Raw genomic sequence first — 57,671 nt, forward strand, 5'->3', positions numbered from 1 at the left:
GGGTAATGTTGGTGCTTGTAGCTACAATCGTAGAATACTCTACCGATTGCAGTAACACTGTGAAAAAGGTCGCTTCCTTGTAAAAGGTGCTGCCTTTTTTAATGCCTGAAATATGACAATGGATAGTTCAGTGTGGAAGTACATCCATGTAGCGACGCCCATCGCGCATCTCGATAATTGCTCCTGCATTATTCTACTTCCCCACATCCATGTGGGTCCATGCGCTCACCTCCTCGTGCTGCGAAGCGGTGGTGACTCAAGGCTTCCTGCCTTACGCTCTTCGAGCCAGCGTAGCTGTTCAAAAATATTCCAGATATTTTTGTCGTTCATTCGTCGCCCTTGCGCAAAGGAAATGCTAGTGCAAGCACTGTGTCATTAGCCCTTTACACGATAGGTGGCGCCTTCCACAGGGTAATGTAGGTGCTTGTAGCTACAATCGTAGAATAATCTACCGATTGCAGTAACACTGTGAAAAAGGTCGTTTCCTTGTAAAAGGTGCGGCCTTTTTTAATGCCTGAAATAGGGCGATGGAACATGCGGTGTGGAAGTACACCCATGTAGCGATGCCCATCGCGCATCTCGATAATTGCTCCTGCATTATTCTACTTCCCCACATCCATGTGGGTCCATGCGCTCACCTCCTCGTGCTGCGAAGCGGTGCTTTGTTCATTCGTCGCCCTTGCGAACGGAGAGTGCGGGATAAGCATCTGGTCAAATGGTGGCAGGTGATTTGTCATGTAGTATAAAGTTGCAGCTGTTGTTATTTACGCATCAATGAATGGTTATAATCGGACACAATTTTGAATCAGGAAACAGAGAGGAAAACCTGATTAACTAATAGTTATAATACGAGCCCATAATCAATAAATACACTTTGTTAGCCTGAAGTTGAGTCATTTTATTCACAGTCTTTGGCGAACGGAACGCTCATTTCATTGGTATAAAAAGTATTACATTCAGGTATATTATTGGCTGGTTGATATTTGTTCAATTATTCGTTTTTTCTGAATGTATAATGAACATTTTCATTGACAGAACTGTACCTATGTGTAGAATTTAGGTAACTTTTTTAATATAAAGATAAATGGAAATGAAATACTCAATTATCCCTGCTGCTGCACTAGTAATGTTGTCTGGCTGCGCAAGCGTTATGACTTCTGATATGCAAACTATTCAGGTAACAACAAACACAGGTAAAGTTGTTGAAGTGACTGCTGATGGTAACCAGTCAAACACGCCAGGTGCCGTTCAGGTACTAAGAGACGGTCAGGACAAAGTGATCAGAACAACAGCTGCGGGCTGTGCTTCTGAAACACCAGTTAAGAAATCTGTCACGCCTGCATTCTTCGGTAACATCGTGATTGGTGGTCTGCTGGGTTCAACCACAGATGCCTCTACAGGTAAAATGTGGGATTATGCAGACAGCGTAGAAATTCAGTGTGATAACTAAGCTGTAGCGCAAGTATGAAACAAATATTAAGCTGTTTTATAACAGCTTTTTTTTTATTTACTGCTCAGGCTGTTGCCCTTACCACAGCGCCATTGGAGCGTCTCGCTGAGTCAAAACAGTGGCATCTGTTACTTCATCTAGATGACAATGGTATGCCTCAGATCGAGGACCCACAGTTTGTACTTTCTGCTGAGTCAGGCCGCTTCTCGGCAAAGGCTGAACTGGATAAAACACTGGCGTTAATGAATGAAGATCTCCACCTTGCTTATTGCCAGTTTCCCGCGCGAGTGACGCTGATATCGCAAGTCACGGGGCACACACTCTCTCCCGATATGGCACAACAATGCCCTGAATTACAAAAGTTTCTTGATTATGTTCCCTTTGATTCACTGACACTGGTTTTTGCATCAGAAGTGGTGACGTCTGCATCCAGTATGATGGGACATATCTTTTTTAAGGCTGAAGGCAAAAATCACAAAGGGACGGATGTGGCCCATTCTTTGGCTTATTTTACGGAAATCACCACATTCAACCCATTTAAACTACTGGTTGAAAGTACCTATACGGGAATGCCAGGGTTTTTCTCTGTGCGGCCATTTGCCAAAGATTTGGTGAAGTATCGTGATATTGAACAGCGCAGCTTGTGGCAGTATAAATTAAAGGCAGACCCTGAAAAGTTATCGTTACTGCAGTTACACTTATGGGAGCTTAAAGGCAAAGAGTTAGTATATTATTTTCAATCGTATAACTGCGCTACGATGACTCTGGAACTATTGGCTCTGCTTAATACCGATATTATTGATGAAAAAGGCAGCATAGTATCACCTTTGGATGTTGTTAAGGCAGCTAAAGCGCATCAGCAAGTAGATACAGTGCATGTCGATGCATCAGATTTATGGCTCGTACATGCCATGTCCGATGAGCTACCGGCCTCCAGTCTGGCCAGAATGGAGCAGTTGCTTGCCAATGATTTGTCTGCCCTGGATCAGATGTCATTAACGCCGCTTGAGAAAGAGTACCTGACGAGATCGCTGAAATACCTGCCTGTCTCCGAACGTGCACAGACGCAGGTTACGCATCTTCAGGCTGAAGTCGATCAGCATCAGCTTAATCTGATGCATCACAAAATGCCGACTAAAGCCCCCCAAGATTCTTCTTTTGATCTGCGATTTGCGAGGCAAAGAAATGGCCATGATGTAATTAAACTAGGCTGGTTACCTGCCGGACATTTTTTGCAAAGTGATAATCGCCAGTACTTGTCGGAATCAGAATTGCAAATGGGTTATACCGTCTTGGCTTATGATTTTGATGCGCAAAGTTTGAGTCTGGATGAGCTGACGCTTTATAAAGCCCGATCTTTAGCGGCATCTCTGCCAGCATTTGGACAATTATCTTCACAGGTGTACTTTGGTTACCGGCCACAAAAAACGCAACAGCTCGATGAAAAGTCGTTGCTGGAGCTCTCAGGTCTTGCTGGCAAATCATATCAGTTACACAGAGATATATTGGGTTATTGGTTACTGGGTGGGGGGGTGACATCGGATGTCAGTCATACCCGTGGCTATATCAAAGCCATGGCTGGCTTATCGGCCGATGTACTGGTAGACAGTAAATTTACGCTGGAGTTGGGGGCGACAAGTGGTGCTGTCGCTGAGTCAAGCCGCAGTCATTACTTAAATACCTCCCTGAGCTGGTTTATGACTCAGGACAGTATGTTCAACCTGTCTTTTAAACTAGAACGTAATCGTGATTATGAAAACCATGAGTTGGGTGTGCAATTTGTTCAACATTATTAGGTGCATGGTGACTTAATTATTGCTCTATCGTGCATCCAGTGCTTCACTTAATCGGTGAATGACAATTTATCAGTGGGTGCATTATGGCATTAGTTTCTTATAACCGGGTGGGGGCGTTTTGTTGGGCAGAGCTATGCACCAGCAATTGGCAAGAGGCAAAAACCTTTTACACGCAACTTTTTGATTGGGGGTTTGATGACCAACCGATTGGAGAGGGCGCTTACTATACTATGCTGCAAAAGCAGGGCGATGATATTGCTGCTATGTATCAGATGATGCCGCAGCAGAAAGAAGCGGGTGCGCAGAGCCAGTGGTTGAGTTATATCGCTGTTGAGAATGTGGATGAGATGGCAGACAGAGCACAGGCTCTGGGCGCTGAGATCATTGCTGGCCCGCATGATGTGCCTGAAGCGGGCAGAATGGTGATGTTACAGGAGCCCGCTGAGGGGGCCCATTTTGCGCTTTGGCAGGCAAAAGAGCACCCGGGGTGTCACCGTGAACTGGAAGCTAATGTGCCTTACTGGTTTGAACTGGCGACACGCAGTAGTCAAAAAAGCAGAGCGTTTTACAGTGCTTTGCTGGGCTGGCAGGCGCAAGATAAGCCGATGGAAGGCATGGATTATGTGTTGTTCAGCGCACGCGACACGGTTGTCGCGGGCATGCTACAGATGAGCGAAGAATGGGGAGATGAAATCCCCGCACATTGGATGACCTATTTTGCGGTGCTGGATTGCGATACCATGGCTGACAAAGCTCGTACATTGGGTGGGCAAGTGTGTGTGCCGCCGACGGATATCCCTCAGGTTGGCCGTTTTGCCGTGATCACAGATCCTCAGGGGGCTGTTTTTTCAATTATCCAATCTCAAATGCACGACATAGAGCCTTGACGCACATACGGCTCAGGTGTGGCTATCTGTACTTGGGTCTAACGAGATCAGCTGCCCCTGACACTGGGAAAAGGCGTTTTCCAGTCGTTCTGCATATTGCCTGAGCTGCCCGCTTTTTCTTATTGCTTTTATGTGGGCACTGAGCTTTGGCACCAGAGCTTGATGCTTTTTATGGACATAATGGTAAATGGTAAAAGTACGCTCTGAGGCCGTTTTACTATATAGCGTGGTGAGTCCGGATTCACACAGAGAGCCTAAGGCGTATTTATCGGTGGCTAATATCCGATTGACGCGGCCGCGGCTCAGTGCCTGATAGGCAGAAATGTCATTCTGAACACGGTTGCAATTGAGCTGGTGCTGCTGGCAAAACCAAACCGTGATCAGGTTACCGGCAATGATGGCCAGGTCTGTTTCATAAGACAGGTCACAGTACTTCGGATCTGTACATAGCAGCATTAATTTGAGTTGACCGAGTGGCGCAGGCACCGCAATTAAATTGGCATAGCGTGCACCGATTAAATCAACGCGTCCGGCCTCGGCATCCAGTTCTCCCTCATTTACCAATTGCAGGCCACGCTCACTGGGCAAAAATTCAAACTCTGGTTGGATCCCCAATGGCGCATAAATGGCGCTGAACATCGCTGTGATTTGCTGCTGTCCCAGTGTATATGACAAAGCCTCGCTGATATTAACACGGTAGGTGTTTGCAAACGCAGCTGGCAGCCACAACAGGGCGATCAGAATGAAATATCGTGGCAAGAGTGTACTCCCTTAACTGGCGTTCTTTAAAGGTAGCAGAACCTGCTGAGGCTGAAAGTAATCACGGCAATCTATAGAATGGCAGGTATGCTAATGTGAGTGCAGACAAACAAATGGGAGAAAGATATGTCAAAACATGTGGTGATCACCGGGGCCAACCGTGGTATTGGTCTGGAGTTATGCCGGCATTACATAGCAGCGGGTGATCGGGTAACGGCAGTTGTACGTCGAACGTCGGATGAGCTTCAGTCCCTGGGGGTGACAATCCTTGATGGCATTGATGTCAGTATTGCTGAAGATGTTGGCACTTTGTCATCAGCGCTGGGAGACCAGGTTATTGATGTATTGATTAATAATGCCGGCATTTTTCACAATGAAACCCTGCAACAGATGGATTTCTCTGCGCTGGAGCAGCAGTTGATGGTCAATGCTGTCGCCCCTGTGCGCGTGACACATGCGTTACAGCGTAATCTGGTTGCGGGAAGCAAAGTGGCGATGATCACCAGTCGAATGGGCTCCATCGAGGACAACGGCTCGGGGGCTTATATTGGCTATCGTATGTCCAAAGCGGCTCTGAACGCGGCTGGGGTGAGTCTGGCACATGAGCTAAAGCCGCAGGGGGTTGCCGTGGCGTTGCTTCACCCGGGGTTTGTACAAACGCAGATGGTCAATTTTGCCGGTGATATTTCTGCGACAGACGCCGCGCAGCGTCTAATTCAACGTATCGCCGAGTTAACGTTGGAAACCAGTGGTGGATTCTGGCACGCCAATGGCGATCGCTTGCCCTGGTAAGGGCAGGATAGTGCACCGGAAAGGGGCAAAGTTGTGCTAAACTTCGGGCAGGTATTTGCATAAATGAGCTAATTTTCATGGAACTTCAAGAAAACACCCCGCTAAACCTGCCTCTGTTTAAACTGGATGATAACCTGGCTGAGCGCGACATTGCGCAGCCTGACCTGACACTGGAAGTTATTCTGGATGCCAATTTACTGGCCAATCTCTGTCAGAACCCTGCGCCTGAGCAAAGTGTGAGTATTCCACTTGAGGGTTATCAGGTCAGCAATATCGAACACCAGGTGGCTGAGGTATTGAGCCATGGCCACCAGGCGCAGTTGTTGCTCAATCACGGTCCGGTCCTGAGTGCCGTTTTAAGCTGTGAAAGCGAGGTCGTGTTTGTTTCTCCGCCAATGGAAATGATGCCCACATTCGATTTAGGGCTTGATGACGAAGAGGGCGAGTAATGCGCAGATCGGGCTGGATACTGATTGGCTTAGTTACGTTTTTAAGTGGGTGTGTCGCATTGGGAATGAATCATTACGATGATTTGTTTGGGCCACAGCAGGTGCAGCAGCGCATCCAACCACAATCAGAGCCGCATGGCGCGGCATATTTGAGCGATATTAAGCCAATCCTGGATACCCGGTGTGTGGTGTGCCATGGCTGTTATGATGCGCCCTGTCAGCTTAAATTGAGCTCACCAGAAGGCATAGATCGGGGGGTAAGTAAAACCCGGGTTTATGATGGTACCCGCTTACTGGCCGAGTCTCCAACCCGTTTGCTGTTCGATGCACAGTCTACGTCACAATGGCGCGATAAGGGGTTTACCCCGATCCTCAACGAGCGCGTGCAAACCGAATATGCCAACCTCAATGCGAGTGTGCTGTATAACAGCTTGCTACTCAAACATACTCAGCCGTTTGCTCAGCAAGGGCTGCTGCCTCAGCATTATGATTTTTCATTAGACAGAGCACAAACCTGTCCGACGATGGATGAATACCCGGACTATGCCAAAGAGCAGCCGCATGCAGGGATGCCCTATGGGTTGCCTGCACTAACGAACAGTGAATTCGCACAACTCACACAATGGATTAAGCAAGGCTCACCAATGAGTCAGATAGCCCCACCCAATGCGGATGAGCAACTGGCCGTTGCAAAGTGGGAAAGCTTCTTAAATCAGGATGACAATAAGTCTCGCCTTGCCGCCCGATACATCTATGAGCACTGGTATCTGGCGAATGCTTATTTTGACCACCTGGATGGCGACGCCTTTTTTAAGCTAGTACGTTCTAAAACGCCGCCGGGAGAGCCCATCGAACTGATTGCGACGGTCAGGCCATTTGATGATCCCAAAGTTGCACGGGTTTATTATCGCTTGATGCAGGTGCGCAGCACTATCTTGTCTAAAACGCATATGCCGCTGGCATTGAATGACGACAAACTGGCGCGGTTGCAGACGCAGTTTATTCACAGTGATTATCAGGTGTCGCAGTTACCGGGCTACGCGCCTAAACTGGCAGCGAACCCTTTTAAAGTGTTTGCGGCGATCCCCGTGAAGTCACGGTATCAGTTTATGCTCGATGAAGCGGAATTGATCGTCAAAGGCTTTATCAAAGGCCCGGTGTGTCGGGGTCAGATTGCCCTGAACGTGATCAACGACCACTTCTGGGTGGCTTTTGTGGACCCGGATAAAAATGCCTCGCCGGCTGTGGCACAACTGCTGACCCGTCATGATGATGATCTGATCTTACCGGCGGCAGAGCAGAGTAATGTTTTGCCATTATCCAGCTGGGCGAAATATGCCAAGCGCCAGCATGATTATCTGGAAGCGAAAACGGCCTTGTCTAATCAGGTATTTGCCGATGGCAAGCAACTCAACCTTGACCTGATCTGGCAAGGAGAGGGGCATAATCAGAATGCGGCATTGACCATTTTCCGCCACTTTGACAGCGCCACTGTGGTGAAAGGGTTCATTGGACAAGCCCCTAAAACCACCTGGGTGCTGGATTATGCGTTGTTTGAGCGGATCCATTATTTACTGGTCGCTGGCTTTGATGTGTATGGGAATATTGGCCATCAGCTGGTGACCCGTTTATATATGGATTTTCTGCGTCTCGAAGGTGAGCAGAACTTTCTGAATTTGCTGCCGCTCAGTCATCGCCAGGCGATTAAACAGCACTGGTATCGCAAATCTCATCTTAGCCTCAGTGAGTTCATTAATCGTAAGTCATTGCTGGGGACACCATCAGGGATCCACTATCACAGCAACGACCCGCAGGCAGAGCTGTATGCCATGTTAAAAGCGCACCTGAAGCCGATACTGAATGACGCTTATGATTACACCACTGTTCCGTCAGCATTGCAGCCACTCAATACATTGCCTGTACGCGCGATTAATCAGCTGCCTCAGGTGTCGTTTATTTTGGCTGTTGATGACAAAGGCGAGCATCAGCCTTATACCCTGATCCATCATAATGCACACTTTAATATTTCGAGCCTGCTGAACGAGGAAGGTCAGCGAGCGTACGAGGAAGACACCGCGACAGTAGTGCCTGGGTTTATCGGCGACTACCCGGAAGCCATCTGGCACCTGCCGAATCAGGCGCATATAGACGCTTTTGTGCAACAGCTGGTCGAAGTACGTAGCGAGTCGGATTACCGGATGCTAAAAGCCACATTTGGGATCCGCAGAACACACCCGCAGTTTTGGCAATACAGTGACCTGTTGCACCGTGTTGCCCGTGACGTGCGGGGTGTGGAGTACGGATTGTTTGACTACAACCGATTGGAAAATAGGTAACTAACAGCGGGCTCAGACCCGCTTGTGGCTATTTCAGATTACTGGCGGCACGGACCGCTGCCAGCAGCACACTTTCTTCCAGACGTACTTTGTAATTGGGGTTGGCATACTGAAACTGTACCAGGCCCGCTTTATCAATGACAAAGACAGCTGGCACTGGCAGCGCCACTCGGTTTTTGCCATCCAGGTCGACAAACTGTACACCCATGCGATCGCGATAGGCTTTAGCCGTTTTGTCATCGAGGTAATATGCCAGTCCCAGTGCCTGAGTTAGAGCAAGCTGGTTATCCGAGAGTAACCGGTAATTGGGTGAACTGATGGTACTTTTGCTCAATGCTTCTGGGCTGTCGGGTGAAACTGCAACTATCTGTGCATCCAGCTCAACAATCTGCTTTTCAATTTTCTGCAGCCCAGCCAACTGGCGAGAGCAATATGGGCACCAGCCACCACGGTACACTACCAAAACGGTGGTTTTGTCCTGATATAACTTGCCTAAATCGATGGCTTTGGCGTTGTTATCCTGCAACGTTAAAGCAGGGGCTGTGAGCCCAGGAAGTAAGGGGGAGACCTGCTCCGGGTGATCACTGATGTTAGTGGCTTGCGCAGCTGACAAAGAAAAAGACAGTAGTTGCGAGACTGAGAGTGTTATCGCAAGAAGTATGGATCGCATGTAAAACCTCAAAAATGTATTTATGACTCCTAATAGAACGGGGCAGAGCAAAAAAGCTTTCATCGTGGCATTTGCACCACTGTGTGGGTATCATAGCGCTTTGACTGAATTGTGAGAGTGAGAGCCAAATATGTCTGCAAATAGTGCAAAGCTGGTTGTGATGCTAGAGATGCAAAACGCCATGAATACCAAAGTGCATGAGCAATGGTTCAGCCAGGGGTTTGAGTGGTACCGTGCCATCTGGGTTGAGTGTGCAGAAATGTTGGACCACTATGGCTGGAAGTGGTGGAAAAAACAAACCCCGGATACTGAGCAAGTGATCCTGGAGTTGGTCGATATTTTCCACTTTGGTCTGTCACTGCGCATTGACGGTGAAACGACTTATGAGGCACTGGCAGCACAGTTGGATAGTGAGTTGTCTCAGCCTTTATATGCCGAAGATTTTAAGGCAACGCTGGAAGTACTTGCTGCATCGGCTGTGGCCGATAAAACTTTTAATGCCGCCGCTTTTGCTGGGTGTATGCAGCAGATTGGTATGAGCATCGACGATCTATATCGAGGATATGTGGGTAAAAACACCCTGAACTTCTTCCGCCAGGATCACGGATACAAAGATGGCAGCTACATCAAAGAGTGGCATGGCAAAGAAGATAATGAGCACCTGGTTGAAGTGGTGAAAAGCCTGGATACAGAACATCCAGACTTTGCTAAGCAGGTATATCAGGGCTTGCAAGCACGCTACCCTGGCTGATCAGCTGAGCGGTAGTAACGTGCGGTAGTCGCAAATGGCCGGGTAATCAGTGATGTCGTTATGAGGTTGCTGGCTATCCGGGTTCGCGATGGCCAGCAAATGCCCGATGCCATATTCTCTGGCGGCGGCCAACACCGCCAGGCTGTCATCGACAAATAAGGTGCGGCTTTTATCAAACCCCAGATCAGCCTGAACCTGTTGCCATAGCTGTTGGCTTTCCTTACTCACCCCATAGCTGTGCGTTGAGATCAACTTATCCAGGTATTGGTCAAACTGCGTTCTTTCTACTTTAAGGCTTAAGCTATCCGGGTGCGCATTGGTGAGTAAAATCAACTCTTTTCCGGCTGCTTTTAATGCTTGCAAAAATGCCGGCACATCTTCGCGAACAGAAATCAGGTGCTGGATCTCGCGCTTGAGCTCCATAATGGGTAATTGGAGCTGTTGTTGCCAGTAATCCAGGCAATACCATTCAATTTGCCCCATGACGGCTTCGTAGCGCGCGAGGATATCAGCCCGGGCTTGCTCCAGTGTCAGGCCTTGCTTAACGGCATGGGCTTTTGGGATCACGTCCAGCCAAAAGTGATTATCAAAATGCAGGTCGAGTAATGTGCCGTCCATATCCAACAACACAGTATCGATCTTTGACCAATTTAACATAGGCATTTACCTGTAAAGGCTTTATGATGAGGTTAATCGCCATGATAGCAAAATAATCTCTATGTCACAGAAAAAGCACCCAATTCCCCCTGAGATAATAGCCTCTGAGGTTGTCGCAAAAAGTAAGCTCTTTACCGTTGAGTCACTGTCGCTGTCATTTTCCAATGGTGAGCACCGCGAGTATGAACGTGTTCGTGGCGGCGGCCGGGGCGCTGTAATGATAGTGCCCATATCAGCCGAAAATGAGCTACTATTAGTGAGAGAATATTGCGCGGGGACACATGATTATCAGCTTGGCTTTCCAAAAGGGCTGATTGATCCGGGGGAAACCCCCATTGAAGCGGGAAACCGTGAGTTAAAAGAAGAAGTTGGCTTTGGCGCTCACCAATTTTGTGATTTGAAAACTTTATCACTGGCACCCAGCTACTTTAACGCCAGAATGCATATTTTAGTGGCCCAGGATTTATATCCGGAGCAATTGGCCGGTGATGAACCTGAACCGCTGGTGGTGGTAAAGTGGCCCATGGCGCAATGGCAAGGGTTACTGAGCCAGCCCGACTTTACTGAAGCCCGCAGTGTCGCCGCGTTGTTGTTGCTACAACAGTACCTGACAACGGAGGCTTAATGCAGTCATTTTTAGAGCCCTGTATTACCCTTGCCGAACAGGCAGGACAAGCGATCATGGCCATCTATCAGCAAGACGACATAGGTGCGCGGGAAAAGTCGGATCATACACCGGTAACGGCGGCTGATCTGGCTTCGAATGAAGTGCTGACCGCGGGGCTGCAAGCCCTGGCCCCGGATGTACCGATCATGTCTGAAGAGACTCCGATCCCCCCGCTGGAAAATCGACAACACTGGCAACGTTACTGGCTGCTGGATCCTATGGACGGTACCGGTGAGTTCATTCTTGAAAGTGGCGATTTTGCTGTCAACATCGCGTTGATTGAAAATAACCAGCCTGTACTTGGTGTGATCCATTGGCCGGCAAAAGACGTGACCTATTTTGCTACTCATCAGGGTGGTGCGTTTAAGCGTATTGCTGGACGCGATGAGCCGATTTCTGTTGCCCCAAAAAGTACCCTGACTCTGGCTGTGAGCCGCAGACAAAAAATTGAGGCTGTAAGTCAGTATTTAAACAGCCAGTTTGATACGGTGGCACTGGGGTCTTGTTCGCTTAAGGCGTGCATCGTGGCTGAAGGAAAGGCTGACTGTTTTTTACGGGTTGGGCCGACCGGTGAATGGGACACGGGGGCATCACAGGTGATTGTTGAAGAAGCTGGAGGTTGTATCACGGATGCTGAATTTAACCCGCTGACATACAATCAAAGAGAAAGTACAGAAAATCCCGATTTCATTGTGATGGGTCATCCCGACTGGCAGTTTCAGAAGCTGATTAATCCGCATCAGAGAGAGCAATAGCCTGGCGGTCGTTTTGGCCGCTAAGACAATAAATGTCATATTCGGGCGTTAAAATAGAGTGGTTTGACTGCTTTTTGAGCGGTTGGTGCCCTTTTCTCGATTAATACCTTGCAATATTAAATCAATTCTATATTATAGCGACCTCTTAAAGAGTTAGGGCAAATTAAGCCTCATAAAATACTGTTTAAGTGCTTCTCTCAACGGAAGTAAAACGTTGAAAATACAGGCGCGGGATGGAGCAGCCTGGTAGCTCGTCGGGCTCATAACCCGAAGGTCGTCGGTTCAAATCCGGCTCCCGCAACCACTTTCTGAGTGGTAACGCCGAAGGTCGTCGGTTCGCTCTTAATAAATCAAGGGCTCCCGAAACCACTTTCTGAGTGGTTACTACTTCTCTCAACAGAAGTAAAACGTTGAACATACAGGCGCGGGATGGAGCAGCCTGGTAGCTCGTCGGGCTCATAACCCGAAGGTCGTCGGTTCAAATCCGGCTCCCGCAACCACTTTCTGAGTGGTAACGCCGAAGGTCGTCGGTTCGCTCTTAATAAATCAAGGGCTCCCGAAACCACTTTCTGAGTGGTTACTACTTCTCTCAACAGAAGTAAAACGTTGAACATACAGGCGCGGGATGGAGCAGCCTGGTAGCTCGTCGGGCTCATAACCCGAAGGTCGTCGGTTCAAATCCGGCTCCCGCAACCACTTTCTGAGTGGTAACGCCGAAGGTCGTCGGTTCGCTCTTAATAAATCAAGGGCTCCCGAAACCACTTTCTAAGTGGTAACGCCGAAGGTCGTCGGTTCGCTCTTAATAAATCAAGGGCTCCCGAAACCACTTTCTAAGTGGTAACGCCGAAGGTCGTCGGTTCGCTCTTAATAAATCAAGGGCTCCCGAAACCACTTTCTGAGTGGTTACTACTTCTCTCAACAGAAGTAAAACGTTGAACATACAGGCGCGGGATGGAGCAGCCTGGTAGCTCGTCGGGCTCATAACCCGAAGGTCGTCGGTTCAAATCCGGCTCCCGCAACCACTTCCTAAGTGGTAACGCCGAAGGTCGTCGGCTCGCTCTTCATAAATCAAGGGCTCCCGAAACCACTTTCTGAGTGGTTACTACTTCTCTCAACAGAAGTAAAACGTTGAACATACAGGCGCGGGATGGAGCAGCCTGGTAGCTCGTCGGGCTCATAACCCGAAGGTCGTCGGTTCAAATCCGGCTCCCGCAACCACTTTCTGAGTGGTAACGCCGAAGGTCGTCGGTTCGCTCTTCATAAATCAAGGGCTCCCGAAACCACTTTCTAAGTGGTAACGCCGAAGGTCGTCGGTTCGCTCTTCATAAATCGAGGGCTCTCGCAACCACTTTCTGAGTGGTTACTACTTCTCTCAACAGAAGTAAAACGTTGAACATACAGGCGCGGGATGGAGCAGCCTGGTAGCTCGTCGGGCTCATAACCCGAAGGTCGTCGGTTCAAATCCGGCTCCCGCAACCACTTTCTGAGTGGTTACTACTTCTCTCAACAGAAGTAAAACGTTGAACATACAGGCGCGGGATGGAGCAGCCTGGTAGCTCGTCGGGCTCATAACCCGAAGGTCGTCGGTTCAAATCCGGCTCCCGCAACCACTTTCTGAGTGGTTACTACTTCTCTCAACAGAAGTAAAACGTTGAACATACAGGCGCGGGATGGAGCAGCCTGGTAGCTCGTCGGGCTCATAACCCGAAGGTCGTCGGTTCAAATCCGGCTCCCGCAACCACTTTCTGAGTGGTTACTACTTCTCTCAACAGAAGTAAAACGTTGAACATACAGGCGCGGGATGGAGCAGCCTGGTAGCTCGTCGGGCTCATAACCCGAAGGTCGTCGGTTCAAATCCGGCTCCCGCAACCACTTTCTGAGTGGTTACTACTTCTCTCAACAGAAGTAAAACGTTGAACATACAGGCGCGGGATGGAGCAGCCTGGTAGCTCGTCGGGCTCATAACCCGAAGGTCGTCGGTTCAAATCCGGCTCCCGCAACCACTTTCTGAGTGGTTACTACTTCTCTCAACAGAAGTAAAACGTTGAACATACAGGCGCGGGATGGAGCAGCCTGGTAGCTCGTCGGGCTCATAACCCGAAGGTCGTCGGTTCAAATCCGGCTCCCGCAACCACTTCCTAAGTGGTAACGCCGAAGGTCATCGGTTGACTTCTCATATTTCACTGCATTATCAACCCAATTTCTCGTTTCAGTAACTTTTCGGTGCTTTACTCCAAGCTATCCGTTTACGTTTTTCCGTTACACTAATCATCAAGATGTTTTCTCGCATTATTAGTTTTACTTTAGTGTTTCTCTGTCTGGTTTCATCAGGCTGTTTGTCCGTCAATTAGGATTGGTCGAATACAGCGCTGTTCTGAGTTGGGACAGTGCAAAAAGGCCGTTGATATAGGGAAGGAAATCGAGCTTGGCAGGAAGAAGGAGAAGTGGCAGGGCCACTTCTCACAGCAGGTTAAAACTGTTTTGCGTATTCTTCTGCATGACGCCATACGCGCAGGGTGTTGCCACCCAGTATTTTTTTGATCTGTCCTTCGGTGTAGTTGCGATCCAACAGGCCCTGTACCAGATTAGGATAAGTAGAGACGTCTTTTAATCCGATAGGCAGTGAATCACCCACACCGTCATAATCGGAGCCAATTCCTACATGGTCGATACCAATGAGCTCTACGACATGATCAATGTGATCGAGTACTTGCTCCAAAGTGGCGTACGGGAACGGGTTTTTCGCACGATATGCCGCTCTGAAATCGGTTTTACTTTTACCCTGACTGGTTGCTTGCGCTTCCGCTTCATTACGTTGATCGTACCAACTGCGCGAGCTGGCTGTGACAAAGCTTGAACCAAAGTTAATTTGAATGACGCCGCCATTCTTTTTCAGGGCTTTGAGCATATCGTCATCCATATTGCGCTCAAATCCTGGTGTGTATTTACGCAATGAGGAATGCGATGCAATCACTGGGACTTTAGACAACTCCATCACTTGATAGAAGGCCGCATCAGAAATATGTGAGACATCGATCAGCATGCCAATCTTATTCATTTCCACGACAAGCTCTTTACCAAATGGGCTCAGGCCCTTCCATTTACGGCGAATGTCGTATGACGAGTCAGAAATGTGGTTGCTTTGTGAGTGAGCCAGAGTGATATAGCGAACGCCTCTGTCAAAGAAGTGCTTCAGGTTATTTATATCACCTTCAATGGGGGAGCCGTTCTCCATGCCCATTGCAACCGAGATTTTCTTTTCACGAAATTGACGAAGGATATCTTTGGTATTGTAGGCCATAGCAAATTTATCTGGTGCACGCTGCGCCAGCGCTTCCATGCCATCTATTAGCTGGTTCGCCAGTTGGTAGCTTTTACCTTTGCCTTCAAACTCCAGATTCGCAGGAATATATATCGACATAAAGGGGGCGTTCAGGCCGCCCTGCACGGCACGGGGATAATCAAAGTCGCCGCCTTTCGTGGCCTTAGTGACATCTTCCCAGTGCTCTTTGATACGATATGGGACGTCGATGTGAGTGTCTATCAGCAGGTTCTGCTGAGCGATGCGGTGGGCGCGCTCAGATACCTTAATGTCGCTGGCGTAGGCATTCGACAGGCTTAAAGCCAGGGCGCAGAGTGTAGCGGGTAACTTCATGGATTGACCTTGTTATTCTTTGTAGTGTGTGTCGATTGTAGCAAGTTGGCGTTTATCTACAATCCATTCTGTCGGTTAGCCCGTGGGACTGACCGAAATTAGTCGTAGTTGTATTCCTCGGTCTGCATCGTCTGAAATTGGGCTTTTGAGACAATATTGACGGACTCATGCAATTCGGAATAAACCAGCAAGGCTTCTCCTGACTTAAGCTGAGCATGAACCTGCTCGACCTTGCGCTCTGTGCTGATTTCACTGTCACCATAGTCGGTGCCTTCACGCAGCACATAATGCTCAATCAGATTGCTTAGCGTGGCGGGGTCCAGTTGCTGATATGGAATGATCATAATGTCTTTAAACTCGATGATTTAGTAGTGAGTGTAAATAAGCGGGGACAATTTGCTCAAGCCAGAAAACGGGCTTGAAAGGATTGCGCCCGGCAATAAAGCCGACATGTCCCCCTTGTGGTGACACTGCCAGCGTAACCTGATCGCTGATCTGAGTCTGAGTGGGGATCGCGCGGGTCGACAGCATGGGATCATCGGCGGCATGGATCAGCAGAGTTGGGGTGGCGATCTGCTTCAGATAGGGTTGCGCACTGGCTTTGGCGTAGTAATCTTCTGCGCCCTTAAAACCATGTAATGGTGCGGTGATCCGCTCATCAAACTGCCATAGATCACGGATCTGTTGAATCTCATCGCGGCCGATCTGGAGTGCCCCTTCTATTTGATCAAATTTACGTGAGAAGGAGCGCTTCATGCGATCAAGCAGGTACTTTTGATACAGTTTAAAACAGCTCTTACGGATCACCTGGCAGGAAGAAGACAAGTGGTAGGGTGCAGAGATCACAGCGGCCCCATCCAGCTGGCTGTCATGACCTTGCTCCCCAAGATATTTGGCCAGTACATTGCCGCCCAGTGAGAATCCCACTGCGTACAAGGGACGATCAACAAAGCGTTGTTTCAGGGTTTGCAGTAAAAAAGCCAGATCGCCGGTTTCACCGCTGTGGTAGGCCCGGGGCTGACGGTTCACCTGACGTGAGCAGTTGCGAAAGTGCATCAGTACGGCGTCCAATCCGGCAGTGGTGAGTGCGCGCAGCAGCCCTTTGGCATAAAAACTATTGATGTTACCTTCAAGTCCATGCAGCACGACAACCAGCGGAGCTTGTTGATTCCCCTTATTCGCCCAGGCCAGTTCTAGAAAGTCATCATCGGGTGTCTCGAGATGCTCGTAGCGCACATCGGCTTTCAGGGTTGGCCTGAACAGACGGGGCAAAATGGTTTGCAGATGACGGTTGCGCATCCACCAGGCGGGTTGAAAGGTTAACTCTGACGGCTTTAACATGTGGTTTGTATTTCCTGTAAATACCTCTGCGACGGTGAGGCTCATGTATGCACCCAAAAGAGCAATCGCATCGTGTGACGCCAATCAAAAAGCGGGGGATGATGAGCCTGAAAATGCCATCAGTGTATCAAACTGCGGGAAATAACCAAAAGAATGTTCGGGTAATACCAATTTGCTTAATTAAGTGTTCTATTTTGAGGCGAGAAAATAGGGTCGATAACCAGACAAAAATTTGTGAACCTATGTCTAAGGTATAAGGTTCTAAATGAGAAATTTTTAACGCCGTTAGCGTCCTATTTGCTCCTTCAAATTGAACAGGTATTAAGTGAAATTGGTATAATAAAAAGCACCCGATCAGCTGGGCTGATAAGGTGCTTTGTGCGTCGTGCTTAATTCTAGAACGGGAACTAATTGCTTAACGTTTCAACAACATGTTTCGAATAACATAAAAGAGTGTCGACGATTTACTCAGGTACTTCTGCTTCTTGCACTTTCTTGATGAAGTAGTAGACGTAGAAACAACACAGTACGATTACCACGCCCAAGATGCCGAAAGAGAGAAATAACACTGGGTCAGTAAAAAAGTCTCTGAAGAATACGTTCATGTCTGTGCCTCCTGATTTGTCGATGGAGTAATCTTAGTCGAGCATGCACAGCGCAGATATGATCAAGATCAAGTTTCCCGGGGCCCTATTCAGAACTCGGTAAATTGCTTGATCCCGATCATGTTTTTGCGGGGATAGTGAGCCTTTGGGTGGGAGTCAGGTAGTGTGCCAGGTTATCTGGGTGCGGGTTTTGTTGGGGGGCTTGTTGATTGAGGTAGTCAATAAGCATAGCTTGCTGGTACTTTTCCTGGGCTAGTTCAGCATTGAGCATATGCTGGCGCAGCTCATCATACGCCTTATAGTGCTGATGCTGCTGTTTCAATATGCGGCGTATTTGACGCTGGGGATGCAAGACGGTGCGGTCAAATGTATCACACAGCCCGTGCAATGCCTGAACTTGCGTTACATTAAGTGACAGGTCACGTGCGTCGAGGTACATCAACAGTAAAATCAGATTGATGTTTTTGTGTTCGTTATCTTGCAGTGCGAGCAGGGCATCCTGCATGCCTGCACGCGCATAGTGCGCGCAGGCAAAAGTCCAGAAATCTGCAGCGTCTAGCATATCTCGCCACTTTGCTCGAAATGGGTCTGTTTTTCTTCGAGCTCCTCCAGAGCCATAAGCAGCGCCTCTTCGGTATCGTTTAACTGCGGTGTGAGTTTAGCTTGTTGAGCCAGCAACTCACTGAGCTTCCCTTTATTTTGTTCGGAGTAAAGGTCGTTATCAGACAATGCCGTTTCAACTTCCCCAAGTGCAGCGCTGAGTTTATCGAGCTCTTTCTCCAGTTTGTCGATCGATTTTTTCAGAGGTTGTACGGCCTTGCGGAATTCCGCTTCCAGACGCTTCTGTTCTTTTCGATTAACACTTGAGTGGGCTTTGTCTTCGTTGCTGTCTTTGCGCGCGGCTTCTTTATTGGCGTTAAGTAGCCACTGGTAATAGGCATCTAAGTCATAACCAAAGGCGCTCACTTCACCCTGATCGACCAGGTAATACTCATCCGCGGTGTGTTTAAGCATATGGCGATCGTGCGATACGGTGACCATAGCCCCTTCAAAGCCTTGCAATGCCATCACCAGCGCATGACGCATTTCGAGATCCAGGTGGTTAGTGGGCTCATCCAGCAGTAACAGGTTCGGTTTTTGATACACCAGCATGGCGAGCACCAGGCGCGCTTTTTCGCCTCCAGAGAAAGGTTTGACCGGCTCCAGGGCTTTGTCGCCGTTAAAGGCGAAGCCACCCAGAAAATCGCGTAGTGACTGCTCACTGGCTTGTGGGTCGAGACGCTGTATGTGAGTAACCGCACTGGCACTGAGATCCAGCGATTCCAATTGATGCTGGGCGAAATAGCCAATCTTCAGCCCCTGATGCTGAAAAACCTCTCCCGCTTGCGGTGATAGTTCACCGGCAAGCAGTTTTGAACAGGTATTAAGTGAAATTGGTATAATAAAAAGCACCCGATCAGCTGGGCTGATAAGGTGCTTTGTGCGTCGTGCTTAATTCTAGAACGGGAACTAATTGCTTAACGTTTCAACAACATGTTTCGAATAACATAAAAGAGTGTCGACGATTTACTCAGGTACTTCTGCTTCTTGCACTTTCTTGATGAAGTAGTAGACGTAGAAACAACACAGTACGATTACCACGCCCAAGATGCCGAAAGAGAGAAATAACACTGGGTCAGTAAAAAAGTCTCTGAAGAATACGTTCATGTCTGTGCCTCCTGATTTGTCGATGGAGTAATCTTAGTCGAGCATGCACAGCGCAGATATGATCAAGATCAAGTTTCCCGGGGCCCTATTCAGAACTCGGTAAATTGCTTGATCCCGATCATGTTTTTGCGGGGATAGTGAGCCTTTGGGTGGGAGTCAGGTAGTGTGCCAGGTTATCTGGGTGCGGGTTTTGTTGGGGGGCTTGTTGATTGAGGTAGTCAATAAGCATAGCTTGCTGGTACTTTTCCTGGGCTAGTTCAGCATTGAGCATATGCTGGCGCAGCTCATCATACGCCTTATAGTGCTGATGCTGCTGTTTCAATATGCGGCGTATTTGACGCTGGGGATGCAAGACGGTGCGGTCAAATGTATCACACAGCCCGTGCAATGCCTGAACTTGCGTTACATTAAGTGACAGGTCACGTGCGTCGAGGTACATCAACAGTAAAATCAGATTGATGTTTTTGTGTTCGTTATCTTGCAGTGCGAGCAGGGCATCCTGCATGCCTGCACGCGCATAGTGCGCGCAGGCAAAAGTCCAGAAATCTGCAGCGTCTAGCATATCTCGCCACTTTGCTCGAAATGGGTCTGTTTTTCTTCGAGCTCCTCCAGAGCCATAAGCAGCGCCTCTTCGGTATCGTTTAACTGCGGTGTGAGTTTAGCTTGTTGAGCCAGCAACTCACTGAGCTTCCCTTTATTTTGTTCGGAGTAAAGGTCGTTATCAGACAATGCCGTTTCAACTTCCCCAAGTGCAGCGCTGAGTTTATCGAGCTCTTTCTCCAGTTTGTCGATCGATTTTTTCAGAGGTTGTACGGCCTTGCGGAATTCCGCTTCCAGACGCTTCTGTTCTTTTCGATTAACACTTGAGTGGGCTTTGTCTTCGTTGCTGTCTTTGCGCGCGGCTTCTTTATTGGCGTTAAGTAGCCACTGGTAATAGGCATCTAAGTCATAACCAAAGGCGCTCACTTCACCCTGATCGACCAGGTAATACTCATCCGCGGTGTGTTTAAGCATATGGCGATCGTGCGATACGGTGACCATAGCCCCTTCAAAGCCTTGCAATGCCATCACCAGCGCATGACGCATTTCGAGATCCAGGTGGTTAGTGGGCTCATCCAGCAGTAACAGGTTCGGTTTTTGATACACCAGCATGGCGAGCACCAGGCGCGCTTTTTCGCCTCCAGAGAAAGGTTTGACCGGCTCCAGGGCTTTGTCGCCGTTAAAGGCGAAGCCACCCAGAAAATCGCGTAGTGACTGCTCACTGGCTTGTGGGTCGAGACGCTGTATGTGAGTAACCGCACTGGCACTGAGATCCAGCGATTCCAATTGATGCTGGGCGAAATAGCCAATCTTCAGCCCCTGATGCTGAAAAACCTCTCCCGCTTGCGGTGATAGTTCACCGGCAAGCAGTTTAATCAACGTAGACTTACCTGCACCATTGCGGCCCAGCAGGGCGATACGGCTACCCGGCACCAGATTGAGTTTAATCTTGTGTAAGATAGTCACCTCACCATATCCGGCCTGGGCTTGATCTAATGTCATCAGCGGGTTAGGCATGCTGTCAGGGTTGCTGAACTCAAAGCTAAACGGTGAATCAGCATGGGCGGGCGCCAGCTTTTCCATGCGCTCCAGGGCCTTAACCCGACTTTGAGCTTGTTTGGCTTTACTCGCTTTGGCTTTAAACCGGGTGATAAATTGTTCCAGGTGGGCAATGGTGGCTTGTTGTTTTTCGTATAACGCCTGTTGCTGCGCCATGCGCTCGGCCTTTTGGCGTTCAAACTGGGAGTAGTGGCCTTTATAAACGTTGAGCTGCTGTTGATCTACATGCCAGATTTGATCGACCACCGCATCGAGAAACTCCCGGTCGTGTGAGATCAGGACCAGGGTGCCCTGATAGGCTTTTAAGAAACGTTCGAGCCAGTATACCGCATCGAGGTCAAGGTGGTTGGTCGGTTCATCCAGCAGTAACAGGTCGGCATCGCGGATCAATGCCTGGGCGAGGTTCAGCCGCATTCGCCAGCCACCAGAAAAGGCACTGACCGCGTCGCTTAGTTGTGCATTGCTAAAACCCAGACCATGTAATAGTTCCCCGGCTTTGGCTTCTATTGAGTAGCCGCCAACTACTTCTATCTGCTGATGCAGACGAGCCTGCTCGGCACCGTCGCCTGACGCCTCGGCGCTGTGCAGTGCACTGCGCAGCGCATAATATTCGGGGTGACCCTGTAGCACGTATTCCAGCGCACTGACAGCCAGCGCGGGCGTTTCCTGCTTTACGGATGCAATGGACCAGTCTTTCGGAATTTGCAGCTCGCCCGCATCCAGATGTAATTCTGATTTGAGCAACGCAAACAAGGAGGATTTGCCACACCCATTGGCGCCGACCAGGCCCACTTTGTGCTGTGGAAATAAGGTGGCGCTGGCATTTTTAAGCAGCGTTTTACCACCGCGCATAAGTTCAATATTCGAAAGCTGGATCATACCGTTACATCACTGTTTACTAATGCGCCCATCATAACACGGATCCCTGCGGACACTCCAAGCGTATCAACCACAGAGAATATAGGTTAAAATAGCCGGCCAGGGCGCGCAGCCCGTGATATGAATCGTCAACTGAACCGTTTACGGATCAGCTAACCTGAGGTAACTAAAGGTGAGAAAGAAAAAACGCTTTATTGCAGGGGCATCTTGTCCTGAGTGTCACGAAGCTGACGTCATGATGTTGTACAAAGAGCATGACGTGGAAAAGGTGGAATGTGTGAAGTGTGGTCATATCATGACACAGCCGAAAGAAGCTGTTCAGGCCTCAACACGCCAGTTTGAGCAGGTTATCGGGGTATTCAGGCCAGAATAATCGGAGCACAAATGGCTTGGCTCCGTAGCCGGGTCAATAATGTGGTGGAGGCGGCTCCTGATGCTGGGGCATCATGCCTGGATCTTTACCTTCTTTGATTTTTTCTGCCAGTAACTCAATCTGCCGCTGCATGATTGCCAGACGTGCCTGATGCGCACTCAGTTCGTTGTTTAAAATCTCTATGGTTTCGTCCTGAAACGCCACTTTGGCTTCCAGTTCGTTAATGCGATCTTCGAGGTCTGTCATGGTTACTCTCTTGCAAATTGTTCTAACAGGCCGCTGGAGCTCTCTGTCAGCAGGGTTTCATCATCTCCGGTAAACGCCACATCAAAGACAACAGCAGACTTAGGTCGGCTTCCCTCACGTGGTTTGACGCGCCAGGTCGCCAGCTTTTCGCCACTATCAACCTGCCACAAGGTCAGTTGTCTGTTTGGCGAGCCTGTTGCAATGAACTGCCCATCCTGATTAAAGCGCACGGCACTGAATATTTTCTGCCGCGCAATATACTGTAATTGCGCTTTGATTTCACCTGATGTGAGTTGCCAGATGCTGGCCTTTTTCATACTGTCTGCCGTGAACGCGTAGCGTCCCTGGGGGTCCAGGGCGACTTTAGTGACCCGGCTGGGGTGATTGAACCTATGAATAACCTGGCCGGTCCGGGTATCCCAAAAGTAGGCGCTGTAATCATTTGCGCCGGTTAGCGCAAAGTGGCCATTGGGTGATAAGGCAATACTGTTAATTTTTTCTTGGTGGCCAAGGAACTCTATGCGCCTGCCGCTTTCTAAGTCGAGATGCACAACCACATTGTCGCTGCGTCCATATAAGACATAGCGGCCTGCATTGCTGATTGCGATGTCGCGAATGGTGCCTTGTTCAATCTGGTAATAGCCAATATTTTGTCCATCTGACAAGCGCCAGATAGCAAAGCGGTCGTTGGCTGCGGTGACGGCGCTGGAGTTATCATGGGCAATGGCCAGAGAGTGCACCAGTTCATCCGCTTGCTGGGACTGGGACCACTGATATTTTAAACCATGGGTGGTGTTATCCCATAAAACCACACCGTGTTCGATGGATGACACTAAACTGTAACGCCCATCGTGTGAAATAGCCGCGGCAAATGCACCACGCGCGGCATGTTCAACGGTCAGCAATGCATCTGAGCTGTCTGTTGAACAACCAGATAACAGGGATGCGATGATAATTAAAGCAGTTTGAGCGTTGTGCCGTAAAAATTTGGGCATAAAATCGGTATTTCCTCTTAACTCCATGATTTGCACCGAGTAGACTAATGGGTAATTTGTAGAGGCCACAAAACTGATATTAGCCTATCGGTACATCAATGTCGCCGATCTCGAAATGAATTTTGCGTCAAAAAGAGAAATTTGGCTTTATGCGCTACGGATGGTAATGTGACATCCACCCTTTTTTAAGATTAATATAATTTTAACAAAGACACCCAACCAGGATAGTGATATTTGACTCTGAGCCTGGGTTTGTCGGAGAGAAAACATGAAACACACAATTAAGTTATCTTTAGTGGCTGCCTCGGTTCTGGCACTGGCCGCTTGTAACCAAAAAGCAGAAGAAAAAACAGCGCAAGTTGCAGAAGTAAAGCTGGAGACTGAAGTTCAACAGCAAGCTTATGGTATCGGTGCATCCGTTGGTAACTTCCTGCAAAAAGATATGGCAGATAAAAAAGAGCTGGGTATTGAACTGGATCAGGCACTGATCATGCGCGGCTTTAAAGACGCACTAGATGGTAATGCAAAACTGGACGAAGCGAAAATTCGTGAAGTACTGACTGCATTGGATTCTTCTGTACGTGAAAAGCAAGCGGCGAAAGCGCAAGCTGATGCTGAGAAGAACAAAGTTGAAGGTGCTGAGTACCTGGCTGAAAACGCGAAGAAAGATGGCGTAAACGTCACTGACTCGGGTCTACAGTATGAAGTACTGAGCGAAGGTGAAGGTAAAAAGCCAGTTGCAACTGACATCGTGAAAGTACACTACAAAGGTACTTTGCTTGACGGTTCTGAGTTCGACAGCTCTTATGCACGTAACCAGCCTGCTACTTTCCCACTGAACCAGGTTATCGCGGGTTGGACTGAAGGTCTGCAGCTGATGGCGGTTGGCTCTAAGTACAAGTTCACTATTCCTTCAGAGCTGGGCTACGGTGAGCGCAACCTGGGTAAAATCCCTGCTAACTCAACCTTGGTTTTCGAAGTAGAGCTGCTGGAAATCCAGGAAGAGAAAGAGCACGGCCACGATCACGCGCACGACTCAGAGTAATGCCTGCTGATGCCTCATCTAAAGGTGAGGCAACTGAAAGCAGATATAAAAAAAGGACCGTCAGGTCCTTTTTTTATATCAATTTTCGAGGTCAAGCACAGCTGATATTAATCTTCGCTGTGATTGGCATAGAGGTTATCGATGAGCTCATCTTCGAGTGCAAAGCGTAATTCAAGGGCTTCACCGAGCTCAGACAGGTCTTTGTCAAAGTCTGACATCAGTGTTTCGGACTGCATTTCTGCGTACTTGTCGTTAAAGTCCAGCGCCAGATCGGTCGTGTCAGTGATACGAGGGTACAATGACTGCGCCAGTTTCAGGCTTTGTGGGCCCTTTTCTTTGCACGCTGCGACTAGGTTGTCGTAAATCTCAAAGTGTCCGGCAGACAGGTAATCCATCAGGATCTGACAAAAAGTCTGAATTTGTAACTGATCAGGCAGTGCTCGGTCATCCTGCTCAAACGGAGACAGGCCTGCAACCTTACAATACAGCAGCAACAGCTCCTGTCTTTCAGCTAACCAGTTGTCGATAACGCTATGGCTACCTCCCCACCTTTGTTGGGCTTGTTCTAAGCGTGACAGCATAGTTATCTCCTTAGCGGGTCATCATCTGCCCGTGGCTTGCCAAAAACATCGGCACAGTGTGACCCAATACGGGGTCAAAACTTAATAGTGACCACCAAAAAGCGGTGATGCCGATTATGTTTATCTGTCTCCTATAAAAAGGAAATCTGATGAAAAGGTCAACCTCTTTTTTAACCAAGTGAGCAAATAACAGGGTGTGTTTCTGATGTAGGTGCGGGAATAACTCTTGTTTACGAGCGGATTGTATAAGCAGCAGGATGGGGTTGCTTGAAATGTTGAAAATTAGTTAAACAAAAAAGCCGCTTCAGGGGGTATTCCTGAGCGGCTATCAATGCAGTTTAGCAATAGAGCTTTATTTTTATTGGTTTTAAAGGTGTTTTTATTCTTCTTAGCGCAGCAAATTTATAGCAAGCTTTTACCCTTGTTGCAAACAGTTTAATCGGGTGTTTTTAATCTGGTTTGTAATACGTTGAAGTAAAAGGGTTTTAATTTTGTGCTGTTTGAGTGAAAAATGACCAGGTTGGGATGGGAGGGTTAATCCAGATCATGCTGGTGGGAATTTGCGTGCTGTTTCAATAGTGACGTATTGAAGTTAATGATACAATCTGAGCAATTTTTACAGCATTGGAATGAAATTACGCTATGAGCGAGTTGAAAAATGATCGTTACCTGCGCGCGTTGATGAAACAACCCGTAGATGTTACGCCCGTTTGGATGATGCGTCAGGCAGGTCGCTATCTTCCTGAATACCGAGCGACCCGAGCGCAGGCCGGAGACTTTATGAGCCTGTGTAAGAACGCAGAGTTGGCATGTGAAGTTACGCTTCAGCCGTTGCGTCGTTACCCGCTTGATGCGGCGATCTTATTCAGCGATATCCTGACGATCCCAGATGCGATGGGTCTGGGCTTGTATTTTGAAACCGGTGAAGGACCTAAGTTTGAGCGTCCAATCAGCTCGCTGAGCGATGTACAAAAACTGCCTAAGCTGGACCCAACCGATGAGCTGGGTTATGTGATGAATGCTGTGAGCACCATTCGCCGTGAATTGAAAGGTGAAGTGCCACTGATCGGATTCTCTGGTTCACCCTGGACACTGGCGACCTACATGATTGAAGGCGGCAGCAGCAAGACCTTCGGCAAGATCAAGAAGATGGCCTTCGCTGAGCCTAAGACTTTGCACTTGTTACTGGATAAAGTGGCAGACTCAGTTATTGATTATCTTAACGCCCAGGTGAAAGCCGGTGCTCAGTCGCTGATGATTTTTGACTCATGGGGTGGCGTACTGAGCCCGCGTGATTACAAAGAATTTTCGTTGCAATATATGCACAAGATCGTTGATGGTCTGATCCGTGAAAATGATGGCCGTAAAGTGCCGGTCACACTCTTCACCAAAAATGGCGGTCAGTGGATTGAAGCCATTGCGGCAACGGGTTGTGATGCGGTTGGTCTGGACTGGACAATTGATATTGCAGATGCCAGACGTCGTGTTGGTGATAAAGTCGCTTTGCAGGGCAATATGGACCCGTCTATGTTGCATGGTACGCCAGAGCGTATTCGCGAAGAAGTACAGCACATTCTGTCTGGCTATGGTCAGGGATCGGGACATGTGTTCAACCTGGGACATGGTATTACTCCAGATGTGGACCCGGAAAATGCCGGCGTGTTTATCAATGCAGTGCATGAGTTTAGCCGTCAGTACCATCAGGACTAACTGATAGCTTGATGTAATTAGTAAAAAACCCGGCTGTTGCCGGGTTTTTTTATGAAAAGGATTCAGTGATCACCGATTAGTCCTGACTTTCAAAAGCGCGACGCATAAAACCTGGGGTTGCCAGTGCGCCTTTGTGTACGCCGGTATTGTAATACTCAGTTTCAAAACTGGCTTGCTCGGCATCTTGCTCACGGAAGCCGTTAAACGATTCCCCTTTACGTGCCAGCGTCGCCGACCACAAGCCGCTCGGGTAGATAGGCTGTGGGAAAGGCAGCGTTTGCAGGTCCACAAAACCCACGTCCAGCATTGCCTGACGCATGGCTTTGAGCAGGTTCATGTGCATTAGAGGAGATTCACTTTGTTGCACTAAAATACCGCCCGGGCGCAGTGCTTTGAGGCAGCTGGTATAAAATGCATGGTTGAACAGACCTTCGCCTGGTCCCACCGGATCGGTGCCATCCACAATAACCACATCGACGGACTCAGGTGCTGCATCGTGCATATACTTGATGCCATCGTCAAACATGACGGTTGCACGCGGGTCGTCATTCGAGGCACAAAGCTCTGGAAAATATTTTAGCGACATTTGCGTAACGACTTCGTCAATGTCGATTTGGGTCACGGTTTCTACATCCGGATGCTTAAGCACTTCGCGCAGTGTGCCACAATCACCACCACCGATGATCACGACATTTTTAGGGGCCGGGTGAGAAAACAAAGCCGGGTGGCTCATCATTTCATGATAGAAAAAGTTCTCCCGGGTGCTGACCATAGTACAGCCGTCAATGATCATCAGATTGCCAAAATCTGTGGTCTCATACATTTCAACATTCTGAAATGGTGACTGGATCTCGTCCAGTTTACGAGTGACGCGTAATGAGAACGCGCTGCCATCACGGTCGCTGATCTCAGTAAACCAGCGGTTTGCTTCTAAATTTGACATTGTTGCCTTCATGCAGATGTAATTTTCAGAGATTTTGCCAGCGCTTTCGCCCCAGCTCAATCTATTTTAGCGTATAAACACCGTCTCGGTTAGGGACAAAATACCGCAGGTCGGCTCAGGCTACCGGCATAACAGATAAATCATGCCTGCGTTTTACTAAGAGGGTGGTAAAAGATTGTCACATCTTGGCCTAAAGTATTAAAATATGCGATCTGTAAAGCTAGTTAATTGAGACTGCCATGACCTGGGGTTTGCAAACCGCACGAGCCACTTATAACGTTACTCACTGGAGTGAAGGGTATTTTGACATCAATGATCAGGGGGAGCTGGTCGCCTATCCCGATGGCGATCGCGCTAAACCGGCCATTTCTCTGGTTGAATTAACCGAGCGTTTTAAAGAGCAAGGCCTGACCTTGCCGGTGCTGGTGCGGTTTACCGATATTCTAAATAGTCGCGTTGAAACCATGACACAGGCTTTTTCACACGCGACTGCTGCAAAGTCCTATCAGGGGCAATATACCTGTGTTTACCCCATCAAAGTGAATCAACAGCGCTCCGTGGTGAGCAAGTTACTGGCACACCCGAGTGGCCTGGTTGGCCTGGAAGCGGGCTCTAAGCCCGAGCTTATGGCCATTTTAGGGATTGCCAAAGACCCCATCACCATAGTGTGTAATGGCTATAAAGACAGCGAGTTTTTGCGCCTGGCGATGATAGGCCAGGCCATGGGGCATAAAGTGCACATCGTCATTGAGAAGCTGTCTGAGCTGGATACTTTGCTGAAGGAGATCGCGGTGTTGGGCATTGAGCCCACCATAGGTATTCGTATCCGCCTGAACTCCATTGGCAAAGGGAAGTGGCAAAATACCGGTGGTGAAAAAGGCAAATTTGGTCTGACAGCCAGTCAGGTACTGAGCGTGGTAGACAAGCTCACCGCCCAAGGCAAACTGCATCTGATGCAACTGGTGCATTTCCATATTGGCTCGCAGATCGCCAACATCCGTGATATTCAGCGTGCACTGCGTGAATGTGCCCGTCATTATGCGGAGTTGTCGCAGCTGGGTGTACCACTAAAAACGGTTGATGTGGGTGGTGGCCTGGGGGTGGATTACGAAGGGTCGGGCTCTCGCAGTGCGTGCTCAATGAACTACACAGTCGCTGAATATGCCCGTAATGTGGTAGGGGCATTTGCCGAAGTGGCTGAGCAGCATGGGCTGCGTCACCCTGATATTATTACCGAATCTGGCCGGGCACTGACGGCACACCATGCTGTACTGATCACCGACGTGATTGATGTAGAGCAAGCGCCTTTTCAGACCACGCCGAGCGCCCCAACGCCTTCTGCACACCATATCCAGCAGGAGTTATGGTTGTCACTGCAACGACTGACACCCAGACTCGCAATAGAAACATACCATGATGCGATGCATCTGTTTGGTGATGGTCATGATCAATATGTCCATGGCCTGATAGACATGCAGCAGTGGGCGCAAATTGAGCAACTTTATTTTACCACCCTGCAACGAGTCAGAGAGTGTCTGAACGTGCATTCGCGTTCGCATCGTGAGGTGTTGGATGAGCTCAATGAAAAACTGGCCGATAAATTGTTTGTCAATTTCTCGCTATTCCAGTCATTGCCGGATGTCTGGGGGATCCAGCAACTGTTTCCTGTGATGCCTATTGCGGCACTGGATCAGCCGCTGACGCAGCGTGCAGTGATCCAGGATATCACCTGTGATTCAGATGGTCAGATCCGCGAATATGTGGAAGGCGCAGGGATTGAGTCCAGCTTGCCTATTCCGCCCTATCAGCCGGGTGAGCAATACCATATTGCGATGTTCATGGTAGGCGCTTATCAGGAGATTCTGGGCGATTTACACAACCTGTTCGGCGATACAGATTCAGTACATGTTGAACTCACCCAGACAGGGTATGAGCTGAGCAATGCCATTAAAGGTGACAGCGTTGAGGACGTACTGAGATTCGTCCATTATGACAAAGCGGCACTGGCGGAAAACTTTACCACGCAAATCTCCGCCCTCCAGGTCGATGATGCAACCAAAGCCGATTATCTGGCTCAGTTACACGCCGGACTCAGCGGTTATACCTATTTTGAAGACTAAGCTTCAAACGATCTGCCTGTCACAACGGGCTATCTAACGATGCTTGGCAGCCAAGGCCCCGGTATGATGTAATAGGGCCAGTTCGTTATTCTAATCATATGGTCTGAATGCATTGTCACACAGACCATCTTCAGTCGTAGTAAAGGAACATTGCATGTCGCTAATCCGCCAGGTGCTGGGGTTATTGTTATACGTTATTAATACACTGGTCTGGTTTATCCCCATTTTTCTGATGGGTGTGATCAAACTATTACCTATTGCACCACTGCAAAAAGTGGCCAGTCGCATTGCCAAAGGGTGCGCCAGTTTATGGGTTGCCGGTAACAATCTTAACCAGTCTGTTATTTCACCGTTTCGTCTCAATGTGTCAATGCCAGAGACGATGAAAGCCAAAGACTGGTATCTGGTGATCGCCAATCACCAGAGCTGGGTCGATATTTTGATCTTGCAACGGGTATTACACCGTAAAATTCCCTTTCTGAACTTTTTTCTGAAAAAAGAATTACTCTACGTACCGGTACTTGGATTGGCCTGGTGGGCGCTGGATTTCCCGTTTATGAAGCGCACCAGTAAAAGTCAGTTGAAGAAAAATCCTAAACTGCGCGGTAAAGATGTGGAAACGACCCGCAAGGCGTGTGAGAAATTTAAAACCATGCCTGTCAGTATTGTAAATTTTGTGGAGGGGACGCGTTTTACCGAACAAAAACACGCGCAGCAGCGCAGTCCGTTTCAGCATTTGCTAAAACCCAAAGCCGGGGGGATCGCGTTTGTGATGCAGGCAATGGGCGAGCAGATCAACCAGGTAGTGAATGTCACCCTTCATTATCCGCAGGGGATCCCCAGTTTTATGGACTTTGTTGCGGGTCGTGTAGGCGAGGTCAATGTACAGGTTGAACTGATGCCGGTGAGTGCAGACCTGATTGGCGACTACAGCAATGACAACGAGTTTAGAGTGCGCTTCCAAAGCGAGTTGAATCGCTTATGGGGGCAGAAAGACCAACAGTTGGTCGATTTCGTTGCGCGCCATGGCAGTGCCCAGGTAGCTGCTGAACATCATGAAAAGTCGCAACAGTCCTGATAGTACAGTTGGTTAAGGAGGTGGCATGTTGAGAAAGTTTTTACCAGCCTGGCTAGCGGGGGCAACCGCGACGGCGATACTACTGGCGAATACGCTCTTGTGGGGTATTGTCGTGTTTGCGCTGGGGCTGGTGAAATGCGTGTTGCCACTGCGAGGTGTATCAGACCTCCTACACTGGGCCTATAAAGGCTGGTGTCGGGGCAATCGTGTCGGGCTCCAGCTGGGCTGTCCTGACATCACTCTCAGTTTACCCGAGCATATGAGTAATCAGGCCTGGTATTTACTGGTTGCTAATCATATCAGCTGGTTAGATATCGTGGTGCTGAGTGCGCTCGACAGACTGCCTGCTCCAAAGTTCTTTCTCAAAGACGAGCTTAAATACGTGCCTCTGATCGGCACTGGTGCCTGGGCACTGGGTATGCCTTTTATGAAACGGGCAAGTAAGGCTAAAATTGCCAAAAATCCCAAGCTCAAAGGCATGGATGTTGAGCGAACCCAGCACAGTTGTCGTCACTTCAGACAGCACCCTACAACCGTGATTAACTTCGTGGAAGGCACGCGCTTTACCGCGCAGAAGCATCAACGTCAGGGTGGGGATTTTCACTACTTGCTTAAGCCCAAGGCCGGCGGCGTTGCGTTTGCCTTAGAGGTGTTGGCCCAGCAACTGGACGGCCTGCTCGACGCCACCGTCATTTATCAAAGTCCGGACCAGCATATTTGCCGTAGCTTTATGTGTGGTAAGTTGCAGCGTATTGAGGTGCGGATCCAGTTGTTGTCTATGGGATCCGTCCCGCAGGGTAACTATCAGACGGACAAACAATACCGGATTGCTTTTCAGGCTTACCTTAATCAGTTGTGGCTCGACAAAGACGCACAGCTGATAGCTTACTGGGAACAGCAGCAAGCTCGGGAAGCTGTGTGTGGCGAAGAGGTAAAACAGCTATGAAAGTGACGCATCTCAGTGAAGCACTTACGCCCTGGCTTGGCGCATCGGCACACAGTGGGTTGCTGATATGGAGTACCAACATACTGGCTCTGGTGATATTGCTGCTGGTGTTTTGGTTGATACGTCAATGGCTTCTGCCTCGGGTTCAGCAGTTTCTGAGTGCTTACTCCAACTCTAAAATCGGCTTTTTGGCACCCCAGCTCAGCAAATTCAGTGGTCGCTTTTCGATGGTGGTGTGCACGCTGTTGTTTATCGCCTTCAAAGAAGCCTTGTTTCTGGCACCACAAGGCCTATTCAATGTAATGAGTGTGGTGTCTCAGGGACTGCTGATCATCAGTATTGGCTTTTTGCTAAGTAGCCTGGTCAACATTGTGAACGCGATTTACGACCAGCAACCATTTGCCAAAAGTGTGCCGATTCAGAGCTTAGTACAGGTTAGCAAGTTACTGATTTTCATTGTGTGTGCCATTTTGGTGATCAGCCTCGCCATAGACAAATCGCCCACTTATATTCTGTCCGGATTTGGTGCCATCGCGGCGGTTACGCTGTTGGTGTTTAAGGACACCATACTTGGACTGGTGGCCAGTATTCAAATTGCAGCCAACCGCTTGCTGGCGACGGGCGACTGGATCCAGGTGGATGCATTTGGCGCGGACGGTGAGGTCATTGAAGTTGGCCTGAACACAGTGCGCGTGCGCAACTGGGATAATACGGTCACAACCATTCCAACCTATAAAATTATTTCGGATTCGTTTAAAAACTGGCGTGCCATGCAAGAGTCTAATGGGCGGCGGATCAAGCGGGCAATATACCTTGATTTTGATTCTATTCGCTTACTGAGCCAGGATGAACTGAACGCGCTCAGTGAGGCGTTACCTGAGGTGGCTGCGCTGTTACAAGATTCCACAGTGCAGCGTTGGAGCAATGTCTCTGTGTTTCGCCGTTATGCCGAAACCTACCTCAAAGCACATCCCCAGGTAAATTCGGATTGTCTCTGTATGGTACGAGAGCTGGCACCGACACAGTATGGTTTGCCGGTAGAGTTGTATTGTTTCAGCCGGGACAAACGTTGGGTGCAGTATGAGCATTTACAGGCTGATGTGCTGGACCACGTCTTGACGGTGATGCCATATTTTGGGCTGCGACCCTACCAGGTTATTTCAAGTCATCAAAACGAAATAAATCACAAAAAACCAGAGTAAGCTGCAAATCCTTGTGTTATCTTAACGATTCAGACTTTATCTTTTTATGACATATTTGTGACATGGAGACGAGTTAGGTTGCTGAGTTGCCCAAGAGGTAGGTAGTGCAATGAAGTATTTTGTAGCAATCATGCTGGTGATGAGCTTGTGTTCAATAAAACAGGCCTTGGCAGACCATGAACAAATTCTGGTAGCGATCGACCACGCTCCCCCTTACAGTGCCCTCGATGACAAGGGTAACGCACGAGGCTTAATTCTCGATATTCTTAATTACATTAAACACCACAGTGATGAAGACATCGCTGTCAAAGCCGTCCCTTGTCCTTTCTCTCGTTGTATTCGTATGCTGGCGCAGGGGGAAGTCGACGTGATGGGCGGGCTGATCCGAACGCCTGACCGTGAACGTCAAATGGCATTTGTGACTCCCCCCTATATGGCCTTGTCCTCTTCCTTTGTCTTTTACAGCCACCAGCATAGCCAGATTGAAGTTCATCGCTATGAAGATCTCATCGGCAAGCGGATCGCGGTGATGCGCGGTGCTGCTTTTTTCCCTCGTTTTGATCAGGATAGTCGGCTCGATAAGGTTGAAGTGCCCTCAGAGCGTATTGCTGTAGATCTGGTGCTAAAAGGGCGGGTCGATCTCGTGATTGCAGTCGAGGATACGGCCGATCTGGCCATGAATGTGCTTGCTCAGCCCGCGCATCAGCTGAGAAAAATGGACTATCGTCATACTCAGGTGATCTATGGGCACATGGCGATGAGTCATGCGTTTGCACAAAGCCATGTGGGGCGTGAGTTCACTGAGCATATGCAGCGGATGGCAAAAAACAAAATCCTGGACAAGCTGGTAGCGCCTTATCAATTGCCAGCTATCCCGCCTCAGCTATTATCAGAAGAGACGGGGAGCACACCAAAAAATACCTTTTAAGGCGCGGTGTGTGACGCCTTCATGATGCCGTAACTGAATGACAGTACCAGCTGCGCTATGTCGTCATAAGCCTCAGCACTGGTATCATTGCCTGAATCTGCATTGGTCAGTAGTACAAAGCCACGCTGATGGCGCATATCTCCATATATCTGGGTGAGGACGCCCGGATCTTCCCCGTTGTGGTAGATTTTGTCACCATCCAGCCCCCAGAAGAAACCTCGCTCTACCGAGATGCTCGGGATATCGGTTTGTGGCGCCAGCATGGCCGCTACGGCACGTGCCGGGATACGTTGTTCTCCATTGAGTTTGCCCTGTTGCATGACGGCAATCAGAAAATTGCCCAGATCGTGTGCGGTAGAAATGGCACTGCCTTCACTGTAGGTGATGTTGCCATAGTCAGGCAAAGGCATCGGCTGTTGTGTGTCCGGGTGATGAATGTAACGTGGCACCACAGGTTTAGTTGGCTGGGCAATGCCCCATTCACTGTGTTGCATCGCCAGTGGGGTGAAGACATACTCCTGGGTTAACTCAGGCAAGGTTTGCCCGCTTGCCTGCTCAGTGACATAGGCTGCCAGTGCGGCACCGATATTGGTGTATACAGCGGCCTCATTATTGCGCAGACTAAAGCGGCTGACAAAATTGTCAGTGTGATAGTGGTTGCCGGATTGTGTCAGGTAAGCGGCGAAGAAACGGTCGAGGTTGGTGTCTGCTGGTTCCTCACATGCGCTCTCCTGGCTGAAACGGTTGTATAAACTGCTGCCGTCGGTATGTACAAAGTAATTACAGCGATAGATGGCATCGCGATCCATGATGCCACTGGTGTGGGTGATCAGCTGCCGTAACGTAATAGGCTGAGCCAACGGCACGCCAAAATCGATAGAGAAATTCAGGTAACGTTCCACAGGCGCATCAAGATCAACCTGTTGTTGCTCAACGGCCTGGGCCAGAGTCGCCCCCAGCAGCGTTTTACTCACCGACCCCAGATAGAAGCGGCTATGTGCATTAACCGCTGTGCCTTGCTCATCCGCATGGCCAAACCCCTGTTGATAGACCGACTGGCCGTCGTGAATAATATTAACGGCCACGGCGGGAATATTGCCCTGTTGCTGAAGCGCCCTGAGCTGGCGTTCAAATTCTCTGACAGTTAGTTGAGGTTTGGGGTCTTTACCCAGTAAAGTCAGTGCATGATCATAGCTTTCAAACCGGCCGCTTTCGAGTGCATGCATGGAAAATGCAGGTACTGTGATATCAGGCTGGATCCCACGTTGCTCATACAAAGTACCCTGCGCATCCCGGTAGACTTCGTTCGAGAGGGATATCTGCCAGCCATTGGGCAAGGTGAAAAAGCGTTTATCCGATAAGGCGCCAGATGTTGCCTCTCCGAGCAAGGTCACGTGTGGCAAATGCATCATGGCCATAGTCAGAATTTCGCCAGCGCTGATGGTCAGCGGACTGGTGAGTAAATAAATGGGTTTGGTGTACGCATTGGGGTGAGTTTGCAAAGACTGGCTGAGCAACACCCCCTGGCCGGCCTGGTTCAGAGCTTGTTTATTAAATGCCAGGCGTTTACTGGTATTGAAGCGAGAGGCAATCGCCAGGGCAATGGCATCGTCGCCGCCAGTGTTGTTGCGAATGTCCAGGAGCAGTCCCTCGGTGTCGGCCAGCGCTGCCATAATGCCGTCAATCAGCACATTGGCTGCGTCGAGATGCTCAGTTTCACTAGCCTCTGCGTCGCTGCTGAAGCGCGCGAGGTTATTGATCACCAGTACACCGATGTTGTCTTTGGTCTTACCCCAGAGCAAGGTTTTTTCTTCTTGCTCAGCCGGAAAGCTGCCCATACTGCCTGGTACCAGGTATTGCTGAGTGACTTGCAGTGAGTCCAGAACCAGCTCTGAAAAGACCTGTTCATCGGTCAGTTGCATGTTATAGCGCAGGTAGTAACTGGCTGTGCCCCGCGCCGCACGCAAAATAGGCGCATCTTTCATCACAAAATAGGGGTGGCCAGGTGTGCTGGCAACCGACACATGACCATCGGCAAGGGGCGCAATCATTTCTGTTAATGCCTCAAACAAAGCATCATCAGACATCGCATCATGGATCTGTGGGCGATAGAGGTTGTACTGTGTTTGCCAGTCCATGTCGCGCAGGGCAAAAAAGGCGTAATAATCGTTGAATGTGTGCCAGAAGTATTCAAACACCTCCGTAGGGCTGGCTTGTGTATCAATGGATAAGGGCGACTGACAGACGTCGGGGAGTGACGTCTGCGGGTCATAGATATGCGGATAGACTTCGCCCGCATAAGTCAGTTGCAGTTGTCCTGTGTTTCTGAGCTGAGCCTGGGCTATTTCGCTTTGTGGGTTCAGTGGTAGGGTACGCTGTGCCAATTTGATACAGGCATGAGTATTAAATTCATAACGTTGCATGCGATCTGCGCGGATATCGAGTACTTCACCATAGGCGGTTTTCTGCCAGATCCCCGGGAGCTTTTGTAATGCCCCGCGATGATCCTTGCTGTCGCCGCAGCCACTGAGCACGGTGCTGATAATCAATCCTGAGATAAGCAGAGAAAAGTCTTTGAACATGACTGTGTCCTTAACTGAATTACCCAAATGCGGTGTTGTAGTGTGGCCAGTGTAGGGGGTGAGGCGTGTCGGCGCTGTAAGCGAGTTGCGCCAAAGGGTCAGAAAATGTACCCGGTCATTGACATTTTTAAACAGAGGGTAACGCCGACTCTGGCTACACTGGTGGAGAACTAAACTGATCGTATGAGGTTGAAGTGATGCAACGAACTGCTGCGAAGTATTTCGCGATGAGCGAAGAAGTATGGGCGCGCCATGCCAACCCCTGGAGTGTCTGGAGCCGTTATTCTTGTTTGCCTTTGTTGATTGCGTGCCTGTGGTGGCGTGACTGGCTGGGGCTGGCTTTTTGGCCGCTGTTGGTGGTGTTGTTACTTTGGGTGTGGCTGAACCCCAGGTGTTTTAGCAAACCCAGAGATACTCACAATTGGGCATCACAAGCCGTATTGGGTGAGCAGATCTTAATCTATCAGCTGGAGCGGGTGCCACTGGTGCATTATCAGGTGATTAAAATCATCATGGCACTGCTCACGCTGAGTACCCTGGTATGTGGTGTTGGCCTGTGGTTTCAGGAGGCCATCAGCACCAGCGTCGGCGCACTGGGCGTGATCCTGAGCAAAACCTGGTTTCTTGATCGTATGGTCTGGCTGTATCAGAGTGTTGTCCGCTCAGATGCGAAGCTGGCGGCACGTCAGGCAAAGACCTGACACACCTCATCGACTTTACAGGTGATCACGCTGACATTCTGGTAGCCAATGCGGGTGAGTTGCTCTGCGGCAAACACCGCCCGGCCACCCGCGGCACAGTGCAAGTACAGAGGTCTGCTTGGATCTTTTTCCACTGAAGGCAATTGAAACTCCAGCACGCCACGGGGAATATTCAGTGCCCCCGGGGCAGCTTTTTCCTGGTGTTCCTGAGGTTCTCGCACGTCAATCAATAAGCCCTGATTGGTGGCCATTTCTGCTTTGGCCTGTTGCGCGCTGATACAGCGCTGATTAGGCCTGACGGTTTTTAAAATGTCCTGTGGGGATGTCAGCATCGCTTAATTCTCCATTCCAAGTTTTTTGAGCAAGGTCATCATCGGGCACCAGCCGGTAAAGGCGGATTGGATCAGGTTCAATGCGATAAACACACTCAACCACACCCAGCGCGGATCCATAAACCAGGTCAGTAACAATGACAGTATCAGCATACTGCCGGCGATCAATCTGATAGCGGCTTCCAGTCTCATAAGTGTACCTCCTGACTTCAAGTATATGGCAAGATTTAACATTAGCAAGATCTAATATTAGTAATTCCTAATGTTGTGTTCTATACTCGCCACATCATTAAGGTGGGGAAAAGTATGGATTTACATGCAATGGCCGACAGCGCCGCACAGGCTGAAGCATTACTTAAGATGCTGGCGAATCGGAATCGGTTGATGATCTTGTGCAGTTTGCAAAGTACAGAACTCAGTGTCGGTGAGTTGAATGAGCGGGTTCCACTGGCTCAATCTGCACTGTCTCAGCACCTGGCTGCAATGCGGAAAACTGGGGTCGTTGCTTCACGACGCGCTGGTGCTACTGTGTATTACCGCATTGCGGATGATAAGGTGCTGGTGATCTTGCAGCAGCTTTATCAGCTCTTCTGTGCCGACAAGGATACACCATGAATGACACAGTGAGTTTTACTGAGCGAGCGATACGCCAGTGTCTGACTGGTCGCTTGCCTGCGCTGTTTTTCTTCTTTGCTATGGTGCTGGGTGTACTGGCTTTACAGTTCATGCCGCGGGAGGAAGAGCCTCAGATAGTGGTGCCGATGTTAGATATTCATGTCACGGTGCCCAACACCGCCGCACCCGAAGTGGTGCGTCTTGTTACCACGCCGCTGGAGAAGCTGCTGCTGCAAATTCCGGGTGTAGAACATGTTTACTCTATTACCAACAGTGGCTCCGCCGTGGTCACCCTGCGATTTCATGTTGGAGAGAGTCGTGAGCAGGCCATCCTGAATACCTACACTAAACTGTATGCCAATGAGCACCAGATGGCCGCTGTGGTCAGTGACTGGCAGATCCGGCCGATCGAAGTCGACGATGTGCCGATTGTTATGCTGGGCTTGTATAGTACCGCACCTCAACAATACAACGATTATGACTTAACCCGCTTTGCTCAGGAGATCTCAACGCAGCTGCAGCGATTACCCGACACCAGCGAGGTCAAGGTGGTGGCAGGACGGCAGCGCCAGCTGAATGTCTGGCTGGATGCGACGGCATTAGCGGCACACCAGAGCACGCCGCTGGACGTGTTAACCGCGATTCAAAACAGCAATCAGTTGCAACAGGTTGGCAAGCGTATTGCAGGCAGCAAACAGATTGTACTTGAGTCTGGCGACGTGTTGCGTACTGCCGCGGCGTTGCGTGCGCTAGTGATCACTGTGGTCAACGGGCGCGCCGTGAAACTCAAAGATGTCGCGCGCATTGAAGATGGGCCGGGTGAGCCCGAACAGTACCAGTGGCTGGCGATCAGTGATGGCAGCCAGGATCTGCCGTTGGTGACCCTTAGTGTAGCTAAGCAAAAAGGCAGCAATGCGGTATCCGTTGCTGAGCGGGTTCACGCGCTGATGGGCCAGCTGCAAACTCAGCTATTGCCACCGGAAGTCGAGATTAAGGTATTGCGCGACTACGGCCAGACAGCCGATGAAAAGGTCAATGATTTGATGGCCAGCCTGCTCTTTGCGGTGCTGACCGTGGTGATTTTTGTTGGTGTCTTTCTTGGCTGGCGGCCGGCGATTGTGGTCGGGCTGGCGATCCCGGTGTGTTACGGGGTGACGCTGGCGCTGGACTGGGCGTTCGGTTACACCATCAACCGGGTGACGTTATTTGCCCTGATCCTCTCGCTGGGTCTGCTGGTGGACGATCCCATCACGGGCATCGATAACATCAGCCGAATGCTGGTGCCCGGCAAACCGCGTCAGCAGCAGATTGTGAACGCTATGATGGAGATCCGCACCGCATTATTGATGTCGACATTGACCATTATGATGGCGTTTCTGCCATTGGCTTACATCACAGGGATGATGGGTCCTTATATGGCCCCTATGGCCTTTAATGTGCCCGTGAGTGTGATGGTGTCAACCGGGGTGGCTTTGTTCATTACGCCCTGGCTGGCGAGTCGCTTGCTGAGCGCCAATCCGCCATCTGTAGTCAGAGTGGATAATGGCTGGTATGCGGCGTTACTCACCCCTGTGCTGCGCTCGCCACACAGGGCCAAAGGGGTGTTGTGGCTGATGTTAGTGCTGTTTGTGCTGAGTGCAAGTTTACCTGTGTTTCGGGCCGTTCCGCTCAAGTTGCTACCTTATGACAATAAAAATGAAGTTCAGGTGCTGATTGATTTACCGGAGGGCAGCACATTGGAAACCACCGCGCGTATCACGCGCGCAGTGCAGCAACGCGTTTGGCAAATGAATGAGGTAAGTGCGATTGCCGCCTATGTGGGCCAGCCTTCCAGTATGGATTTCAACGGCATGGTACGGGGATATTATCGTCGTCACAGTGACAACCTGGCCGAGCTAAGGGTGATTTTATTAGACAAGCGTGAGCGCGCACATCAGTCTCATGCTGTGGTGCTACGGCTGCGCAAAGCGCTGGCAGAGTTTAATCGTGATGGCACGGTGATCAAAGTGGTGGAAGTGCCGCCGGGTCCACCCGTTATGAGCACGCTGACCGCCGAGGTTTATGCTGAGCCCTTTACTGCCACGGATACACATCGTGATGCAGCACTGAGGCTGGCGGCACGCTTGCGTCAGGAGCCCCATGTGGTGGAAGTGGATACCTCTTTGTCCGCCCCGGTTACTTTACAACGGTTTGTGACTGATAAACAAAAAGCGGCGCTCTCCGGAGTGAGCAGCATAGAAATAAACCATACTCTGGCGTTGGTCAGTGGTGGCATGCAGGCCGGATTGTTATATCAGCCTCGTGAAGCTCAGCCGGTGCCGATCACGTTACAGCTGGCTTATTCGGACCGTCAGCATTGGTCGGACTTACTCGCAACTCAGATCCGTGGCAGCAGCGACGTGACGCAGGCGCAAGATAATTTTGGTCTTAGCCGGGCAGCCCGACCTATGGTGGCCTTATCTGAAGTCGGGGATATGCAGACTTTGGTGGCAGAGCCTGCCATTTACCGAAAGGATTTGGCGCCAGTCATTTATGTTTTTGCGGAATTAAATGGCCGCACACCTGCTGAGGTAATCGCTGATGTGGTAGCTGATGAGCAACAAGCGGGTGTTCCTGTGCAGAACGAAACACACATGACGCCCTGGCAGCAACGCACTTTTCTCAGCAGTGGTAGCGGTTTATCGTGGCAGCTACCTGAGGGCACACAGTATCGTTTCAGCGGTGAAGGAGAGTGGCGCATCACCATCAGAGTGTTTCGGGATATGGGTATTGCCTTTGCTTTTGCGCTGGCGGCTATTTTCCTGATTTTACGTTGGCAGACCGCTTCCAGTGCGGTGGCACTGCTCATCATGTCTGCCATTCCTTTAACCATGATAGGGATTATGCCGGGCTTTTGGGTGCTTAATCAGTTGGGTGAACGCACCATCGCTGGGGCACCCGACCCTGTACTGTTTACCGCCACCGCGATGATCGGCATGATTGCACTGGCCGGTATCGTGGTGAGAAACTCTCTGATCCTGGTAGAGTTTATTACCCAGGCACGACAGGCTGGTATGCCACTGGAGGCGGCCTTGATCCGTGCCGGCAGTGTGCGTATGCGACCCGTATTACTAACCGCGGGGACCACTTTGCTGGGCAATCTGGTGATCATTCTGGATCCCGTATTCAGTGGCCTGGCGCTGGCAATCATGTTTGGCATTGTTGCCTCAACCCTGTTTTCTTTACTGGTTGTGCCGGTTGTCTATTATCTGGTGTTCAAAACGCCCGACGATGACAATACACCAGCCCCGATTTCTGATGATTTGGAGACTACGCATGTCTGATATTCGATGGATACGTCCGTTGCTGGCGATCGCGTTATTGCTGTTGACCATTGCCTGGATGGCTGGATTATTTAATGACACCGTGACACCTGGTGATAAGCCCCAGGTTAGCTGGCCACAACCTCAGCTACATGAGGTAGCACAGCAACTGGTTTATGACGTAGAGCAGATCCCCGGGAGTGTGATTGCCAAGCACAACACAGTGGTAGCCAGCCGCGTGCTGGCACAGCTTAAAAGTCTGACGGTACGCTCTGGTGATACGATCCAGGCTGGTCAGTTGATTGCCACACTGGATGATGCCGACCTACGGGCGCAATTACGGGCTGTAAAAGCCGAGCAACAGGCCAATCTGGCACAGCTAAATCAGGCGCAAAAACAACTTGAGCGTGCCCTGACCTTGCAGCAAAAAGGCCTGGTTGCGCATAACCAGGTGGACGAATGGCAGACTCAGGTGAATGAGCTTTCGGCCAGAAAAGCAGCACTGGTACAACAGCAGGCTGGGGCAGAGGTGGCCTTAGGCTATACCCAGGTCAGGGCGCCTATCTCCGGGACTTTGGTTGCACGCTTGCAAGAGCCCGGTGCCATGCTCAACCCGGGCACGCCGCTGGTCTCTATTTATAATCCGGCACAGTTGCAGGTTGAGGTCTCTGTACGAGAGCATTTGTTGCCGGAGCTGGCGGTGGGCGAGCGTCATCAGATCAGTATCCCAGCCGCAGAAGCCACGCAATATGCCACCATCAGTGAGCTGGTGCCAGTAGCAGATCGCGATGCGCGCAGCTTCACCGTAAAGCTGGATATGCAGTGGATGCAAGGGGTGATACCGGGCATGTATGCGGTATTGAAACTGCCTGGTAACGGACGTCAGGCGATATTGATCCCAACATCATTGGTACAATATTTCGGTCAGCTCAGCAAAGTCGCAGTGCTACATGACGGGCAGGTACAGAGTCGCTTTATTCGTCTCGGCAGGGAGTATGGTGAGCAGGTTGAGGTCGTCAGTGGCTTGCGTGTCGGTGAGCGCCTGGTGGCAGGATCACCGACAGCGTTAACAACGACTACAGAAAAGTCGCAATCTCCTCAAGCGGCTTTTTAACCAGGGCGTGCTCCGGAACGGTTGCGTCTTCTGCGGGATAACCGGCGATCAGCAACATATAAGGTCGCTCGTTTTCTTTATCTCGCTGGCAGATCTCGGTCAGGAAGCTCATGGGTTTCGGCGTATGGGTCAGGGTTGCCAGTCCGGCATGGTGCAGCGCCTGGATCAAAAAACCAGTCGCAATGCCAACGGATTCATGGACATAGTAGTTGGTATTTTTATCTTCGGTGTGGATGCCGCCTTTTTTCTGGCTAAAGATGGCGATTAACCAGGGGGCATGCTCCAGATAAGGCTTATCTGCATCGGTGCCTAATGGTTTTAAGGCATCGAGCCATTCTTCGCCAGCACGACCTTCATAAAATGCCTGTTCTTGCTGCTCGGCCGCTGCACGGATCTGCTGTTTTACGTCCTGACTGTGAATGGCCACAAAATGCCAGGGCTGATGGTTAGCACCACTGGGCGCTGAGCCAGCCGTTTTGATACAGGCTTCGATGATCTCTTTGGGCACCGGACGGTCGCTAAAGCTGCGGATGGTGTGGCGACGCTTTGCTTCATCCAGAAACGCAGTGGCCCGGCTGAGCATTTCTTCCTGTGGGTACTCAATAAAATCGTTGAGAGGCACGTTCGCATGTTGTTTCATGATTTACCTTTGTCTTTTTTGTTTATATTTTGTTATATCCTGACTGTCTATCCCTTGCAACCTGCGGGCAATTCAGGGGGCTGAGCAATGTAAAGCTAACTGTGAGCCGACGGCAATTTTACTTTACCTTTAACGGCTAGAGTAAAAAGGCGACTGTTATTCTTATTGGTTATATTGAACATCAACTGTAAGGACTCTGTCGCCGTGCCTGGATCCGTTATAATAGTGACCCATTTCTGAACGGAGGTCATTATGTATCAGCACTTATGGGAATCAGGTGACGCAGTCGCCCTGGAGGTGGGTAAAGCGGTATGTGTGGGTCGTAATTACGTGGCACATGCCAAAGAGCTAAACAACCCAATACCCGATAGCCCCCTGCTATTTATCAAGCCGGCTTCGGCATTTTGCCATTTTCAGTCGCCACTGGTACTCAATACCACGCTGGGTGAGCACCACTATGAAGCTGAACTCGTACTGCTGGTAGGGGAGACCATAGATAATCACACCCGTGAGCCGTTGCAACACATCTGTGGGATTGCGACCGGGCTGGACCTGACACTCAGGGAGTTACAGAGCAAATTAAAACAACAAGGACACCCATGGGAATGCGCCAAGGCGTTTGATAACAGTTGCAGTCTGACCCCATTCAGAGCCGTGAATGGCCTGGATGAAAACAGTGTGCTGCACTATCGGTTTTGGCAAAATGACGCGCTTAAGCAGCACGGAGACAGCAGCTTGATGATTTTTTCACTGGCGAGCTTGCTGACTGAGATCAGCCGATATTTTACCCTGAACCCGGGTGATATCGTGATGACAGGCACCCCACAGGGGGTGGGGGCATTAAACGAAGGTGACACCCTGGCGTTACAGCTCCAGGATGCCCCTTTGTATAGCGCGACGGTTACTGTCAGGCGTTAAGATCCGCGGAAGCGGGTTCAGCCTCAGGCTCTTTAACCGCAGGCGGGTCTTGCTGGTTGAGCGAGGGGCTGAACAACAACACGATGCCCAACAGCGACAAAGCGCCAAGCAGTAACCAGCTTACCGGCAGCGAGACCAGGTTCAGTAAAGCGCCCGTGAGTGCGGCGCCCAGCATGCCACCCATGCGGGTCGTTAGTGAACCCAGAGATTCAATAGTGGCTCGTACACTGTCGTCGCACAGTTGATGCTGCAGCTGCAATTGTGCCGGCTGGGTCAGGCCAAAGCACAGGAAGAACAGCAGTAACGCTGCCACAAACCAGCTTAGATCGGGTGCCAGTGCCATGGCAACCAAAGCAACCAGCTTAAGCAGGTGGGCAACTGCCATTGCCTGCCCCAGCTTTTGATTGAGCAGTGTACACAGCTTAGCACTGAGTACCGCAGCGACGCCGTTCAAAGCAAAGGTTGCAGCCATGACGGCTGGAAATAGCCAGGCTACGGCATCCATATCGACTTGTTCCAGCTGGTGAACAAAGATAGGCCAGAATTTTTCAATACTGGCGCTGACCGGGATCACGATCACGAGTGCAATCAGCAGTTTAGCCAGTGCTGGTTGACGCACTGTGCTGAGGGTGGTGCCAACATGTTGTTTAAGTGCCTGTCTAAAGCGCTGCTGAGTGGGAGATTTGCTCTCCTTGACCCAGTAAAAGGTCAAGGGTAACAGCAAGATAAAGCCAATGCTCGACACAATAAAGATAAGCTGATACATCTGCAAAGTCGACAACGCGAGGTGATTGCCAAACGCCAGAAACAAAGCGGAGAGCACCGCGGACGATGCGCCGATCCCGTATGCCAGGCCATAGGTGGCAGCAAATCCCTGATTCAGAGTTTGTTCGCCTTCTGCTTCATGAAAGCGCTCCACAAACCAGGCGTTGAGCGTCCCGCTCAGGGTGGCCTGATTGAGTCCCCAACAGCCGACTGCGATCAGCAAGGTCACAAAATCAGTGGCGATCAGCAATAACAGATTGGTCAGTAAAGCAAATACCAATGAACAGCAAAATAACCTGCGACGGCCGAAATGGTCGGCCAGTGCTCCACTGGGTACTTCACTGATGATGATCACGGCAGTCATTACCACCATGGCAATGGCTATCTGGCTGACCACAAAGCCCTGCGCGAGCAGGTAAGGAGTCAGGATCGGCAGCAGCAACATGGCAGCAAACATGGTCAGGCCGAGATGAATGCCGTAACGCTTACACAATTGTTGTTTGGTCATGCGCGTCGCTCCTGAATCCGCTGAGATTGTGCTGAGGACAGCACCTGATTGAAGCGGGCTGCAATGCAATCCAGATCTCGTTCATCGGTCATGATTTCGTCATGGGCGCTGAGCAAGTCAATGTACTCAGCCTGGGGCAGCAAGGCCGCAAAGCCATTGTCGGGTAATGCAAAGGTGGCTTTGTAAACCATCGCGACATCAAACACTGGTTCGAACAGGCCTAACGCTTCTGTTGGCATTGCTTCATCATTAACCCGATCGGCGGTAAAAAAGCTCACCGGGTAGGCATAAGAGTCGGCAGTACGGAAGTGACGTACAAAGTCCACAAAAGCACGACCGATTGGCCAGGTTTCCAGGCTTGGGTCGCTGTCCTGTACGCGTTGCTCTGCGTCGGCCAGTTGGGTTGCGCTCAGTTGCGGCAGGATGGGGTCAATCAGGAAGCTGTGCGCTACTTCATGACCCATAGATTCCAGATGTCTGGCAACTTCAAGGCTTAGGGCTGCGCCTTCGCAGAAACCACCCAGGTAGTAGGGTCCCTCGCTTTGATGCGCAACAATGCGCTCGGCATAATAACGCACCAGGCTCAGTTGGTTGAGGTGGCGACCGGTGAATATTTTCACGTTCTCCAGCGCATGTACCTCAAACTGTGTGCTTAATTTTTCCACCAGGGGATTAAAGCTATCTGCACTGGCCGCTGCGGGGAACAGATGCACCATGGCCGCATCCGCTATTTCTGCGGGGCGGATTAGTCCGGGTTCGAAATGTGGCAACGTTAACACAGCCTGTAGCGCCTCATCATCACTCATGCCGTTGAACAGATCTCGATTTTGCTGCTCCAGCAGTGCCGCCTGGGTGCGAATGGTGTTGTGCTCTATCAAGAGTTTAGGCGTGAGCTGCCAACCTTCTTTGCTTGCTGCACTGCAAAAGTGCAACAGTCGGATAGAGTCAGCGCCATAATGCATAACAGGTTGCGTGACACACATGCTGTCGATGCCCAGCAGGGATTGCCATAGTGCTAAGAGTTTTCTCTCTGTTGCGCTCTCAGGTTCTACCACGGTATCCGACACCCGTTGCGGCTCAGGTAATCGGCGCTTGTCGAGTTTACCGCTGGTGGTCAGTGGCAGTTGCTCGATGGCGCTTAAAGTATGTGGTTGCATATAATCGGGCAGCCGCTGATTGAGTGTATCACGCAGCGTATCAAGCTGAGTATTGATGTCACCAGTCTCTGCCAGCACCACATAGCCATCAAGCTGGCTGTGGCCTTGGTGCTTGCGTACCACTAAGGCGCAATTGCTAACTTCGGGGAGGGCATTAAGATGTTGTTCGATTTCTCCCAGTTCAACGCGGTGACCGCGGATCTTGACCTGCTCATCATTGCGGCCAAGATAAGCCAGCGTGCCATCTGGTTGCCAGTAAACCAGATCTCCGCTTCGGTAATAAGACTGAGGTTGACCAAACACTTTGAGCGAGACGAATTTTTCAGCACTGAGTGCATCGCGATTCAAATATCCCAGCGCGAGGCCCGCGCCGCCAATGTACAATTCGCCAGGACAGCCCGGCGGCAGCAGCTGACCATGTTGACCAATGACGGCAACGGCGCGGCCCTGAATGGGTTTGCCTATGGGAATGCGGGTATCCTGACCGGTGATCTCATGGCTGGTGGTGCAACTGGAGCATTCCGTCGGGCCATAGAGGTTATAAAAGTGTTTGGGCGCATACTCTGAATTGACCAGCTGATTGACCAGCTCCGGGGTTAGCGCTTCTCCGCCCGATAGCAGATGTTCCAAAGTGGCAAACAGTGTTGGGTCTTGCTGGTATAAGGTGTCGAATAATGCCCGGGTCAGGAACAAGGTTGAGATCTGCTCCTCACACAACATCTTTTTGAACTCAGTGATCTGACTGAGTAAGTCGCTGTAACCACAATAGAGGGTTGCACCATTGAGTAAACACATCCAGGTCTCAATGGTCGTGGCATCAAAAGCGGGATTGGCCAGCTGCATCATGCGTGATTGAGGCGTGATGTTGATGTACTGACAATCAGCCGTGAAAGACGTGCAGCCATAATGCGTCAGTAAGGCGCCTTTTGGTTTGCCGGTGGTCCCTGAGGTATAGATGATATTGGCTGGGCTGTGTGGGGTCGTTTCACACTGTACGGGCTCGGTACTCAAAGATGTATTACCCAGGATGTCGTCGACATTAAGCAACGGCAGTTGCACAGAGTCAGCCAGGATCCCGGCTTCTTCGATTAAACTGTTTTGCGTCAGTAACAGCTCTGCCTGACTGTCTTCAAGCTGATAGGCTCGTCGTGGCAGAGGATCTTTGTAGGGCAAAGTGGTATATGCCGCGCCAGCTTTAAGGGTCGCCAGCATGGCGATGACTAACGGAGCGTTGCAGGGTAAATGCAGTGCAACAACCTGGACACCCGGGGAAAATGCTTGTATCTGGGCTGCCAGACGATTGGTTTCCTGGTCTAGCTGCTGATAGGTCCAGTGTCGTTCGGCGCTGCGCAGGGCGATGTGTTGCGGGTATTTGGCAGCAATGTGCGCAAATCGTTCAGTGATAGTCAGCGGAGTCGGGAAGGCATCTGACAGACCACTGAGCTGGTGTTGCACATCTAAATCCGACTGGCTGAGTAGCGGTAAGCTAAATAGCGCATCGCGTTCTGCCTCCATACTCTGTGCATAGGCCGTTAAGACCTGGGTATAGAGTGTGGCGATACGCTGGGCGTGCTCTTCACTGTACAGTGCGCTGGCATAGTTGAGGTTGACCTGAGCCTGCTCAGGGGCCAGTTCCAGATGCATAGTCAGGTCAAACTTAGCGGTTACATGCGCATCTGTGTCGGTCAAATGCTGTTGCCACAACGCATGTTCAGTGGCGTGCTGAAACTGACTGGAGGTAAACATGGTCTGAAACACCGGGTGACGACTGGTGTCCATGGTCACATCCAGTGCAGATTTAATTTCCTCAAAAGGTAAATCCTGATGCGCCTTTGCTTCATTCACCTGACGTTGTACCAGCGCCAGCCAGTCGGCCAGCGTGTGGCTCAGTTCAGTCTGAAGGCGGATTGGCAAAGAGTTTACAAAGTAACCCAGGATCTGCTGACAAGCCTGATTAGGGCGGTTATCGCTGGGTAATCCTATGGTCAGATCCTGCTGGCCGCTATATAAGCTCAGAGTGTGGAACCAGGCTGCCAGCCCCAGCGTATTGGTGCTGATCTTGTGACGTTTTGCCAGAGCCTGAAGCTGTTCGCTGCTACCATCAGGCAGGGTCAGCGTGGCATTTGCGCCGCTGTGGTCAAACACTTTGGGTCTGGTGTGGGCGCAGGGCAAATGCAAGGCCGAATGGGCATCAAGTTGGCTTAGCCAGTAGTCTTTCAGTGTCGCAATACGCTGTGCACTGAGACGTTGTGCCTGCCAGTGAGCGTAATCATTAAACTGTAATGCGGGGGCAAGCGTTGTATCCTGATAACTGGCCTGCAGCTCAGTTAAGAACACACCCAAAGACCAGCCGTCAAAGGCAATGTGGTGCCACAATAGATAAAGATAATTGTGTGATTCTGTGCTCAGCCAGGTGGCACGAAACGGGCGTTCCTCGCTCAGTGCAAAAGGCCGGGTAAATAGTTGCTGACAGGTTTCATCCAGCGTGACCTCATCGCAGGCTAGCTGTGGCAGTACAAAAGGAGTATCGACCCGCTGTTGCTGTATCTGACCCTGTGCATTGGAGACAAAGCAGACACTGAGCGCACTGTGTCGTTGACACAGACGCTGTAATGCTTGCTCCATCGCGTCTCTGTCGCAGTCTTTGGCGAGCTTCAGTAAACAGGGAATATGATAGGTATGAGTCTGCTCGCTGATTTGCTGAGAAAACATCATTTGTGTCTGTCCCAGCGTCAGCGGCGCAGCGTTGCTTTCGGCTGCAAAGATCTGTGTTTGCTCAAAGCATAGTCTGCTGCTGATGTTATGGCGTTGCAAATAGTCCAGCAGCTGAGTTTTATGAGCACGGATTGTCGCTACTATGTCCGACTGGCTTACATCACTCTGGCTGGCAAGTTTTAGCTTGCCCTGGTCTTGCCAGACGCTGATCTGTTGGCTTTTCAGGGTGTACATTAACTGGTGCATGGAGAACCTCATTATAATTCCATTTCAAATTCGGCGTCAGGGATGGCTTGTTCAGCCAGCAGCCGATCTACGGCGGCGGCAAATTCGGCCAGCACCGGATGCGTCAGTAGGGTGGCCAGTTCAATACTGACCACAAATGCTTTTTCGCACTCGGCGATTAACCGGGCGGCTTGTACGGAAGAGCCACCCAGCTCGAAAAAGTCATGATTGATATTCAGCTCAGACACGCCGAGCAGTCGCTGGCAGAGTTCGAGCACGGTTTGCTCTGTTGGGGTTTGTGGTGCCCGTTGTTCAACCTGAAGCTGATTCAGTTCAGGTTGTGGTAGTTGTTTTAGGTCCAGCTTGCCATTTAAGGTCAGCGGAAAGTGACTCACAAACAGCAGGTGTTTTGGTCGCATATAAGGGGGCAACTGTGCGTTCAGCCAGTTGAGCAAGGTGCGAGGCTGTGACTCTGCCACTTGTACGGTGTCGTCCTGATTCAACACACAGTATGCGATCAGTTGTTGTGCATGGCCTTGCACCTGACACACGACGGCCTGAGCTATATCGGGATGCGCCAGTAGTTTTGCTTCAATCTCGCCCGGCTCTATGCGGTAGCCATTAATTTCCAGCTGCTGATCGGTACGTGCCACAAACTGCAGGGTGTCTTTGTCGACTCGGCGCACTAAGTCACCGGTCCGATATACCTGCTCATGGAGGCGTTGTGAGTCGTGGTGCAGTGTGAGTTCGAAGAAGTGCGCTGCTGTTTTATCGGCATTTTGCCAATAACCCAGTCCGGTACTACTCCCTGCACTGTGTAGCTCGCCGCAGCCACCTGGTGGCACAGGTCGCTGATATTTATCCAGTACATACAAGCGGCTATTGCGAATAGCACGTCCTATGGTGACAGGCTGCTGCGGGAGCACCTCAGCCTGGCTGATACAGACACTGGTTTCACTGAGCCCATATTCGTTGTACAAGGTTTTTGCCAGCGGTATGTGCACCGGATTCAGTGGCGCACCGCCGACAAACAGCACGTCTAACTCGCACGCCGCCAGTAGATCCGGAAACTGATTGACCAGAACGGTGGGCACGAACGCGACATCGACCTGCTGACGACGCAAGAAATCACATAATCTGGGCACGTCACGACGGATGGCCTCAGGCATGATCTCCAGTCGTGCGCCCGCAGCGAGCGCAGGAAATATCTCTATGATGGACGCGTCGAACACATATTCCGCATACTGACTGGCAATTACCTGACGTGACCGGCCAATTAATCGGTGGCTGTACATCATGTGTTCTGAGAGGTTGATAAGGCCACGGTGGCTGAGCATGGCCCCTTTGGGTGTACCAGTGGTACCTGAGGTATAAATGAGATAAGCGAGGCGATCTGCGCTGTGGTTAAAGTCGATACAATAAGAGTCGGATTGCGTTTCTGGCCAGTCACGCCAGTGATACAGCAAAGTGGGCACCGTTGACCAGCTCAGTGCATCATCACTGAGTAGCAGCGCACACTGTGCCTGCTGCAACAGGGTTTCGCGCCGGGATTGCGGGTGGTTAGGCGACAGCGCAACGAATGCTGCACCGGCCTTGAGTGTGGCCAGCATGGCGATGATCATGTCGCAGCCTTTGTGAAAGTGCAGCGCGACATGGGCGGGCTCAGCACCCGGTGTACCCAGACGTTGATGCAATGTGGCGGCCAGTTGTGACGACAAGCTATCCAGCTCAGCATAACTCAGTTGCTGGTCTTCAAATGACAGGGCGATGTTGTGTGGTGCACGTTGGCAGGCTTGTGCAAAGCAGGCTAACCAGTTTGTCTGTGATTCACTGTACTGCTGAGCCTGTTGGGCCACGAGTGCCTGAAACTGTATGTCACTCAGCAGTGGACAGTCGCGCACTGCGCGTTCAGGTGCACTCACCAGGTTCTCTAACAGCACCTGGTAGAATGCCAGGAATTGCTCGCAACGAGTGGCATCAAAGCGGGTCGTGGCATAGGTGAACTGCCCTTGCAGCTGAGTGCCGTCGTCTTTAAAGACCATATTCCATTCAAACTTGGCCGGGGTATAGGCGTAATCCTCTGGGTTTTCCTGGATCACTTCAAAGCCGTTAAATGCCTGATCCATTGGGTTGAACTGGTCCAGAGTGAAGAACAGCTGGAAGAGCGGCGATAAACCACTTTGTCGCTCCACGTTCAGTGCGTCTGCCAGCACATCCGCTGATACCCCCTGATGGCTTTTGGCTTCATGAACCTGTCCCTGCACTTGTGTCATGAGTGCGGTAAAGCTGAGTGTGCTGTCTAAGCGCAGAGGCAGCGCCAGGGTGTTAACAAAGTAGCCCATCAACTCGTGACTATCCGGATGGGCGCGGTTGTCACTGGGAGTGCCGATCACGATGTCATCCCGGTCAGCCCAGAAACACGCGGCGAGCTGAAAACTGCTAAGCAGCGTCGCATACAGACTCACCCCCTGCTGTTGTGCCAGAGTGCGCAATGACTGGGTCAGGGTATCGGGTAATGTGAAGGTCAGCGCCCGGCCTTGCGGATCATAGCTGGCACTGCGGCTAAAGTCGCTTTCCCAGGGAGTCAGGTCTATACCGGCAAACGCCTGCTGCCAGTAAGCCAGCTCAGTGCTGTCATCTTGTTGGCTGCGCCAGTACGCGTAGTCCCGGTAGGTCAGCGCAGGAGGCGTGATAACTTTGCCGGCCATTTGCTGATCCAGTTCATGAATAAAGCGCTCGACTGACCAGCCGTCAAAGGCAATATGATGAAACACCAGCAGCAGTCTGTAGCTTGGCAAAGGGCCTACGCGTAATTGTGCCACTTTCACCGGGGCTGAGGTGTCCAGTGCAAACGGCGCATTGACAAATTCCTGTAATCCTCTGTCATTATTGCCACTCACTGCCAATACCTGACAAGGTATGGGATAGCGAGTCTGACTGATATACCAATGACCCTGATCATCCTGTTCGTAGCCTTGCTGTAACACCAAATGTCGGCTGATCACCTGTTGCACCCCCTCCATCAGGGCCTGTTGATGCGCGAGGGAATCGCAGCCCAGCATGAGTGGTATATGATAGGCACCGGCGGTGGTGGCAAGGCGTTCACTCAGCAGCATGGCCTGTTGTTGCGGGGTGACGGCGACGCGCGTAGCAGGATCTGTGAGCACGGGGATTGGCGCAATGTGATGCTGAGAATCCAGGTTGGCCAGCAGCGCAGCGGGTGTCTTATGAGTAAACAGTGCTTTGAGTGTGACTGCCAGTGATAAGGTACGCTGCATTTTGGCAACCAGTGTCATCGCACTGAGTGAATTGCCCCCCAGAGCAAAAAAGCTGTCATACATGCCCACCTGTTCAACCCCCAGATGCTCAGCCCACAGTGCACACAGATCTTTTTCCAGCGGGCTTTGCGGCGCTACATAAGTGGTACTGATGCTGATGTCCAGTGGTGTGAGGGCACGGGCATCGACTTTGCCAGAGGGCAGCAGTGGTAAGGTCGCACTACATTGTATTGCCGCCGGGTGCATATAGTCTGGCAGGCGCTCACTTAGCCAGGGTAATAACTGCTCGAGCGTTAGGGTGCTGTTGGTGCCGAGATACGCAACCAATGCTGGTCCCTGAGCCAGTGTTTGTACTTTCACACAGGCTTGTTCAATGTCGCCATGTTTTAGCAGCACAGCTTCAATTTCGTTGAGCTCGATACGATAGCCGCGGAGTTTGACCTGCGCATCATTGCGGCCCATAAATTCGAGGTTGCCACAGGGCAGACGACGTGCCATATCACCAGTGCGGTAGGCACGCCCGGCCGCGGTGGTGATAAAACGTGCTTCGGTTTGTTCTGGCAGATTGAGATAGCCGCGGGCAATACTGTGGCCGGAAATGAGTATCTCACCGGGACAGCCTACTGGCAGGGCACTTAAGGTGTCATCGACGATGTCGATGGTGACATGGCCGAGGGGCTTACCAATGGCCTTAAGGTTTTGCTGTTGGGCAAACTGGGTATGCACCGTTGCTGTCACCGTGGCTTCTGTGGGGCCATACTCGCTGAACAAGCGCTGCTGCCAGGTATCGATCAGACTTTGACTACAAGATTCTCCACCAAAAACCACACGCCGGATGGCGCTGGCTTTACCGCAGTGACCTATGGTCTGCAAATGCGATGGCGACGCCACCAGGTGGGTGACTTCCCGGTCGAGAATTTCTTCTCGCATTGCCAGCGGGTCGTTGCAGCTGCGCTCGCTGGGGATGACCAGGCAGGCGCCATTGAGCAGGGTCATAAACAGGGGTTCGACCGAGGCATCAAAAAAGTAAGGCGGTAACCAATAGGTCCGCTCGTCAGCGTCGAACTGATAGACCTCTGAGATACTATGTACCAGCGCGTCAACATGGCCATGCTCGACCATAACGCCCTTGGGTTGTCCGGTACTACCCGAAGTATAAATGACATAGGCGAGTTGCTCAGCACAGCGGTGCGGTAACGCATCATCCGCCGGGCCTGTTAGTAAGGCCTCTGTTGTGACCACAGGCAGGGCACTCGGCTGCGCCAATTGCTGTGCTTGTGTGGCCAGGTGGGGAAGTGTCAGTAGCAACACCGCGCCACTGTCATCGAGAATAAACTGATTACGGCTACTGGCCTGGGTTGGGCTAAGGGGCACATACGCTGCGCCAGCAGCGAGAGTGGCTAAAATAGCTGTGACCATCTGTGGGCCACGGACAAACATCAGCGCCACTTTGGGGTCGTCATGGTGGGCAATCTGAGCGCGCAGATGAGTGGCCAGAGTCCTGACTTCCCGGGCCAGCGCACGATAGCTCACAGAGTGTTCCTGATAGATGAGAGCGGTGGCATCCGGGGTCTTGTCGGCTTGCTCGATAAAGCGCCCATACAGGTGTTCATACTCAGGCTTGTCAGCACTCAATGGGTTGCTTATGGATTGGGCCTCAGGCACATAAGTGTGCGATTGCAAAGGCTGGTAGGGCGCGGCCACACAAGACTCAAGCAAGTGAATAAAGGTCTGACGAAAGGCATCAATGTAAGCCGGGCTGAAGCGGTTTGGGTTGTAATCAATCTGACCTGAGATAGTCTCTTCGCTGTCATCCAGTGCCAGCAGCAAATCAACCTTAATCGGCTGATACAATTCTTCATCACTGAGTAACGGGCTGAGCGCAAAGGGTAATGACAGCGCGGGGTCAAGCTGGCTGGCCAGCTTTTGCACACTGAACATGATTTGCAGCGCACTTTGCTCACGGTCATCCTGAGCAAAATACTGAACCACTTCGTCAAATGGCAGATCCTGATGTTGCTTGGCCTGATGCAGGTTGTCTTTCACCTGTGTGACCAGCTGCGCGAAGCTGGCTTGTTTATCCAGTTGCGCTCGCAAGGCCAGGGTGTTGACAAAAAAACCAATAATATCCTGCGTCTGCGGATGATCCCGGTTATCAGAGGGGACACCAAGCAGCACATCATTCTGGTTGGTGAAGAGCATCAAGGTATAATAGTAGGCACTGAGCAACACACTAAATGGTGTTGCACCGAGGTTGCTGGCCAGCTGACGGATCTGCGTGCCAAGTGGAGTGGGCAGAGTGAAATACACATTGCTACCGCGTGTCAGTGGTGTACTTAGCGGCTCGCTCAGCGTCTTTGGCAGCCGGGTTGGCAGCGCGCCTTGTAAGTAAGTCTGCCAGTACTCATGGGCTTTCTGCTGGTCCAGATCTTGGTGCCAGGCTGCGTAATCAAAGTACGATAACGGCGATGTTTGTTGTGCCGCCCACAAGGGATCACCCAGGGCCTGGCCCAGCTGGGCAAAAAACAGCTGCATTGACCAGCCGTCAAAGGCCATGTGATGCCATAAAAACAGTGTGTAGGTGGTTGATGCACAATGATAATGCACCACTCGCATGGGAGCGTCCTGAGTTAGGTCAAAGGGGGTCAGCACCTGAGCTTTCACCTCAGCTTTGAGTGTCTGGTGATCTGCGCACTCATGCTGCTCTGAACGCCATATCGTGCTACGAGGCTGGCAATAGAGCTGGTCGTCATGCTCGACAATCTGGCTGTTTAAGATCGGATGACGCACCGTCAGGGATTGAATCGCGTTATCCAGTGCTGCAATATCAACGGGATGGGTGTGCTCAACCAGCATCGGAATATGATAGGCACAGCGCTGAGGCTGCATTCGGTCAACAAATAACAGCCTTGCCTGGGCATTTGATAATGAAGACAGCTGCAACACAGACCAGCTTAAAAAGGCCTGCTCCGAGTGTATCTGATGCTCTTCAAGCAAAGCCAGTAAGCATGGCTTGTTGGCTTTTAACTCGGCAATCAATTCTGCTGCGACGGTTTCCTCATATCCCAGTGCCAGCGAATTGTTGTCACCCAGCCAGACCCGCAGGCCTTGCGCATGTAGTTTTTGAACAAAAGATAACATATTAAAGCTCCATGACCTGCTTTGCGCTGGTCTGTGTTGCACGCTGTGAACGAACGATGGTATTTACCTGAGTGCTGCTCAGGTGCTCTGCCAGTGTGGCAATGTTTGGGTAACTCAGTAGGGCTGATAGTGGCATTGCCAACTGCATAGACTCCTGCGCTTCGCGTACCAGCTTGACTGCCAGAATAGAGTTTCCACCCAGCTGGAAGAAGTCATCCTGGACCCCCACCAGGCTTACCCCCAGGATCCGTTGCCAGAGCTGGCAAAGCTGCTGTTGTAAGGGGGTCTGAGGTGCCACATAGCTGCTCTTACTGGTCAGACTAGGCGCAGGCAGCGCTTTTTTATCCAGCTTGCCGTTGACCGTCAGTGGAAAAGCATCCAGCGCAATGAGCTGGTCTGGGATCATGTAACTGGGCAGGCGGGTAGCCAGACGTTGACGTAGCGCTTCGCACTCGCTGGTATGCTCGGCAGGGACTATATATCCCACCAGTGCCGTTTGTCCCTGATTGTCATAGGTCAGCACACAGGCTTTTGAAATTTCGTTGAAGGTTAGCAACTGCGCTTCTATCTCGCCCAACTCTATGCGGTGACCGCGGATCTTGACCTGGTCGTCCAGCCGGCCCAGATATTCCAGATGTCCGGTTGGGAGCTGGCGTGCTTTGTCACCGGTGCGATACACCCGACATTCACGCTCGCCGAGGGTCAGAGTAAAGAAACGCTCCGCACTCAGTGCATCACGATTCAGGTAACCCGCAGCCAGGCCTGCGCCGGTGATATAGAGTTCGCCCGGGCAACCCATAGGTACGGGGCGATGTTGCTCATCCAGCACCAGTGCCTGCATGTCGGCTAGCGGCTTACCGATGTCGGCAATGTGACGTGGCATCGCGGCGCTCAGAGTCAGCGCGGTGACGTGTACTGTGGTCTCGGTGATGCCATACATATTGACCAGGGTGATGCGGTCACCATATTGTTGCCACCAGGATGCCAGCTTGCTGTAGTTCAGTTGCTCGCCGCCAAAAATGACGTAGCGCAGGGTAGTAAGTGGCACCTGAGCGCTGCTGGCGATGTCGGCAAAGGTATAAAACGCACTGGGCGTCTGGTTGAGTACGGTGACGCCAAATTGCTGACATTGCTCAACAAACTGCATACTGTCTCGGATCTCCAGATAGTCCGGAATAAACAGCTTGCCTCCATAGGCCAATGCACCCCAGATCTCCCAGACACTGAAATCAAAAATATAGTCGTGGTATAGCACCCAGGTATCTTGCGTTGAAAAGCTAAAATGCTGCTCTGCGGCACTGAGCAGACGGGCGACATTGCCATGGGTCTGCACCACCCCTTTGGGTTTGCCTGTGGTGCCAGAGGTATAAATGACATAGGCCGGATCTGCGCCAGTGATGGTGCAAGCGGGTGATGTGTCCGGATAGCTGAGCAGGGTTGCCTCATCATCGAGGAAAAGGGAAGTCAGCTGCGGTGTATTCAATTCATCAATGAGTTCACGATAGCTGATGACGACCTGTACCTGAGCATCTTCGAGAATAAAGCCGTTGCGACTGACGGGCGCACGTGTGGACAGCGGCACATAGGCAGCCCCTGCTTTAAGCACGCCGAGAATCGCAACCAGGGTATCCGGGCCCGGCGGTAAATATAGTCCGACAAACTGACCGCTCACATTCTGGGTCATCAGCCAGTGTGCCAGCTGGTTCGCGCGACGCGTTAGCTGATCGTAACTCATGGAGCCAGTTGAGGTGAACAA

45 protein-coding genes, 11 tRNA genes and 1 pseudogene (1 of these 57 running past the window's edge) are annotated in these 57,671 nt (G+C 50.7%); 33 read left to right on the plus strand and 24 right to left on the minus strand.

Features of this window, described 5'->3' with window-relative positions; translation table 11 throughout:
* The first annotated feature begins 1,090 nt into the window (after positions 1 to 1,090).
* The 3 genes from PRUB_RS18035 to PRUB_RS18045 all read left to right on the plus strand — a co-directional run bounded on the left by PRUB_RS18035 (position 1,091) and on the right by PRUB_RS18045 (position 4,133).
* Positions 1,091 to 1,450: a hypothetical protein gene (locus PRUB_RS18035; protein ID WP_010387012.1), complete on the plus strand. Its 360-nt coding sequence runs from the start codon at positions 1,091 to 1,093 to the stop codon at positions 1,448 to 1,450.
* Between the two features lie 14 nt (positions 1,451 to 1,464).
* Positions 1,465 to 3,246 (plus strand): lipoprotein N-acyltransferase Lnb domain-containing protein, encoded by a 1,782-nt coding sequence (locus tag PRUB_RS18040; protein ID WP_010387011.1) that lies wholly within the window; start codon positions 1,465 to 1,467, stop codon positions 3,244 to 3,246.
* A gap of 83 nt (positions 3,247 to 3,329) precedes the next feature.
* Positions 3,330 to 4,133, plus strand: a complete 804-nt coding sequence (locus PRUB_RS18045) for a VOC family protein (protein WP_010387010.1) — start codon at positions 3,330 to 3,332, stop codon at positions 4,131 to 4,133.
* 12 nt (positions 4,134 to 4,145) lie between these two features.
* Here PRUB_RS18045 and PRUB_RS18050 read toward each other — a convergent pair whose 3' ends face one another.
* On the minus strand, positions 4,146 to 4,892 hold the full coding sequence (locus PRUB_RS18050) for a type 2 periplasmic-binding domain-containing protein (RefSeq protein WP_010387009.1): 747 nt from the start codon (positions 4,890 to 4,892) through the stop codon (positions 4,146 to 4,148).
* Between the two features lie 126 nt (positions 4,893 to 5,018).
* Between PRUB_RS18050 and PRUB_RS18055 the strand changes: the two genes are divergently transcribed.
* From PRUB_RS18055 to PRUB_RS18065, 3 genes are all read left to right on the plus strand, one after another.
* Positions 5,019 to 5,684 carry an SDR family oxidoreductase gene (locus tag PRUB_RS18055; protein WP_010387008.1) on the plus strand — a complete coding sequence of 222 codons (666 nt, stop codon included), beginning with the start codon at positions 5,019 to 5,021 and terminating at the stop codon, positions 5,682 to 5,684.
* Positions 5,685 to 5,761: 77 nt separating this feature from the next.
* The gene (locus PRUB_RS18060; protein ID WP_010387007.1) at positions 5,762 to 6,133 is read left to right on the plus strand and encodes a hypothetical protein; all 372 of its coding nucleotides are present in this window, start codon (positions 5,762 to 5,764) and stop codon (positions 6,131 to 6,133) included.
* On the plus strand, positions 6,133 to 8,469 hold the full coding sequence (locus tag PRUB_RS18065; protein WP_010387006.1) for a fatty acid cis/trans isomerase: 2,337 nt from the start codon (positions 6,133 to 6,135) through the stop codon (positions 8,467 to 8,469). The genes PRUB_RS18060 and PRUB_RS18065 overlap by 1 nt, the downstream gene beginning before the upstream one ends.
* A 28-nt stretch (positions 8,470 to 8,497) precedes the next feature.
* Here PRUB_RS18065 and PRUB_RS18070 read toward each other — a convergent pair whose 3' ends face one another.
* On the minus strand, positions 8,498 to 9,139 hold the full coding sequence (locus PRUB_RS18070; protein WP_010387005.1) for a peroxiredoxin-like family protein: 642 nt from the start codon (positions 9,137 to 9,139) through the stop codon (positions 8,498 to 8,500).
* Between the two features lie 130 nt (positions 9,140 to 9,269).
* Here PRUB_RS18070 and PRUB_RS18075 point away from each other — a divergent pair, with 130 nt between their 5' ends.
* Positions 9,270 to 9,890, plus strand: coding sequence for a dUTP diphosphatase (locus PRUB_RS18075; protein WP_010387004.1), 621 nt, complete (start codon positions 9,270 to 9,272; stop codon positions 9,888 to 9,890).
* Here the strand turns inward: PRUB_RS18075 and yrfG are convergent, their stop codons facing one another.
* Complete coding sequence (gene yrfG, locus PRUB_RS18080) at positions 9,891 to 10,547, minus strand: GMP/IMP nucleotidase (protein ID WP_010387003.1); 657 nt, start codon at positions 10,545 to 10,547, stop codon at positions 9,891 to 9,893.
* A gap of 61 nt (positions 10,548 to 10,608) precedes the next feature.
* On the opposite strand from yrfG, the gene nudE reads away from it, so the two are divergent.
* From nudE to PRUB_RS18145, 13 genes are all read left to right on the plus strand, one after another.
* Positions 10,609 to 11,172, plus strand: coding sequence for an ADP compounds hydrolase NudE (gene nudE / locus PRUB_RS18085; protein ID WP_010387001.1), 564 nt, complete (start codon positions 10,609 to 10,611; stop codon positions 11,170 to 11,172).
* On the plus strand, positions 11,172 to 11,969 hold the full coding sequence (gene cysQ, locus PRUB_RS18090) for a 3'(2'),5'-bisphosphate nucleotidase CysQ (RefSeq protein ID WP_010387000.1): 798 nt from the start codon (positions 11,172 to 11,174) through the stop codon (positions 11,967 to 11,969). The genes nudE and cysQ overlap by 1 nt, the downstream gene beginning before the upstream one ends.
* Positions 11,970 to 12,196: 227 nt before the next feature.
* Positions 12,197 to 12,273, plus strand: a tRNA-Met gene (locus PRUB_RS26840).
* A 119-nt stretch (positions 12,274 to 12,392) separates the two neighbouring features.
* Positions 12,393 to 12,469: transfer RNA gene (locus PRUB_RS26700), tRNA-Met, on the plus strand.
* A 119-nt stretch (positions 12,470 to 12,588) separates the two neighbouring features.
* Positions 12,589 to 12,665 (plus strand) — tRNA-Met (locus PRUB_RS18105).
* Positions 12,666 to 12,914: 249 nt separating this feature from the next.
* Positions 12,915 to 12,991, plus strand: a tRNA-Met gene (locus PRUB_RS18110).
* A 119-nt stretch (positions 12,992 to 13,110) separates the two neighbouring features.
* Positions 13,111 to 13,187 (plus strand) — tRNA-Met (locus tag PRUB_RS18115).
* Positions 13,188 to 13,371: 184 nt separating this feature from the next.
* A tRNA-Met gene (locus PRUB_RS18120) sits at positions 13,372 to 13,448 on the plus strand.
* 54 nt (positions 13,449 to 13,502) lie between these two features.
* A tRNA-Met gene (locus tag PRUB_RS18125) sits at positions 13,503 to 13,579 on the plus strand.
* Between the two features lie 54 nt (positions 13,580 to 13,633).
* Positions 13,634 to 13,710 (plus strand) — tRNA-Met (locus tag PRUB_RS18130).
* A gap of 54 nt (positions 13,711 to 13,764) precedes the next feature.
* Positions 13,765 to 13,841: transfer RNA gene (locus PRUB_RS18135), tRNA-Met, on the plus strand.
* A 54-nt stretch (positions 13,842 to 13,895) separates the two neighbouring features.
* Positions 13,896 to 13,972, plus strand: a tRNA-Met gene (locus PRUB_RS18140).
* A 54-nt stretch (positions 13,973 to 14,026) separates the two neighbouring features.
* Positions 14,027 to 14,103: transfer RNA gene (locus tag PRUB_RS18145), tRNA-Met, on the plus strand.
* A gap of 336 nt (positions 14,104 to 14,439) precedes the next feature.
* On the opposite strand, the gene PRUB_RS18150 is transcribed toward PRUB_RS18145, so the two are convergent.
* From PRUB_RS18150 to PRUB_RS18180, 9 genes and pseudogenes are all read right to left on the minus strand, one after another.
* On the minus strand, positions 14,440 to 15,624 hold the full coding sequence (locus PRUB_RS18150) for a dipeptidase (RefSeq protein ID WP_010386999.1): 1,185 nt from the start codon (positions 15,622 to 15,624) through the stop codon (positions 14,440 to 14,442).
* Between the two features lie 98 nt (positions 15,625 to 15,722).
* Positions 15,723 to 15,968, minus strand: coding sequence for a YheU family protein (locus PRUB_RS18155; protein WP_010386998.1), 246 nt, complete (start codon positions 15,966 to 15,968; stop codon positions 15,723 to 15,725).
* Positions 15,969 to 15,975: 7 nt separating this feature from the next.
* Positions 15,976 to 16,965 (minus strand): hydrolase, encoded by a 990-nt coding sequence (locus tag PRUB_RS18160; RefSeq protein WP_010386997.1) that lies wholly within the window; start codon positions 16,963 to 16,965, stop codon positions 15,976 to 15,978.
* Positions 16,966 to 17,429: 464 nt separating this feature from the next.
* Positions 17,430 to 17,570 carry a DUF3149 domain-containing protein gene (locus PRUB_RS26485; protein WP_010386996.1) on the minus strand — a complete coding sequence of 47 codons (141 nt, stop codon included), beginning with the start codon at positions 17,568 to 17,570 and terminating at the stop codon, positions 17,430 to 17,432.
* A gap of 118 nt (positions 17,571 to 17,688) precedes the next feature.
* Positions 17,689 to 18,132 (minus strand): TIGR02444 family protein, encoded by a 444-nt coding sequence (locus PRUB_RS18165; RefSeq protein ID WP_010386995.1) that lies wholly within the window; start codon positions 18,130 to 18,132, stop codon positions 17,689 to 17,691.
* Positions 18,126 to 18,995, minus strand: a pseudogene (locus tag PRUB_RS18170) (ATP-binding cassette domain-containing protein); the annotation flags it as partial. The gene PRUB_RS18165 and the pseudogene PRUB_RS18170, both read right to left, overlap by 7 nt.
* 141 nt (positions 18,996 to 19,136) lie before the next feature.
* Complete coding sequence (locus tag PRUB_RS26490) at positions 19,137 to 19,277, minus strand: DUF3149 domain-containing protein (RefSeq protein WP_010386996.1); 141 nt, start codon at positions 19,275 to 19,277, stop codon at positions 19,137 to 19,139.
* 118 nt (positions 19,278 to 19,395) lie between these two features.
* A complete protein-coding gene (locus tag PRUB_RS18175; protein ID WP_010386995.1) occupies positions 19,396 to 19,839 on the minus strand; it encodes a TIGR02444 family protein in 444 nt (147 codons plus the stop codon).
* Positions 19,833 to 21,755: an ATP-binding cassette domain-containing protein gene (locus PRUB_RS18180; RefSeq protein ID WP_010386994.1), complete on the minus strand. Its 1,923-nt coding sequence runs from the start codon at positions 21,753 to 21,755 to the stop codon at positions 19,833 to 19,835. Before PRUB_RS18180 ends, PRUB_RS18175 begins: the two co-directional genes overlap by 7 nt.
* 172 nt (positions 21,756 to 21,927) lie before the next feature.
* Here PRUB_RS18180 and PRUB_RS18185 point away from each other — a divergent pair, with 172 nt between their 5' ends.
* Positions 21,928 to 22,128 (plus strand): YheV family putative zinc ribbon protein, encoded by a 201-nt coding sequence (locus PRUB_RS18185; RefSeq protein WP_010386993.1) that lies wholly within the window; start codon positions 21,928 to 21,930, stop codon positions 22,126 to 22,128.
* A 33-nt stretch (positions 22,129 to 22,161) separates the two neighbouring features.
* Here PRUB_RS18185 and PRUB_RS18190 read toward each other — a convergent pair whose 3' ends face one another.
* Positions 22,162 to 22,374: a SlyX family protein gene (locus tag PRUB_RS18190; RefSeq protein WP_010386991.1), complete on the minus strand. Its 213-nt coding sequence runs from the start codon at positions 22,372 to 22,374 to the stop codon at positions 22,162 to 22,164.
* A gap of 2 nt (positions 22,375 to 22,376) precedes the next feature.
* Positions 22,377 to 23,369, minus strand: a complete 993-nt coding sequence (locus PRUB_RS18195; RefSeq protein WP_010386990.1) for a WD40 repeat domain-containing protein — start codon at positions 23,367 to 23,369, stop codon at positions 22,377 to 22,379.
* Positions 23,370 to 23,637: 268 nt separating this feature from the next.
* On the opposite strand from PRUB_RS18195, the gene fkpA reads away from it, so the two are divergent.
* Positions 23,638 to 24,414, plus strand: coding sequence for an FKBP-type peptidyl-prolyl cis-trans isomerase (gene fkpA, locus PRUB_RS18200; protein ID WP_010386988.1), 777 nt, complete (start codon positions 23,638 to 23,640; stop codon positions 24,412 to 24,414).
* 107 nt (positions 24,415 to 24,521) lie between these two features.
* Here the strand turns inward: fkpA and PRUB_RS18205 are convergent, their stop codons facing one another.
* Positions 24,522 to 24,995 (minus strand): Rsd/AlgQ family anti-sigma factor, encoded by a 474-nt coding sequence (locus PRUB_RS18205; protein ID WP_010386987.1) that lies wholly within the window; start codon positions 24,993 to 24,995, stop codon positions 24,522 to 24,524.
* A gap of 642 nt (positions 24,996 to 25,637) precedes the next feature.
* On the opposite strand from PRUB_RS18205, the gene hemE reads away from it, so the two are divergent.
* A complete protein-coding gene (gene hemE / locus PRUB_RS18210; RefSeq protein ID WP_010386986.1) occupies positions 25,638 to 26,705 on the plus strand; it encodes a uroporphyrinogen decarboxylase in 1,068 nt (355 codons plus the stop codon).
* A 76-nt stretch (positions 26,706 to 26,781) separates the two neighbouring features.
* Here hemE and speE read toward each other — a convergent pair whose 3' ends face one another.
* Positions 26,782 to 27,648, minus strand: coding sequence for a polyamine aminopropyltransferase (speE, locus tag PRUB_RS18215; RefSeq protein ID WP_010386985.1), 867 nt, complete (start codon positions 27,646 to 27,648; stop codon positions 26,782 to 26,784).
* A 239-nt stretch (positions 27,649 to 27,887) separates the two neighbouring features.
* Here speE and speA point away from each other — a divergent pair, with 239 nt between their 5' ends.
* From speA to PRUB_RS18240, 5 genes are all read left to right on the plus strand, one after another.
* Positions 27,888 to 29,768 (plus strand): biosynthetic arginine decarboxylase, encoded by a 1,881-nt coding sequence (speA, locus tag PRUB_RS18220; protein WP_010386984.1) that lies wholly within the window; start codon positions 27,888 to 27,890, stop codon positions 29,766 to 29,768.
* Positions 29,769 to 29,922: 154 nt separating this feature from the next.
* On the plus strand, positions 29,923 to 30,846 hold the full coding sequence (locus tag PRUB_RS18225) for an acyltransferase (RefSeq protein ID WP_010386983.1): 924 nt from the start codon (positions 29,923 to 29,925) through the stop codon (positions 30,844 to 30,846).
* Positions 30,847 to 30,871: 25 nt separating this feature from the next.
* Positions 30,872 to 31,792, plus strand: a complete 921-nt coding sequence (locus PRUB_RS18230; protein ID WP_010386982.1) for an acetyltransferase — start codon at positions 30,872 to 30,874, stop codon at positions 31,790 to 31,792.
* A complete protein-coding gene (locus PRUB_RS18235; protein WP_010386979.1) occupies positions 31,789 to 32,994 on the plus strand; it encodes a mechanosensitive ion channel family protein in 1,206 nt (401 codons plus the stop codon). Before PRUB_RS18230 ends, PRUB_RS18235 begins: the two co-directional genes overlap by 4 nt.
* A gap of 109 nt (positions 32,995 to 33,103) precedes the next feature.
* Entirely contained in the window at positions 33,104 to 33,922 is an 819-nt protein-coding gene (locus PRUB_RS18240) for a substrate-binding periplasmic protein (protein ID WP_010386978.1), read from the plus strand.
* On the opposite strand, the gene PRUB_RS18245 is transcribed toward PRUB_RS18240, so the two are convergent.
* A complete protein-coding gene (locus PRUB_RS18245) occupies positions 33,919 to 36,504 on the minus strand; it encodes a serine hydrolase (RefSeq protein WP_010386976.1) in 2,586 nt (861 codons plus the stop codon). The two genes, PRUB_RS18240 and PRUB_RS18245, sit on opposite strands and share 4 nt — an antisense overlap.
* Positions 36,505 to 36,701: 197 nt before the next feature.
* Here PRUB_RS18245 and PRUB_RS18250 point away from each other — a divergent pair, with 197 nt between their 5' ends.
* On the plus strand, positions 36,702 to 37,205 hold the full coding sequence (locus PRUB_RS18250) for a DUF6653 family protein (protein ID WP_040644942.1): 504 nt from the start codon (positions 36,702 to 36,704) through the stop codon (positions 37,203 to 37,205).
* On the opposite strand, the gene PRUB_RS18255 is transcribed toward PRUB_RS18250, so the two are convergent.
* The gene (locus PRUB_RS18255) at positions 37,190 to 37,537 is read right to left on the minus strand and encodes a rhodanese-like domain-containing protein (RefSeq protein ID WP_010386972.1); all 348 of its coding nucleotides are present in this window, start codon (positions 37,535 to 37,537) and stop codon (positions 37,190 to 37,192) included. The genes PRUB_RS18250 and PRUB_RS18255 overlap by 16 nt on opposite strands.
* A gap of 3 nt (positions 37,538 to 37,540) precedes the next feature.
* A complete protein-coding gene (locus tag PRUB_RS18260; RefSeq protein ID WP_010386970.1) occupies positions 37,541 to 37,729 on the minus strand; it encodes a YgaP family membrane protein in 189 nt (62 codons plus the stop codon).
* Between the two features lie 114 nt (positions 37,730 to 37,843).
* Between PRUB_RS18260 and PRUB_RS18265 the strand changes: the two genes are divergently transcribed.
* Genes PRUB_RS18265 through PRUB_RS18275 form a run of 3 tightly spaced genes read left to right on the plus strand, consistent with a single transcriptional unit; the run spans position 37,844 to position 42,568 of the window.
* Positions 37,844 to 38,152 carry an ArsR/SmtB family transcription factor gene (locus PRUB_RS18265; protein WP_010386968.1) on the plus strand — a complete coding sequence of 103 codons (309 nt, stop codon included), beginning with the start codon at positions 37,844 to 37,846 and terminating at the stop codon, positions 38,150 to 38,152.
* An 8-nt stretch (positions 38,153 to 38,160) separates the two neighbouring features.
* The gene (locus tag PRUB_RS18270) at positions 38,161 to 41,475 is read left to right on the plus strand and encodes an efflux RND transporter permease subunit (RefSeq protein ID WP_052026439.1); all 3,315 of its coding nucleotides are present in this window, start codon (positions 38,161 to 38,163) and stop codon (positions 41,473 to 41,475) included.
* On the plus strand, positions 41,468 to 42,568 hold the full coding sequence (locus tag PRUB_RS18275; RefSeq protein WP_010386964.1) for an efflux RND transporter periplasmic adaptor subunit: 1,101 nt from the start codon (positions 41,468 to 41,470) through the stop codon (positions 42,566 to 42,568). The genes PRUB_RS18270 and PRUB_RS18275 overlap by 8 nt, the downstream gene beginning before the upstream one ends.
* Here the strand turns inward: PRUB_RS18275 and PRUB_RS18280 are convergent.
* Positions 42,531 to 43,208: a nitroreductase family protein gene (locus PRUB_RS18280; protein WP_010386962.1), complete on the minus strand. Its 678-nt coding sequence runs from the start codon at positions 43,206 to 43,208 to the stop codon at positions 42,531 to 42,533. The two genes, PRUB_RS18275 and PRUB_RS18280, sit on opposite strands and share 38 nt — an antisense overlap.
* Positions 43,209 to 43,460: 252 nt before the next feature.
* Here PRUB_RS18280 and PRUB_RS18285 point away from each other — a divergent pair, with 252 nt between their 5' ends.
* Positions 43,461 to 44,126 (plus strand): fumarylacetoacetate hydrolase family protein, encoded by a 666-nt coding sequence (locus PRUB_RS18285; RefSeq protein ID WP_010386960.1) that lies wholly within the window; start codon positions 43,461 to 43,463, stop codon positions 44,124 to 44,126.
* Here the strand turns inward: PRUB_RS18285 and PRUB_RS18290 are convergent.
* The 4 genes in view from PRUB_RS18290 to PRUB_RS18305 are tightly spaced (at most 11 nt apart) and all read right to left on the minus strand, a layout consistent with a single transcriptional unit that may run on beyond the window.
* Complete coding sequence (locus PRUB_RS18290; protein ID WP_010386959.1) at positions 44,116 to 45,399, minus strand: MFS transporter; 1,284 nt, start codon at positions 45,397 to 45,399, stop codon at positions 44,116 to 44,118. The two genes, PRUB_RS18285 and PRUB_RS18290, sit on opposite strands and share 11 nt — an antisense overlap.
* On the minus strand, positions 45,396 to 49,517 hold the full coding sequence (locus tag PRUB_RS18295) for a non-ribosomal peptide synthetase (protein ID WP_010386958.1): 4,122 nt from the start codon (positions 49,515 to 49,517) through the stop codon (positions 45,396 to 45,398). The genes PRUB_RS18290 and PRUB_RS18295 overlap by 4 nt, the downstream gene beginning before the upstream one ends.
* Before the next feature lie 11 nt (positions 49,518 to 49,528).
* Positions 49,529 to 55,915, minus strand: coding sequence for a non-ribosomal peptide synthetase (locus PRUB_RS18300; protein WP_010386957.1), 6,387 nt, complete (start codon positions 55,913 to 55,915; stop codon positions 49,529 to 49,531).
* 1 nt (position 55,916) lies between these two features.
* Positions 55,917 to 57,671, minus strand: partial view of a non-ribosomal peptide synthetase gene (locus tag PRUB_RS18305; RefSeq protein ID WP_010386956.1) — the end only. The gene runs 3,255 nt beyond the window's last position; 1,755 of the gene's 5,010 nt are visible here — the last part of the coding sequence; the start codon falls outside the window, past its right edge — the gene reads right to left on this strand; its stop codon occupies positions 55,917 to 55,919.

This window comes from Pseudoalteromonas rubra, from assembly GCF_000238295.3.
Lineage (GTDB): Bacteria > Pseudomonadota > Gammaproteobacteria > Enterobacterales > Alteromonadaceae > Pseudoalteromonas > Pseudoalteromonas rubra.

Excerpts from the sequence above, each read along its gene's own strand:
- speE (WP_010386985.1), bottom strand. The coding sequence starts at position 27,648 with ATGTCAAATTTAGAAGCAAACCGCTGGTTTACTGAGATCAGCGACCGT.
- PRUB_RS18255 (WP_010386972.1), bottom strand. The coding sequence starts at position 37,537 with ATGCTGACATCCCCACAGGACATTTTAAAAACCGTCAGGCCTAATCAG.
- PRUB_RS18165 (WP_010386995.1), bottom strand. The coding sequence starts at position 18,132 with ATGCTAGACGCTGCAGATTTCTGGACTTTTGCCTGCGCGCACTATGCG.
- fkpA (WP_010386988.1), top strand. The coding sequence starts at position 23,638 with ATGAAACACACAATTAAGTTATCTTTAGTGGCTGCCTCGGTTCTGGCA.
- PRUB_RS18290 (WP_010386959.1), bottom strand. The coding sequence starts at position 45,399 with ATGACCAAACAACAATTGTGTAAGCGTTACGGCATTCATCTCGGCCTG.
- cysQ (WP_010387000.1), top strand. The coding sequence starts at position 11,172 with ATGCAGTCATTTTTAGAGCCCTGTATTACCCTTGCCGAACAGGCAGGA.
- PRUB_RS18195 (WP_010386990.1), bottom strand. The coding sequence starts at position 23,369 with ATGCCCAAATTTTTACGGCACAACGCTCAAACTGCTTTAATTATCATC.
- PRUB_RS18275 (WP_010386964.1), top strand. The coding sequence starts at position 41,468 with ATGTCTGATATTCGATGGATACGTCCGTTGCTGGCGATCGCGTTATTG.
- PRUB_RS18225 (WP_010386983.1), top strand. The coding sequence starts at position 29,923 with ATGTCGCTAATCCGCCAGGTGCTGGGGTTATTGTTATACGTTATTAAT.
- PRUB_RS18055 (WP_010387008.1), top strand. The coding sequence starts at position 5,019 with ATGTCAAAACATGTGGTGATCACCGGGGCCAACCGTGGTATTGGTCTG.
- PRUB_RS18190 (WP_010386991.1), bottom strand. The coding sequence starts at position 22,374 with ATGACAGACCTCGAAGATCGCATTAACGAACTGGAAGCCAAAGTGGCG.
- PRUB_RS18245 (WP_010386976.1), bottom strand. The coding sequence starts at position 36,504 with ATGTTCAAAGACTTTTCTCTGCTTATCTCAGGATTGATTATCAGCACC.
- PRUB_RS18265 (WP_010386968.1), top strand. The coding sequence starts at position 37,844 with ATGGATTTACATGCAATGGCCGACAGCGCCGCACAGGCTGAAGCATTA.
- PRUB_RS26490 (WP_010386996.1), bottom strand. The coding sequence starts at position 19,277 with ATGAACGTATTCTTCAGAGACTTTTTTACTGACCCAGTGTTATTTCTC.
- PRUB_RS18035 (WP_010387012.1), top strand. The coding sequence starts at position 1,091 with ATGAAATACTCAATTATCCCTGCTGCTGCACTAGTAATGTTGTCTGGC.
- PRUB_RS18160 (WP_010386997.1), bottom strand. The coding sequence starts at position 16,965 with ATGTTAAAGCCGTCAGAGTTAACCTTTCAACCCGCCTGGTGGATGCGC.
- hemE (WP_010386986.1), top strand. The coding sequence starts at position 25,638 with ATGAGCGAGTTGAAAAATGATCGTTACCTGCGCGCGTTGATGAAACAA.
- PRUB_RS18060 (WP_010387007.1), top strand. The coding sequence starts at position 5,762 with ATGGAACTTCAAGAAAACACCCCGCTAAACCTGCCTCTGTTTAAACTG.
- PRUB_RS18205 (WP_010386987.1), bottom strand. The coding sequence starts at position 24,995 with ATGCTGTCACGCTTAGAACAAGCCCAACAAAGGTGGGGAGGTAGCCAT.
- PRUB_RS18150 (WP_010386999.1), bottom strand. The coding sequence starts at position 15,624 with ATGAAGTTACCCGCTACACTCTGCGCCCTGGCTTTAAGCCTGTCGAAT.
- nudE (WP_010387001.1), top strand. The coding sequence starts at position 10,609 with ATGTCACAGAAAAAGCACCCAATTCCCCCTGAGATAATAGCCTCTGAG.
- PRUB_RS18040 (WP_010387011.1), top strand. The coding sequence starts at position 1,465 with ATGAAACAAATATTAAGCTGTTTTATAACAGCTTTTTTTTTATTTACT.
- PRUB_RS18260 (WP_010386970.1), bottom strand. The coding sequence starts at position 37,729 with ATGAGACTGGAAGCCGCTATCAGATTGATCGCCGGCAGTATGCTGATA.
- PRUB_RS18240 (WP_010386978.1), top strand. The coding sequence starts at position 33,104 with ATGAAGTATTTTGTAGCAATCATGCTGGTGATGAGCTTGTGTTCAATA.
- PRUB_RS18180 (WP_010386994.1), bottom strand. The coding sequence starts at position 21,755 with ATGATCCAGCTTTCGAATATTGAACTTATGCGCGGTGGTAAAACGCTG.
- PRUB_RS18300 (WP_010386957.1), bottom strand. The coding sequence starts at position 55,915 with ATGTTATCTTTTGTTCAAAAACTACATGCGCAAGGCCTGCGGGTCTGG.
- PRUB_RS26485 (WP_010386996.1), bottom strand. The coding sequence starts at position 17,570 with ATGAACGTATTCTTCAGAGACTTTTTTACTGACCCAGTGTTATTTCTC.
- speA (WP_010386984.1), top strand. The coding sequence starts at position 27,888 with ATGACCTGGGGTTTGCAAACCGCACGAGCCACTTATAACGTTACTCAC.
- PRUB_RS18250 (WP_040644942.1), top strand. The coding sequence starts at position 36,702 with ATGCAACGAACTGCTGCGAAGTATTTCGCGATGAGCGAAGAAGTATGG.
- PRUB_RS18175 (WP_010386995.1), bottom strand. The coding sequence starts at position 19,839 with ATGCTAGACGCTGCAGATTTCTGGACTTTTGCCTGCGCGCACTATGCG.
- PRUB_RS18230 (WP_010386982.1), top strand. The coding sequence starts at position 30,872 with ATGTTGAGAAAGTTTTTACCAGCCTGGCTAGCGGGGGCAACCGCGACG.
- PRUB_RS18070 (WP_010387005.1), bottom strand. The coding sequence starts at position 9,139 with ATGCGATCCATACTTCTTGCGATAACACTCTCAGTCTCGCAACTACTG.
- PRUB_RS18285 (WP_010386960.1), top strand. The coding sequence starts at position 43,461 with ATGTATCAGCACTTATGGGAATCAGGTGACGCAGTCGCCCTGGAGGTG.
- PRUB_RS18065 (WP_010387006.1), top strand. The coding sequence starts at position 6,133 with ATGCGCAGATCGGGCTGGATACTGATTGGCTTAGTTACGTTTTTAAGT.
- yrfG (WP_010387003.1), bottom strand. The coding sequence starts at position 10,547 with ATGTTAAATTGGTCAAAGATCGATACTGTGTTGTTGGATATGGACGGC.
- PRUB_RS18235 (WP_010386979.1), top strand. The coding sequence starts at position 31,789 with ATGAAAGTGACGCATCTCAGTGAAGCACTTACGCCCTGGCTTGGCGCA.
- PRUB_RS18280 (WP_010386962.1), bottom strand. The coding sequence starts at position 43,208 with ATGAAACAACATGCGAACGTGCCTCTCAACGATTTTATTGAGTACCCA.
- PRUB_RS18155 (WP_010386998.1), bottom strand. The coding sequence starts at position 15,968 with ATGATCATTCCATATCAGCAACTGGACCCCGCCACGCTAAGCAATCTG.
- PRUB_RS18075 (WP_010387004.1), top strand. The coding sequence starts at position 9,270 with ATGTCTGCAAATAGTGCAAAGCTGGTTGTGATGCTAGAGATGCAAAAC.
- PRUB_RS18045 (WP_010387010.1), top strand. The coding sequence starts at position 3,330 with ATGGCATTAGTTTCTTATAACCGGGTGGGGGCGTTTTGTTGGGCAGAG.
- PRUB_RS18295 (WP_010386958.1), bottom strand. The coding sequence starts at position 49,517 with ATGCACCAGTTAATGTACACCCTGAAAAGCCAACAGATCAGCGTCTGG.